At 71.3% G+C, this 56,909-nt stretch carries 50 protein-coding genes (2 of these 50 running past the window's edge); 30 read left to right on the top strand and 20 right to left on the bottom strand.

The window, feature by feature from the left end:
* Positions 1–573, bottom strand: the 5' portion of a protein-coding gene (locus KZ813_RS09265; protein WP_219754700.1) for an FAD binding domain-containing protein. It extends 417 nt beyond the left edge of the window; the window shows 573 of its 990 coding nt (coding positions 1–573); it begins with the start codon at positions 571–573; its stop codon lies beyond the left edge, outside the window.
* Complete coding sequence (locus KZ813_RS09270; RefSeq protein ID WP_219754701.1) at positions 570–1,076, bottom strand: 2Fe-2S iron-sulfur cluster-binding protein; 507 nt, start codon at positions 1,074–1,076, stop codon at positions 570–572. Before KZ813_RS09270 ends, KZ813_RS09265 begins: the two co-directional genes overlap by 4 nt.
* Before the next feature lie 210 nt (positions 1,077–1,286).
* Between KZ813_RS09270 and KZ813_RS09275 the strand changes: the two genes are divergently transcribed.
* The gene (locus KZ813_RS09275) at positions 1,287–2,012 is read left to right on the top strand and encodes a glutamine amidotransferase (protein ID WP_219754702.1); all 726 of its coding nucleotides are present in this window, start codon (positions 1,287–1,289) and stop codon (positions 2,010–2,012) included.
* 11 nt (positions 2,013–2,023) lie between these two features.
* Here KZ813_RS09275 and KZ813_RS09280 read toward each other — a convergent pair whose 3' ends face one another.
* Both KZ813_RS09280 and KZ813_RS09285 read right to left on the bottom strand, forming a co-directional pair.
* Positions 2,024–2,746: a helix-turn-helix transcriptional regulator gene (locus KZ813_RS09280; RefSeq protein ID WP_219754703.1), complete on the bottom strand. Its 723-nt coding sequence runs from the start codon at positions 2,744–2,746 to the stop codon at positions 2,024–2,026.
* A 126-nt stretch (positions 2,747–2,872) separates the two neighbouring features.
* Positions 2,873–3,463 carry a glutathione S-transferase family protein gene (locus KZ813_RS09285; RefSeq protein WP_219754704.1) on the bottom strand — a complete coding sequence of 197 codons (591 nt, stop codon included), beginning with the start codon at positions 3,461–3,463 and terminating at the stop codon, positions 2,873–2,875.
* A gap of 166 nt (positions 3,464–3,629) precedes the next feature.
* Between KZ813_RS09285 and KZ813_RS09290 the strand changes: the two genes are divergently transcribed.
* The gene (locus KZ813_RS09290) at positions 3,630–3,809 is read left to right on the top strand and encodes a hypothetical protein (protein WP_219754705.1); all 180 of its coding nucleotides are present in this window, start codon (positions 3,630–3,632) and stop codon (positions 3,807–3,809) included.
* 196 nt (positions 3,810–4,005) lie between these two features.
* Here KZ813_RS09290 and KZ813_RS09295 read toward each other — a convergent pair whose 3' ends face one another.
* Entirely contained in the window at positions 4,006–4,848 is an 843-nt protein-coding gene (locus KZ813_RS09295) for a hydroxypyruvate isomerase family protein (RefSeq protein WP_219754706.1), read from the bottom strand.
* An 85-nt stretch (positions 4,849–4,933) separates the two neighbouring features.
* Between KZ813_RS09295 and KZ813_RS09300 the strand changes: the two genes are divergently transcribed.
* The 6 genes from KZ813_RS09300 to KZ813_RS09325 all read left to right on the top strand — a co-directional run bounded on the left by KZ813_RS09300 (position 4,934) and on the right by KZ813_RS09325 (position 12,749).
* Positions 4,934–8,506 carry a hydantoinase B/oxoprolinase family protein gene (locus tag KZ813_RS09300; protein WP_308461843.1) on the top strand — a complete coding sequence of 1,191 codons (3,573 nt, stop codon included), beginning with the start codon at positions 4,934–4,936 and terminating at the stop codon, positions 8,504–8,506.
* Between the two features lie 363 nt (positions 8,507–8,869).
* Positions 8,870–9,535: a DUF969 domain-containing protein gene (locus tag KZ813_RS09305; protein ID WP_219754707.1), complete on the top strand. Its 666-nt coding sequence runs from the start codon at positions 8,870–8,872 to the stop codon at positions 9,533–9,535.
* Positions 9,532–10,431 carry a 5-oxoproline transporter, DUF979 family subunit gene (locus KZ813_RS09310; protein WP_219754708.1) on the top strand — a complete coding sequence of 300 codons (900 nt, stop codon included), beginning with the start codon at positions 9,532–9,534 and terminating at the stop codon, positions 10,429–10,431. The genes KZ813_RS09305 and KZ813_RS09310 overlap by 4 nt, the downstream gene beginning before the upstream one ends.
* Complete coding sequence (locus KZ813_RS09315) at positions 10,428–11,423, top strand: DUF2891 domain-containing protein (RefSeq protein WP_219754709.1); 996 nt, start codon at positions 10,428–10,430, stop codon at positions 11,421–11,423. Before KZ813_RS09310 ends, KZ813_RS09315 begins: the two co-directional genes overlap by 4 nt.
* Before the next feature lie 235 nt (positions 11,424–11,658).
* A complete protein-coding gene (locus KZ813_RS09320) occupies positions 11,659–12,282 on the top strand; it encodes a YbhB/YbcL family Raf kinase inhibitor-like protein (protein WP_219754710.1) in 624 nt (207 codons plus the stop codon).
* Positions 12,283–12,287: 5 nt separating this feature from the next.
* Positions 12,288–12,749, top strand: coding sequence for a DUF3429 domain-containing protein (locus KZ813_RS09325; protein ID WP_219754711.1), 462 nt, complete (start codon positions 12,288–12,290; stop codon positions 12,747–12,749).
* A 215-nt stretch (positions 12,750–12,964) separates the two neighbouring features.
* On the opposite strand, the gene KZ813_RS09330 is transcribed toward KZ813_RS09325, so the two are convergent.
* Positions 12,965–13,873 carry a VOC family protein gene (locus KZ813_RS09330; RefSeq protein WP_219754712.1) on the bottom strand — a complete coding sequence of 303 codons (909 nt, stop codon included), beginning with the start codon at positions 13,871–13,873 and terminating at the stop codon, positions 12,965–12,967.
* Between the two features lie 280 nt (positions 13,874–14,153).
* Between KZ813_RS09330 and KZ813_RS09335 the strand changes: the two genes are divergently transcribed.
* Genes KZ813_RS09335 through KZ813_RS09365 form a run of 7 tightly spaced genes read left to right on the top strand, consistent with a single transcriptional unit; the run spans position 14,154 to position 20,669 of the window.
* Positions 14,154–14,951 carry an SGNH/GDSL hydrolase family protein gene (locus tag KZ813_RS09335; protein WP_258046610.1) on the top strand — a complete coding sequence of 266 codons (798 nt, stop codon included), beginning with the start codon at positions 14,154–14,156 and terminating at the stop codon, positions 14,949–14,951.
* 2 nt (positions 14,952–14,953) lie between these two features.
* Positions 14,954–16,585 (top strand): alpha-L-fucosidase, encoded by a 1,632-nt coding sequence (locus tag KZ813_RS09340; RefSeq protein ID WP_219754714.1) that lies wholly within the window; start codon positions 14,954–14,956, stop codon positions 16,583–16,585.
* Positions 16,582–17,811 carry an L-fucose:H+ symporter permease gene (fucP, locus tag KZ813_RS09345; RefSeq protein WP_219754715.1) on the top strand — a complete coding sequence of 410 codons (1,230 nt, stop codon included), beginning with the start codon at positions 16,582–16,584 and terminating at the stop codon, positions 17,809–17,811. The genes KZ813_RS09340 and fucP overlap by 4 nt, the downstream gene beginning before the upstream one ends.
* Positions 17,808–18,617 (top strand): amidohydrolase family protein, encoded by an 810-nt coding sequence (locus KZ813_RS09350; RefSeq protein ID WP_219754716.1) that lies wholly within the window; start codon positions 17,808–17,810, stop codon positions 18,615–18,617. The genes fucP and KZ813_RS09350 overlap by 4 nt, the downstream gene beginning before the upstream one ends.
* The gene (locus KZ813_RS09355; RefSeq protein WP_258046611.1) at positions 18,614–19,597 is read left to right on the top strand and encodes an aldo/keto reductase; all 984 of its coding nucleotides are present in this window, start codon (positions 18,614–18,616) and stop codon (positions 19,595–19,597) included. Before KZ813_RS09350 ends, KZ813_RS09355 begins: the two co-directional genes overlap by 4 nt.
* On the top strand, positions 19,594–20,322 hold the full coding sequence (locus KZ813_RS09360) for an SDR family oxidoreductase (RefSeq protein WP_219754717.1): 729 nt from the start codon (positions 19,594–19,596) through the stop codon (positions 20,320–20,322). Before KZ813_RS09355 ends, KZ813_RS09360 begins: the two co-directional genes overlap by 4 nt.
* Positions 20,310–20,669 (top strand): L-rhamnose mutarotase, encoded by a 360-nt coding sequence (locus tag KZ813_RS09365; RefSeq protein ID WP_373369267.1) that lies wholly within the window; start codon positions 20,310–20,312, stop codon positions 20,667–20,669. The genes KZ813_RS09360 and KZ813_RS09365 overlap by 13 nt, the downstream gene beginning before the upstream one ends.
* Positions 20,670–20,775: 106 nt before the next feature.
* Here the strand turns inward: KZ813_RS09365 and KZ813_RS09370 are convergent, their stop codons facing one another.
* The gene (locus KZ813_RS09370) at positions 20,776–21,636 is read right to left on the bottom strand and encodes a beta-keto acid cleavage family enzyme (protein WP_219754718.1); all 861 of its coding nucleotides are present in this window, start codon (positions 21,634–21,636) and stop codon (positions 20,776–20,778) included.
* Positions 21,637–21,893: 257 nt separating this feature from the next.
* Between KZ813_RS09370 and KZ813_RS09375 the strand changes: the two genes are divergently transcribed.
* The 3 genes from KZ813_RS09375 to KZ813_RS09385 all read left to right on the top strand — a co-directional run bounded on the left by KZ813_RS09375 (position 21,894) and on the right by KZ813_RS09385 (position 26,757).
* Entirely contained in the window at positions 21,894–24,227 is a 2,334-nt protein-coding gene (locus KZ813_RS09375; protein WP_219754719.1) for a glycoside hydrolase family 31 protein, read from the top strand.
* Between the two features lie 223 nt (positions 24,228–24,450).
* A complete protein-coding gene (locus tag KZ813_RS09380; protein ID WP_219754720.1) occupies positions 24,451–25,239 on the top strand; it encodes an IclR family transcriptional regulator in 789 nt (262 codons plus the stop codon).
* A 243-nt stretch (positions 25,240–25,482) separates the two neighbouring features.
* The gene (locus tag KZ813_RS09385) at positions 25,483–26,757 is read left to right on the top strand and encodes an L-fuconate dehydratase (protein WP_219754721.1); all 1,275 of its coding nucleotides are present in this window, start codon (positions 25,483–25,485) and stop codon (positions 26,755–26,757) included.
* A gap of 124 nt (positions 26,758–26,881) precedes the next feature.
* Here the strand turns inward: KZ813_RS09385 and KZ813_RS09390 are convergent, their stop codons facing one another.
* From KZ813_RS09390 to phhA, 4 genes are all read right to left on the bottom strand, one after another.
* Positions 26,882–27,583 carry an NAD-dependent deacylase gene (locus KZ813_RS09390; RefSeq protein WP_219754722.1) on the bottom strand — a complete coding sequence of 234 codons (702 nt, stop codon included), beginning with the start codon at positions 27,581–27,583 and terminating at the stop codon, positions 26,882–26,884.
* A gap of 57 nt (positions 27,584–27,640) precedes the next feature.
* Positions 27,641–27,850 (bottom strand): hypothetical protein, encoded by a 210-nt coding sequence (locus KZ813_RS09395; protein ID WP_219754723.1) that lies wholly within the window; start codon positions 27,848–27,850, stop codon positions 27,641–27,643.
* 101 nt (positions 27,851–27,951) lie between these two features.
* Complete coding sequence (locus KZ813_RS09400; RefSeq protein ID WP_219754724.1) at positions 27,952–28,506, bottom strand: FxDxF family PEP-CTERM protein; 555 nt, start codon at positions 28,504–28,506, stop codon at positions 27,952–27,954.
* Positions 28,507–28,754: 248 nt separating this feature from the next.
* Positions 28,755–29,615, bottom strand: a complete 861-nt coding sequence (gene phhA, locus KZ813_RS09405) for a phenylalanine 4-monooxygenase (RefSeq protein ID WP_219754725.1) — start codon at positions 29,613–29,615, stop codon at positions 28,755–28,757.
* 23 nt (positions 29,616–29,638) lie between these two features.
* Here phhA and KZ813_RS09410 point away from each other — a divergent pair, with 23 nt between their 5' ends.
* On the top strand, positions 29,639–30,292 hold the full coding sequence (locus KZ813_RS09410) for a TIGR02117 family protein (RefSeq protein ID WP_308461844.1): 654 nt from the start codon (positions 29,639–29,641) through the stop codon (positions 30,290–30,292).
* 145 nt (positions 30,293–30,437) lie between these two features.
* On the opposite strand, the gene KZ813_RS09415 is transcribed toward KZ813_RS09410, so the two are convergent.
* On the bottom strand, positions 30,438–30,803 hold the full coding sequence (locus tag KZ813_RS09415; protein WP_219754726.1) for a hypothetical protein: 366 nt from the start codon (positions 30,801–30,803) through the stop codon (positions 30,438–30,440).
* A 109-nt stretch (positions 30,804–30,912) separates the two neighbouring features.
* Between KZ813_RS09415 and KZ813_RS09420 the strand changes: the two genes are divergently transcribed.
* On the top strand, positions 30,913–31,818 hold the full coding sequence (locus KZ813_RS09420) for a pirin family protein (RefSeq protein ID WP_219754727.1): 906 nt from the start codon (positions 30,913–30,915) through the stop codon (positions 31,816–31,818).
* Here KZ813_RS09420 and KZ813_RS09425 read toward each other — a convergent pair.
* Positions 31,805–32,812, bottom strand: coding sequence for a bile acid:sodium symporter family protein (locus KZ813_RS09425; protein WP_219754728.1), 1,008 nt, complete (start codon positions 32,810–32,812; stop codon positions 31,805–31,807). The two genes, KZ813_RS09420 and KZ813_RS09425, sit on opposite strands and share 14 nt — an antisense overlap.
* A 370-nt stretch (positions 32,813–33,182) precedes the next feature.
* On the opposite strand from KZ813_RS09425, the gene KZ813_RS09430 reads away from it, so the two are divergent.
* Positions 33,183–34,040, top strand: a complete 858-nt coding sequence (locus tag KZ813_RS09430; protein ID WP_219754729.1) for a LysR family transcriptional regulator — start codon at positions 33,183–33,185, stop codon at positions 34,038–34,040.
* Positions 34,041–34,289: 249 nt separating this feature from the next.
* Here KZ813_RS09430 and KZ813_RS09435 read toward each other — a convergent pair whose 3' ends face one another.
* Complete coding sequence (locus KZ813_RS09435) at positions 34,290–36,812, bottom strand: PhoX family protein (RefSeq protein ID WP_219754730.1); 2,523 nt, start codon at positions 36,810–36,812, stop codon at positions 34,290–34,292.
* A gap of 400 nt (positions 36,813–37,212) precedes the next feature.
* On the opposite strand from KZ813_RS09435, the gene rplJ reads away from it, so the two are divergent.
* Together rplJ and rplL are read left to right on the top strand one after the other, a co-directional pair.
* A complete protein-coding gene (gene rplJ, locus KZ813_RS09440) occupies positions 37,213–37,728 on the top strand; it encodes a 50S ribosomal protein L10 (protein WP_219754731.1) in 516 nt (171 codons plus the stop codon).
* Between the two features lie 68 nt (positions 37,729–37,796).
* On the top strand, positions 37,797–38,174 hold the full coding sequence (gene rplL, locus KZ813_RS09445; RefSeq protein ID WP_219754732.1) for a 50S ribosomal protein L7/L12: 378 nt from the start codon (positions 37,797–37,799) through the stop codon (positions 38,172–38,174).
* A 255-nt stretch (positions 38,175–38,429) separates the two neighbouring features.
* Here rplL and KZ813_RS09450 read toward each other — a convergent pair whose 3' ends face one another.
* Positions 38,430–39,566, bottom strand: coding sequence for a hypothetical protein (locus KZ813_RS09450; protein ID WP_219754733.1), 1,137 nt, complete (start codon positions 39,564–39,566; stop codon positions 38,430–38,432).
* 287 nt (positions 39,567–39,853) lie between these two features.
* Here KZ813_RS09450 and rpoB point away from each other — a divergent pair, with 287 nt between their 5' ends.
* The 5 genes from rpoB (at position 39,854) to KZ813_RS09475 (ending at position 50,523) form a co-directional block, all read left to right on the top strand.
* Complete coding sequence (gene rpoB, locus KZ813_RS09455) at positions 39,854–44,035, top strand: DNA-directed RNA polymerase subunit beta (RefSeq protein ID WP_219754734.1); 4,182 nt, start codon at positions 39,854–39,856, stop codon at positions 44,033–44,035.
* A gap of 165 nt (positions 44,036–44,200) precedes the next feature.
* The gene (gene rpoC / locus KZ813_RS09460; protein WP_219754735.1) at positions 44,201–48,490 is read left to right on the top strand and encodes a DNA-directed RNA polymerase subunit beta'; all 4,290 of its coding nucleotides are present in this window, start codon (positions 44,201–44,203) and stop codon (positions 48,488–48,490) included.
* A 147-nt stretch (positions 48,491–48,637) separates the two neighbouring features.
* Positions 48,638–48,913, top strand: coding sequence for a hypothetical protein (locus tag KZ813_RS09465; protein ID WP_219754736.1), 276 nt, complete (start codon positions 48,638–48,640; stop codon positions 48,911–48,913).
* A gap of 3 nt (positions 48,914–48,916) precedes the next feature.
* Complete coding sequence (locus KZ813_RS09470) at positions 48,917–49,345, top strand: hypothetical protein (protein ID WP_219754737.1); 429 nt, start codon at positions 48,917–48,919, stop codon at positions 49,343–49,345.
* A 50-nt stretch (positions 49,346–49,395) separates the two neighbouring features.
* Positions 49,396–50,523 (top strand): hypothetical protein, encoded by a 1,128-nt coding sequence (locus KZ813_RS09475; protein ID WP_219754738.1) that lies wholly within the window; start codon positions 49,396–49,398, stop codon positions 50,521–50,523.
* 23 nt (positions 50,524–50,546) lie between these two features.
* Here KZ813_RS09475 and KZ813_RS09480 read toward each other — a convergent pair whose 3' ends face one another.
* The 5 genes from KZ813_RS09480 to pdxH form a co-directional block, all read right to left on the bottom strand.
* Positions 50,547–51,500: an ATP-grasp fold amidoligase family protein gene (locus KZ813_RS09480; protein ID WP_308461845.1), complete on the bottom strand. Its 954-nt coding sequence runs from the start codon at positions 51,498–51,500 to the stop codon at positions 50,547–50,549.
* A 213-nt stretch (positions 51,501–51,713) separates the two neighbouring features.
* Positions 51,714–51,953 (bottom strand): hypothetical protein, encoded by a 240-nt coding sequence (locus KZ813_RS09485; protein ID WP_219754739.1) that lies wholly within the window; start codon positions 51,951–51,953, stop codon positions 51,714–51,716.
* Positions 51,954–52,150: 197 nt separating this feature from the next.
* Entirely contained in the window at positions 52,151–52,957 is an 807-nt protein-coding gene (locus KZ813_RS09490; protein ID WP_219754740.1) for a PhzF family phenazine biosynthesis protein, read from the bottom strand.
* Positions 52,957–53,910 (bottom strand): cation diffusion facilitator family transporter, encoded by a 954-nt coding sequence (locus KZ813_RS09495; protein ID WP_219754741.1) that lies wholly within the window; start codon positions 53,908–53,910, stop codon positions 52,957–52,959. Before KZ813_RS09495 ends, KZ813_RS09490 begins: the two co-directional genes overlap by 1 nt.
* Complete coding sequence (pdxH, locus tag KZ813_RS09500; RefSeq protein WP_219754742.1) at positions 53,907–54,485, bottom strand: pyridoxamine 5'-phosphate oxidase; 579 nt, start codon at positions 54,483–54,485, stop codon at positions 53,907–53,909. The genes KZ813_RS09495 and pdxH overlap by 4 nt, the downstream gene beginning before the upstream one ends.
* Before the next feature lie 116 nt (positions 54,486–54,601).
* Between pdxH and ku the strand changes: the two genes are divergently transcribed.
* Both ku and ligD read left to right on the top strand, forming a co-directional pair.
* Complete coding sequence (ku, locus tag KZ813_RS09505; protein ID WP_219754743.1) at positions 54,602–55,507, top strand: non-homologous end joining protein Ku; 906 nt, start codon at positions 54,602–54,604, stop codon at positions 55,505–55,507.
* A gap of 157 nt (positions 55,508–55,664) precedes the next feature.
* Positions 55,665–56,909, top strand: the beginning of a protein-coding gene (ligD, locus tag KZ813_RS09510; RefSeq protein WP_219754744.1) for a DNA ligase D. 1,245 nt of this gene lie beyond the right edge of the window; 1,245 of the gene's 2,490 nt are visible here — the first part of the coding sequence; its start codon is at positions 55,665–55,667; the stop codon falls past the right edge of the window.

A 56,909-nucleotide genomic window follows, 5' to 3' on the forward strand; every position in this document is an offset into this window, starting at 1 on the left:
GAAGTCGGCGATCGGCACCGTCCGCTCGCCGCCAGCGCCCGCGACATGGACCCGCGCGTCGAGCGCCACCAGCGCGACGCACATGTCGCTGGGATGGGTCGCGACGCACGCCTCGGACGCGCCGAGCACCGCGTGGATGCGGTTGAAGCCCTCGCGCGCGTCGCACCCCTCGCCCGGCGCGCGCTTGTTGCAGCGCGAACCGTCGGTGTCGTAGAAATAGGTGCAGCGCGTGCGTTGGAGCAGGTTGCCGCCCACCGTCGCCATGTTGCGGATCTGCGCCGAGGCACCCGCCAGGATCGCGCGCGACAGCATCGGGTAGCGCTCGCGCACCGCGCGATGTTCGGCCAGCGCGGTGTTGCGCGCCGCCGCGCCGATCCGCAGCCCGCCGCCGTCGGTCTCCTCGATCGTGGCGGAGAGGCCGGTGACGTCGACCAGCGCCTCGGGTCGCGCCACCGTCTCGCGCATCAGGTCGACCAGGTTGGTGCCGCCGCCGAGATAGGCGGTGGCGCCCGCCGCGCCGAGCCGCAGCGCCTCGGCGGCGTCGCCCGCGCGGGCGTAGGAGAAGGGGGTCATGCCGCCCACTCCGCGGCGACCGTGGCGCGGATCGCGTCGACGATGCCGTTGTGCGCGCCGCAGCGGCACAGGTTGCCGCTCATCCGCTCCTGCACCTCCTCGCGGGTGAGCGCGACCGCGGCGGTGAGGTCGGCGCTGACATGGCTGGGCACGCCGCGCTCCGCCTCGGCCGCCATGCCGATCGCCGAGCAGATCTGGCCCGGCGTGCAATAGCCGCACTGGAAGCCGTCATGCTCGATGAAGGCCTGTTGCAGCGGGTGGAGTCCGTTCTCGCCCGCCAGCCCCTCGATCGTGGTGACCGAGCGGCCCTCGTACTGCACCGCCAGCGCGAGGCAGGACAGGATCCGCTCGCCGTCGACCAGCACCGTGCAGGCGCCGCACGCGCCCTGGTTGCAGCCCTTCTTGGTGCCGGTGAGATGCAGCGTCTCGCGCAGGTGATCCAGCAGCGACACGCGCGGGTCGGACGGCAGCGCCACCGCCTCCCCGTTGACGATGAGCGACATAAGGGCTTCTCCCGACCTCTCCGATGCGGCGTGGCCGCCGCGTTAACCTATACCAACTTTCGGAAAGCGCGCGCCGTTTTTCGCCGCGGCGCGATACTCAGCCGGGCGCGGCGGCGCGTCATCATGGCGCGCCGGCGCGGCGGGGCTAAGGATAGGGTGAGAGGACGCGCCGAATCGCCGCCGCGTCGCCCACTCCCGCCGAGGTCACCGATGCCGCTCACCGCCGTCGCGATCCGCCACGTCGCCTTCGAGGACCTCGGGCATCTCGACGCCCCGCTGCGTGCCGCCGGCTACGCGATCCGCTACGTCGAGGCGGCGGGCGGCGGCGTCGCCGCGCTCGACCCGCTCGCACCCGACCTGCTGGTCGTGCTCGGCGGCCCGATGGGCGTCTACGAGGCGGCGGAGCACCCGTTCCTCGGCGACGAACTCGCGCTGCTCCGCGCGCGGCTGGCGGCAGGGCGACCGACGATGGGGCTCTGTCTCGGCGCGCAGCTGATCGCGGCGGCGCTCGGCGCGCGGGTCTATCCCGGGCCGGCCAAGGAGATCGGCTACGCGCCGGTGACGCTCACCCCGGCGGGCGACGGGTCGCCGCTCTCCGCGCTGCGCGCCGGTCAGCCAGTGCTGCACTGGCACGGCGACACCTTCGATCTGCCCGCCGGCGCGGTGCTGCTCGCCTCGACGAAGCTATACCATCACCAGGCCTTCGCGCTGGGACCGTACGCGCTCGCGCTGCAATTTCACCTCGAGGCGGACCGGATCGAGCGCTGGCTCGCTGGCCATGCCGACGAGCTGCGCGGCGCGCGGGTCGACCCGACCGAGATCGCACGCGACGCCGCCCGACACGACGCCGCGTTGCGCGACGCCGCCGCCGCGGTACTCGCGCGCTGGCTCGGCGAACTGGGCCACGGCGAACCCGGCCCTCCTCCCAGGGGCTGAGCGAGCGCTCGTCAGAGATCGCTGGCCGGCACCTGGACCGCCGCCTCGCGCCGCGCCGCCATCATCGCCAGCCAGCGCCGCCGCAGCGCCGCGCGGCGCTCGGGGTAGCGCTCGTCGAGGAAGGTGACCCCCGCCAGCCGGTCGGTGCGGAACATGCGGAAGTCGCGGCGCAGCTCGCACCAGGCGATCAGCACGCGCTTGCCGTCCATGTAGCCGACCAGGAACGGCCACACCGTCCGCTCGCTCGGCGCGCCCGCGGCGTCGGCGTAGCCGATCCGCAACTTGCGCCCCTGCAGGCTCCAGGCGCGGAGCCGCGCGACGTCGACCCCGGCGTCGGCGCGCTCGCCCCACGACGGCGGGGTGATCACCGCTGGCTCGTCGATCGCGCCGCGCAGCCGCTCCGGGATCACCGCGGCGACCTTGGCCAGCACGTCCGCGGCGGCACGCGCCAGCCCCTCGTCGGCGTGGACCAGCACCCATTGCGCGCCGAGCACCACCGCCTCGACCTCGTCGGAGGTGAGCATCAGCGGCGGCATGTCGAAGCCGCGCTCCAGCACGTAGCCGATCCCCGCCTCACCGCGGATCGGCACGCGCTGCGCCACCAGCGCCGCGACGTCGCGATAGACGGAGCGCCGGCTGGTCTCGAGCTCGGCCGCGATCGCGTCGGCGGTCATCGGGCCGGGCGCGCGGCGGAGCAGCTGGACGATCTCGAACAGGCGGTCGGCGCGGCGCATGCGGCACAGCCTAGAGGCGCGCGAGCGGCGAGGCGAGCGCGGCGACGAGCGGCGACGCGACGCTCGCCAGGATGAGCAGCGCGGTGACGACGAAGCCCGTCGCGGCCCAGCGCAGGTCGCGCGCGGTCATGCCGCCGGCACCGCGTCGCGCGTCATGGCGCGCTGGAAGGCGGGGCGCTGCGACAGCCGCGCGAGATAGGCGGGGATCGCGCCGTCGCGTGGCATCAGATGCTGCGCCCAGGCGAGCGTCGCCCCCAGCATCACGTCGGCGGCGCTGAAGCGCTCGCCGAGCAGCCACGGTCCTTCCGCCAGCGCCCGCTCGATCCGCGCGACCGCGGCGGTGAAAGCGGGCTCGGGATCGGCCTCGGGCGCGCCGAGCCGCGCGCCGATGGCGGGGCCGAACTCGCCCTCGATCCAGCTCAGCCAGGTGAGATACGGCCCGCGGTCGCGGTCGCCGATCCAGGGCGCCAGCCCGGCGCCGTCGGCCTGGTCCGCGAGATAGGTCGCCACCGCGGCGGACTCGGTGACGAGTATCGCGTCGTCGAGCAGCGCGGGCACCTTCTTGTCGGGGTGCGGGTTCGCGGCGTCGGGGCCGTCGCCGCTGCCATCGCGGTAGCGGATCGTCACGTAGCGCAGCTGATAGGGCACGCCGAGTTCCTCGAGCAGCCAGATGATGCGGGTCGAGCGCGACCGCGGGGCGTGGAACAGCGTCAGCATGGTACGTCTCCTGGGGCCGGGACGGCCGGTGGGGACGGTGTAGGCGCGCCCTGCTGCCAGCGTGGTGGCAGCAGGGCGCGCGGGGCCGGGGTGCGCCCGTCGCGCCACCGCGATGCCGGCGGCCGAGACGCTGGTCAGCGCCTCGCGGACCGCGTAGCACGGAGGGATGGCCGACCGCTTCGAACGACACCGCCAGCCCTGGCGCCCCGACGAGATCCAGAAGCTCCACACCCTCGCGAAGAAGGGCATGGCGCTGAAGGCGATCGCCAAGGCGCTGACGCGCAGTGAGGAGTCGGTGAAGGAGCGGGCCAAGCAGGATGGCCTCTCGATCGCCAAGCTGCACTGAGACGGTAGGAGCGGTGCCTGGCCGGAGACCGAGCCGCATCGCCCTCTCCCGCCGTCATCCCGGGCTCGCCCCAGGGTTCACGGTGCCGCATGTCCGGCGGCCGACGAACTCGCGGCGCGCTTGATCCTGAGACGATCTCAGGACCGCGCCCATCGCGGTCGACGGAGCGACCCACGTAGGCCTGGTCAGCGAACGGTCACGCCGCGCAGGTCTTCACCGCGCGCGCGAGCGCGGGCAGCGGGTCGCCCTTGGGGACGAACTCGTGCGCGAGATAGCCGTCGAAGCCGGTGTCGGCGAGCGCGCGCGCGAACGCGCCCCAGTTGACCTCCTGCGTGTCGTCGAGGTCGTGGCGCCCCGGCACGCCGCCGGTGTGGACGTGACCGATCCAGCGGATGTTCTGGCGGACCGTGGCGATCAGGTCGCCCTCCATGATCTGCATGTGATAGGCGTCGTACAGCAGTTTGACGTGCGGTGAGCCCACCGCCTCCATCACGCGCGCGCCCCAGGCGGTGTGGTCCGCCATATAGTCCTTGTGGTCGACCTTGCTGTTGAGCAGCTCGAGGCAGATCGTGACGTTATTGTCCTCGGCGATCTTCTTAACGCGGTTGAGGCCGGCGATCGTGTTCTCGGCGCCCTGCTCGTCCGACATGCCCTTGCGGTTGCCCGAGAAGGCGATGACGTTGGGCACGCCCGCCTTGGCCGCCTGCGGGATGCCGACGCGATACTGCGCCTCGATCGCGGCGTGGTTCTCGGTGCGGTTGAGCCCGTTGGGGATCTGCATCACGTCCGCGGCATAGCCCATGGTGCAGCGCAGGCCGTGGCGACGCGGCACGTCGTAATCCTTGGGCTCGAGCAGGTCGATGCCGTCCAGCCCGATCTTGGCGGCGAAGGCGCAGAGCTGATCGAGCGGGATCTTGTCGTAGCACCAGCGGCTGACCGACTGTTTCAGCCGCTTCTTCGTCGGCGTCGCCGGCCCGGCGACGGCCGCGCTCGCGGCGAGGGTGAGGGAAGTGCCGATGACCTGTCGCCTTGTGACCATGGACAGAGTGTAGCGCGGCCGTCGGCAGGGGCAAGCCGCCGCGCACCGATCGACAAGCCATCGCGTGGCTGCGATAGCTCGCACCGTGCCGACCGCGTCCCCCGCCCCGCTCCGCCGCATCGCGATCGACCGCGGCGGCACCTTCACCGACGTGGTCGCCGAGCGCGCCGACGGCACGATCGCGGTGGTCAAGCTGCTCTCGGTCGATCCCGGCCGCTACGACGACGCCGCGGTGGAGGCGGTGCGGCGGCTGACCGGCGTGCGCGACGGCGCGCTGCCCCCGCTCGACGTGCGCATCGGGACCACGGTGGCGACCAACGCTCTGCTGGAACGGCGCGGCGAACCGGTGCTGCTGGCGATCACGCGCGGCTTCGGCGACGCGCTGACGATCGGCTACCAGGATCGGCCCGACATCTTCGCGCGCGCGATCGTCCGGCCGCCGCCGCTGCCCGAGCGCGTGGTCGAGATCGACGAGCGCGTCGACGTCGACGGCGCATCGGTGCGCGCGCTCGACCTCGCCGCCGCCGAGCGCGACCTGCGCGCCGGTCACGACGCGGGGCTGCGCGCGGTCGCGATCGTGCTGATGCACGGCTGGCGCTACCCCGCGCACGAGCGCGCGCTGGAGGGACTGGCGCGCGCGATCGGCTTCACCCAGGTCTCGGTGAGCCACCGCGTCGCGCCGCTGATCCGGCTGGTCGCGCGCGGCGACACCACCGCGGCCGACGCCTATCTGTCGCCGGTGCTGCGCCGCTACGTCGACGGGCTGGAGGCGGCGTTCGGCGGCGCGCCCCTGTTCATGCAGTCGTCGGGTGGGCTCGCCGCCGCGCGCGCGGTGAGCGGCAAGGACGCGCTGCTCTCCGGGCCGGCGGGCGGGATCGTCGGCATGGCCGCGGCGGCGCGCGCCGCCGGGGTCGAGCGCGTGATCGGCTTCGACATGGGCGGCACCTCTACCGACGTCTCGTTGTGGGCGGGAACGTTCGAGCGGCGCCAGGAAGCGGTGATCGGCGGCGTCCGCGTGGCCGCGCCGATGCTGCGGATCGACACGGTCGCGGCAGGCGGCGGCTCGATCTGCGGCTTCGACGGCGGCCGCTTCACCGTCGGCCCCGAGAGCGCCGGCGCCGATCCCGGGCCCGCCTGCTACCGCCGCGGCGGGCCGCTGACGGTGACCGACTGCAACCTGATCCTCGGCAAGATCGTGCCCGATCATTTCCCCGCGGTGTTCGGCCCGGGGCGCGACCAGCCGCTCGACCGTGCCGCCGCGGTCGCCCGGCTCGAGGCGCTGCTCGACGCGGTGGAGGCCGCGACCGGCACGCGCCCCGAGGCGCTCGCCGCGGCGGAGGGGCTGGTGGCGATCGCGGTCGCCAACATGGCGAAGGCGATCAAGTCGGTGTCGGTCGCGCGCGGGCATGATCCGGCGAGCTACGCGCTGATGAGCTTCGGCGGCGCGGGCGGGCAGCACGCCTGTCTCGTCGCCGACGCGCTGGGGATGCGCGACGTGCTGATCCACCCGCTCGCGGGCGTGCTCTCGGCCTGGGGGATCGCGCTCGCCGACCGGCGCGCGGTGCGCCAGCGCACGGTGGCCGCCCCGCTCGACGCGGGCGCGTGGCGGACGGTGCTGGAGCAGCTGGCGACGGAGGCGCGCGACGAGCTCGACGGCGAGGTGACGGCCGGGACGACGATCGAGGCGGTGGCGACGCTGCGCTATGAGCGCACCGACCAGGGGATCGAGGTCGCGGTCGGCGACGCCGCGGCGATGCGCGCCGCGTTCGAGGCGGCGCATCGCGAGCGGTTCGGCTTCGTCGGCGACGACGTCCTGATCGTCGAGCGGCTCCAGGTCGAGGCGGTGCGCGCCAGCGCGGCCCCCGAGGCGGTAGCGCCTGAGACGATCCCGGCGGTGCCCGAGGCGATCGCGGTGACGATGGCGGGCGCGACCCATCGCGCACCGCTCCACCGCCGCGCGACGCTCGGCGCGGGCGCGCGCGTCGCCGGGCCGGCGCTGCTGGTCGACTCGACCTCGACCGTCGCGGTCGAGCCGGGCTGGGAGGCGGCGGTGCTGGGCGACGGCTCGCTGCGGCTCACCCGCGTGGCGGCGCTCGCGGCGGGGGCGGGCGACGCCGCTGTCGACCCGGTGCGGCTGGCGATCTTCGCCGGTCTGTTCATGGGGCTGGCGGAGGAGATGGGGTCCGCGCTCCAGCGCAGCGCCGCCTCGGTCAACATCCGCGAGCGGCTCGATTTCTCCTGCGCGCTCTTCGACGCCGACGGGCATCTCGTGGCCAACGCCCCACACATCCCGGTGCATCTCGGCTCGATGGGCGACTGCGTCCGCCACCTGATCGCCAGCCGTGGCGCGGACGGGCGCGGGATGCGCCCGGGCGACGCCTATGCGGTCAACGATCCCTATCGCGGCGGCACGCATCTGCCCGACATCACCGTCGTCCAGCCGGTGTTCGCCGGCGACGACTCGCCCGCCTTCTTCGTCGCCGCGCGCGGGCACCACGCCGACGTCGGCGGCACCAGCCCGGGCTCGATGCCCGCGGACAGCCGCACGCTCGCCGACGAGGGCGTGGTGCTCGACGACGTGCTGGTGGTGGGCGAGGGGCGGCTGCGCGACGCCGAGCTGCGCGCCCTGTTCGCGGGCGGCGCGCATCCGGCGCGCGCGATCGACCAGAACATGGCCGACCTCGCCGCGCAGCTCGCCGCCTGCGCGCGCGGGGCCGCGGGACTCGAGCGGCTCGTCGCCGAGCAGGGACTCGCGGTCGTGGCGGCGTACATGGAGCACGTCCAGGCGCACGCCGAGACGCTGGCGCGCGGCGCGGTGCGGTCGCTGTCGGACGGCGCCTTCGCTTATGCCACCGACGACGGCGCCGAGGTGCGCGTGGCGGTGCACGTCGACCGCGACGCCGGCGCGCTGACGGTCGACTTCACCGGAACCAGCGCGCAGCGGCCGGGCAACACCAACGCGCCGCTGGCGGTGACGCGCGCGGCGGTGCTCTACGTGCTGCGGACGCTGGTGGGCGAGGACACGCCGCTCAACGACGGCTTCCTGCGCCCGGTGACGCTGATCGTGCCGGAGGGCTCGATGCTCAACCCGCGCTTCCCCGCGGCGGTGGTGGCGGGCAACGTCGAGACCAGCCAGGTCGTCACCGACGCGCTGATGGGTGCGCTGGGCGCGATGGCCGCGTCGCAGGGGACGATGAACAACTTCACCTTCGGCGACACGGTCCACCAATATTACGAGACGATCGCGGGCGGCGCCGGCGCGGGCGACGGCTTCGCGGGCGCCAGCGCGGTGCAGACGCACATGACCAACAGCCGGCTGACCGATCCCGAGGTGCTGGAGACGCGCTTCCCGGTGCTGCTGGAGGCCTTCGCGATCCGGCGCGGCACGGGTGGCGCGGGCCGCTGGCCGGGTGGCGACGGCGCGGTGCGGCGTGTGCGTTTCCGCGCGGCCATGCGCGCGAACATCCTGTCGAACCACCGGATCGTGGCGCCGTTCGGGCTGGCGGGCGGCGGCGACGGGGCGGTCGGGGCGAACCGCGTCGAGCGCGCCGACGGGCGAGTCGAGGCGTTCGGCGCGACCGCCTCGGTGGAGCTCGGCGAGGGGGACGTGTTCGTGATCGAGACGCCCGGCGGCGGTGGCTACGGGGATGCGGCGTGAGCGGGTGGGGCTGTCGGTGTCGTCTGAGAGGTGCGGGTCAGGATGATACCATGGTGGGAGCGCCGCCTTTTCTATCGAGCCCGTACCCCGGCGCAGGCCGGGGTCCAGTCTCGGGACGCTCGCGTGAGCCGCTGAAGCCATCCCATCTGGGCCCCGGCCTCCGCCGGGGTGCGGATGGGGTAGAGGGACATTCCTTTTCAAGCCTCCACCCCGGCGGACGCCGGGGTCCAGCTGGGGAACGTGGGTGGTTCTCACATCAGCCTTCCCAACTGGACCCCGGCGTGCGCCGGGGTGGCGGAACGCGCGGCCGGGCTCAGAGATGATCCGCGACCATCGTCTTCTCCCCACCCGGTCCCGCCGCTGATGCTCGTCCTCGCCGGTGTCGCGGTGATCGCGCTGGGCTTCCTGCTGCGCTTCAACCCGCTGCTGGTGATCGTCGTCGCCGCCGCGGTGACCGGGCTCGCCGCGGGGCTCGATCCGCTCACCGTGCTCGCCAAGTTCGGCCACGCCTTCAACCAGAGCCGCTACGTCACCGCGATCTACATCGTGCTCCCCGTCATCGGTCTGCTCGAGCGCGCCGGGCTGCAGGAACGCGCGCGCGGGCTCGTCGGTGGCCTGCGCGGGCTTACGGTCGGGCGGCTGCTCGCGGGCTATCTGCTGTTGCGCCAGCTCTCCGCCGCGCTCGGGCTCAACGCGGTGGCGGGGCCGGCGCAGACGGTCCGCCCGCTCGTCGCGCCCATGGCCGAGGCCGCCGCGGCGCGACAGAGCGGGGACGAGCGCGAGCAGGACGGCGAGCCGATCCGCGCGCTCGCCGCCGCGACCGACAATATCGGCCTGTTCTTCGGCGAGGACATCTTCATCGCGATCGGCTCGATCCTGCTGATGCGCGGCGTGCTCGAGGGCTATGGCGTGCGCGTCGAGCCGTTCCAACTCTCCGTCTGGGCGATCCCGACCGCGCTCGCCGCCTTCCTCGTCCACGGCGCGCGATTGTGGTGGCTGGACCGCCGGCTGAAGCGACGCGCGCGATGATCGGGCTCAACCTCGTCTACGCGGTCGCGGGACTGTTCTTCGCCGCCTGCGCCCTGCTCGGCGCGGTCGACCGGCGCTGGGCCAACGCTCTGTTCCACGCGCTGCTCGCGCTGTCGTTCGTCGCGGGCGACGTGATCGGTGACCTCGGCAACGGCGTGCTCGTCCTCGCGCTCGTCGCCACCGCCACCTCGGGGAAGATGCGGCGCGGCGAGCCCATCGCGGCGAGCGCGCCGCACGGCCCGCTGCTCGCGCTGGCGCTGGTGATCCCCGCCGCCGCGCTGGGCGGCACCCTGCTGTTCAAGCGCCTGCCGACTCTGGTGGATTCGCAGCAGGCGACGCTGGTGGCGCTGACGCTCGGCGTGCTGGTCGCGCTCGCGCTCGGCCACTGGCGGCTGCGCGCGCCGCCGCTCGCCGGGGTGCGCGCGGGGCGGCGGCTGCTCGACGAGATCGGCTGGGCCGCGATCATGCCGCAGCTGCTCGCCAGCCTGGGCGCGGTGTTCGCGCTCGCGGGCGTGGGGGACGTGGTCGGCGGGCTGGTCGGCGGCGCGATCCCGGCGGGCAGCGTGCTCGGCGCGGTGATCGCCTACGGCCTCGGCATGGCGCTGTTCACGATCGTGATGGGCAACGCCTTCGCGGCCTTCCCCGTGATGGCTTCGGCGGTCGGCATGCCGCTGCTGGTGCGGCAATACGGCGGCGACCCGGCGGCGGTGGCGGCGATCGGCATGCTGGCGGGCTTCTGCGGCACGCTGCTCACCCCCATGGCGGCGAACTTCAACATCGTCCCCGCCGCCTTGCTCGAGCTGCGCGACCGCTACGGCGTGATCCGCGCCCAGGCGCCGACCGCGCTGCCGCTGCTCCTCTTCAACGTGCTGCTGTTATGGTGGGTGATCCGATGACCAGGCTCGACCCCGCGCTCGCCGCGCGCTTCGCTCGCATCACGCTCGACCATGTCGGGCGCGCCTATCCGTACAAGCTCGACCATGTGCTCACCGGCGCGCACGACGCAGTGCCGCCCGCGACGCTCCACCCGATCTTCCACGGCAGCTTCGACTGGCACAGCTGCGTCCACGGCTGGTGGCAGCTGCTGACGATCCGCCGCCTGTTCCCCGCGCTGGCGGAGGCCGAGGCGATCCGCGCGCGCGCCGACGCGACGCTGGTGCCCGCCAAGGTCGCGGGTGAGCTCGCCTATCTCGACCGGCCGACGAGCGTCGGGTTCGAGCGACCCTATGGCTGGGCGTGGCTGCTCGCGCTCCACGGCGAGGCGACGCGCCACGCCGGGCCCTGGGGGGCCGCGCTGGAGCCGCTGGCACGCGCCTTCGCGGCACGCTTCGCCGCTTACCTGCCCAAGCTGACCTATGCGGTGCGCGTGGGCACGCATTTCAACACCAGCTTCGCGCTGGTGCTAGCGCGTGACTGGGCGCTCCGCCACGACCCCGCACTGGTCGAGCTGATCGACGCGCGCGCGCGCGGCTGGTTTGGCGAAGACCGGGGCTGCCAGGCGTGGGAGCCCTCGGGCGACGACTTCCTCTCCTCCGCGCTGTGCGAGGCGCTGCTGATGAGCCGCGTGCTCCCCGCGGCCGAGTTCGCGGCCTGGTTCGAGGCCTTCCTCCCCGACGTCGCGCACGGGGAGCCGGCGACCTTGTTCCGCCCCGCGCACGTCTCGGACCGAAGCGACGGCAAGATCGCGCACCTCGACGGGCTCAATCTCAGCCGCGCCTGGTGCTGGCGCCAGCTCGCCGCCGCGCTCGGCCCGCGCCATCCGGTGGCTGCGGCGATGCTCCACGTCGCCGAGGCGCACCTAGCCGCCAGCCTGCCGCACCTCGACGACGATTACATGGGCGGCCACTGGCTCGCCACCTTCGCGCTACTGGCGGTGCTGGCGGGCTGAGGTCCTACCCATCACGCTGGAGAGCCGGCGTGCTCCTGCGCGTGCAGGGGCCTGAGGTCTGATCCATCTCCATTGATCCGTGCTCCGGCGAACGCCGGAGCCCAGGGCCGCAGGGGTGACGCTCCTGGCTCTGGGCTCCTCCGTCCGCAGGAGCCTCGACCGCGCGTCAGCCGAGCCGTCCCCCGCAACCAGCCGGCGCGCCGGCGGTTCAGTCCGCATCACTGGAGGAGGCGCTATGCTCGAACATGTTCCCCACTGGCTCGGCAGCCTGCTGCACAACGTCCGCGCGGGCCATGCCAAGCTGGTGATCGTGCAGGACGGGATCGTGCCCGCGGGCGGCGCGCAGCTGACGCTCTCCAGCCCTGCCTTCGCCGACGGCGCCCGGCTGCCCGAGCGCTTCACCGCCGACGGCGAGGGCGTGTCGCCGCCGCTCAGCTGGACCGGCGTGCCCGCCGGCGCGGTCGCGCTCGCGCTCCTGGTCGAGGATCCCGACGCGCCCGCGCCCAACCCGCTGGTTCACGCGGTGGTGTGGAACCTGCCGCCCGACTCGCCGGGGCTCGAGGAGGGCGCGGTCGCGGCCGACGGGCGCGGCGCGTTCGACGGCTCGGACGTCGGCCGCAACAGCTACCAGCAGGAGGGCTGGCTGCCGCCCGACCCGCCGACCGGCCACGGCAGCCACGACTATGTCTTCCAGCTGTTCGCGTTGAGCGAGGCGGCCGCGCTCGACGTCAGCCCGGGGCGCAGCGCGGTGCTGGAGGCGCTGCGCGGCCGGGTGGTCGCGGCGGGCATGATGAGTGGCACCTACTCGCGCGGCGAGCCGGCCGAGATCGGGCCGGTCGGCGCGGCGCAGCCCGCCTGATCGCCTTGCGCGACCCGACGCCCCGGCCGCTCCCCGCCGCGCCGCGCTGGCTCGGCCTGTCGGGGCTGCTGCCGCCGGCAGGCTGCGTCGCGGTCGCGCTCGCACTGCCCGCGCTGCAGCCCACGGCGACTCTGGTCGGCGGCCTCTATGCCGCTGTGATCCTGTCGTTCCTCGGCGGGCTGTGGTGGATGGACTCGCTCGAGCGCCGAGTCACCGCCCTCGCGCCCTACGTGCTGGCGGTGGCGCCGAGCCTGGTCGCGTGGGCGGCGCTGCTGGCGTGGCTGCTCGGCGGCGCGCCGCCGGCTTCGTCGCTGCTCGCGCTCGGCGCCGCGGTGCTGATCTCGCCGCTCGCCGACCGTGCCACCTCGTCCACCGTGCGCGAGCTGCCCGGCTGGTGGGGCCTGCGGCTGACGCTCTCGGGCGGGCTCGGCACGCTGACGCTGCTCTTGGCGCTGCTCGCGCGGTGAGAGACCGCGCACGGGAGGTCCTCCTCTCGGGGGGGTGTTGCGGCGCCCTTTTCTGTGCTCCTGCGAAGGCACGGGCCCAGAGCCGCACGCACCGGGAGCGTCGTCCTGCTTGACCCTGGGTTCCGGCGTTCGCCGGAACACGGTCGCGTGACGTTCAGCTTGGCCGATCTCGCGACCATCCCCGCTTCCTAGGAAGGATGTAGCGCGGAGCCGGCTCACCCTTCCGGGTCGGGCGCGGTGAAGGGCGAGCAGCACGGCTCGGTCACCGCGTGATACTCCATCAGCTCCACCCGCGTGCCGTCGGGATCATAGAGGTTGGCCTGCCACTTGCCGTCCAGCCCCATCTGCGGGCCATCGTGGCGGCCGGTCATCTTCTTGCCGCGGTACAGCTCGGTCACCGCCGCCTGCATGTTGCGCACGCCGAGCGAGAGATGGTTGAGCACGCCCAGCTGTCGTGCGTCGAGCGACTCCTCGCTCACGCGCGATCCCTGGCCGACCATCATATATTCGAGCCAGTCGCGCCCGTCCGGCGTCTGCTGCGAGACCCAGTCGACCTTGGGCGGCTCGAACGAGCCGAACCAATAGGGGCGGAAGCCGAGCAGGGTGCGGTAGAAGCCGTCCTCCTTGGCGCGGTCGCGCACGGCGTGGCCGATATGGATGATCCGGCCGCTCACCGCGCCGGGTACCGCCGCGGCGCTGGCCCTCGACTCGACGAACTGCACCTCGTTGCCCTCCGCGTCGCGCGCGCCGAAGCGGCGCTCGCCCGCGCCCTGCGCGAGCGCGCCGACTCCCGCGGCGCCGTGCGCGATCAGCCAGGAGCGCAGCGCGGCGGCGTCGGGGGTGCGATAGGCGGCGTGCGCGAACAGGCTGGCGCCGAGATCCGCCGGCGCGGGCAACACCTCGACGAACTGGGTGCCGCTGACCTGGAAGCGCGCGCCCGCGGCGTTCTCGGGGTCCGCCACCTTCCGCGCGCCGAGCACGCCGACGTAGAAGCGCTCCGAGGCGGCGAGGTCGCGGCTGTACACCGCCAGGTGCGAGACACCCGTGATCGGCGGCCGCTCGGGCGCGTGCGCGCCGACCGAAACGAACGCCGCGACGATCATCGCCGCCCGCGCGTGACGCATGTGAGATCCTCCCCTGCCGCGCCGAATAATGGCGTCGGGACGGCAAGTTAGCCTTCGCACGCGTGCGTGTCACCGTCCGTGATCGCGGCCGTCGGGAGGAGCCCTGGGGCGTGCTCGACCGCCCTGATCGCCTTCTCTCCCCGTCTCCTCTCGACGGCATACCACTTCACCAGTGAAAACTAGCTTCATGCCCGTTGCGCCTGCCCCGTCCCCCGTTGTAGCGTCGCGTCAGGAACGCTGCCCAACCGATCGGCGGCGCCTGCCGAGGGGAGAGGAAGCGTTGCGCGCATCGATCAGCTGGGTGGCCGCCGCGGCGCTGCTCGCCTCCGCCGCCGTCGCTCCGGCGCAGACCAAGATACAAGGCGATCCCTATGCCGACGATCCCTCGGGCATCGTCGCCGACCCCTGCCCCGCGCATCCCAGGCCGGCGGACAAAGCGGCGGGGACGATGGCCAATCTCCACATGCTCACGCGCGACCACGGGCAGCTGTGCCGCTACGCCGCGGCCAACCGCGCGCTGCCCGAGCGGCCGCGCGTCGTCTTCATGGGCGACTCCATCACCGACAATTGGATCAATCTCGCGCCCGATTTCTGGCGCGACGGCCGGGTCGACCGCGGCATCAGCGGCCAGACGACGTCGCAGATGCTGCTGCGCTTCCGCCAGGACGTGATCGACCTCCACCCCCGCGCGGTCCACATCATGGCGGGCACCAACGACGTCGCGGGCAACACCGGCGCGACCGCGATCGAGACGGTCGAGGGCAATATCCAGAGCATGGCCGAGCTGGCGCGCGCCAACGGGATCAAGGTGATCCTGGCCTCGGTCCCGCCCGCCGCGGCCTTCCCGTGGAGCCCCGACAAGCGCCCGGCGCCGCAGATCGCGGCCCTCAACGCCTGGCTCAAGGCCTACGCGCGGCGCAGCGGCGCGACCTGGGTGGACTATCACCCGGTGCTCGCCACGCCGGACGGCGCGATGCGCGAGGGGCTGGCGAGCGACGGCGTCCACCCGACCGCGGCGGGCTATGCCGCGATGGCGCCGGTCGCGCTCGACTCGATCCGACGCGCGCTCGGGCGCTGAGCGTGGCCGCGATCGAGCGACGCGCCTTCCTCGCCGGCTCGGCCGCGGTGCTCGCCGCGCGGGCCGGCCTCGCCGCCAGCCCGACCGGCACGGTGCGCGGGCCGGTCCAGCCGACGTGGGAGTCGCTGCGCTCGCACTATCGCGTGCCCGAGTGGTTCCGCGACGCCAAGCTGGGGCTGTGGTCGCATTGGGGGCCACAGGCGGTACCCGAGCAGGGCGACTGGTACGGCCGCTTCCTCTACATGCAGGGGCATCCGGTCTACGAGCATCACCTGCGTACCTACGGCCATCCGACCAGGTTCGGGATGAAGGACATCCAGGAGCTGTGGAAGGCGGAGCGCTGGGACCCGCAGGCGCTGGTCGACCGCTACAAGCGCGTCGGCGCGAGATATTTCATGGCGCTCGCCTGCCACCACGACAATCTCGACTGCTACGACAGCCGCTATCACGCCTGGAACTCGCTGCGCGTCGGCCCCAAGCGGGACGTGGTCGGCACCTGGGAACGCGCGGCGCGGCGGGCGGGGCTCAAGTTCGGCGTGTCGAACCATGCCGCGCACGCCTGGCACTGGTACCAGACCGCCTACGCCTATGACCCGGAGGGACCGCGCGCGGGCGAGCGTTACGACGCCTATGGTCTGACCCGCGCCGACGGCCGAGGCACCTGGTGGGACGGGCTCGACCCGCAGCAGCTCTACACCGGCCGCCACATCGTCGCACCGGACGGCATTCGCAGCGCCGCGGCGATGGGCAAGTGGCACGAGGCGCATGACGGCCAGTGGATCGAGACGCCGCCGCCGGCCGACCCGCGCTACGCCGCCCGGTGGCTGCTGCGCCAGGCCGACCTGATGGCCAAGTACAAGCCCGACCTCTGCTACATGGACGACACGGGCCTTCCCTTCGGCGCGATCGGACTGGAGGCGGCGGCGGACTATTACAACCGCGCGATCCAGTGGCACGGCGCGCCCGAGGTGGTGCTCACCGGCAAGAAGCTGGCGCCGCACGAGCTCGGGGGGATCGTCGAGGACGTCGAACGCGGCTTCAGCGACCGGCTGCGCGCCGAGCCGTGGCAGACCGACACCTGTATCGGCGACTGGTTCTACAATGTCGCCAGGCTCAACGACCGCAGCTACAAGACCGCGGAGGACGTGGTGCAACGGCTCGCCGACGTCGTCTCGAAGAACGGCAACCTGCTGCTCTCGATCCCCCAGCCGGGTCATGGCGCGCTCGACGCCGAGGAGGAGCGGATCCTGGACGCGATGGAACGCTGGATGGCGATCAACGGCGAGGCGATCTTCGCCTCGCGCCCGTGGCATGTCTACGGCGAGGGGCCGACGAAGGTCGCCGCCGGCGCGCAGAACGAGGAGGCGGCCAAGCCCTTCACCGCCGAGGACGTGCGCTTCACCACGCGTGGCGGCGCGCTCTACGCCTTGTTCCTGAGACCGCCCGCCGGCACCGCGCGCGTCGCCGCGTTGGCCGCGCGACCCGATGCGCCGGTGGTCGAGCGCGTGACGCTGCTCGGCGGCGGCACGGTGGCGCACCGCCAGACGTCGCGCGGGCTGGAGCTCGACCTGGGCGGGCGCGCGCCGGGCGGGTTCGTCCCCGTGGCGCGGATCGACGGGCACGGGCTGGCATGAGCGGCGCGTCGATACGGCGGCTGCCGCTGGTCCTGGTCGTCGCGCTCTTCTTCCTGTGGGGCGTGGCCAACAACCTCAACGACGTGCTGATCGCGCACTTCAAGAAATTGTTCGTGCTCAGCGACCTCGGCGCGGGGCTGGTGCAGTCGGCCTTCTATCTCGGCTATTTCTGCCTCGCCATCCCGGCGGCGCTGACGATGCGGCGGTTCGGCTATCGTGCCGCGGTGCTGCTCGGGCTGCTGCTGTACGGCGCGGGCGCGCTGATGTTCTGGCCCGCCGCGGCGTGGCAGAGTTACCCGGCCTTCCTGCTCGCGCTGTTCGTGATCGCGAGCGGGCTCGGCTTCCTCGAGACCTCGGCCAATCCGCTGATGGCGAAGCTGGGCAGCGAGGAGAGCGCGGCACGCCGGCTCAACCTGGCGCAGGCGTTCAACCCGCTCGGCTCGATCACCGGCGTGCTGATCGGCAGCCACTTCATCCTCTCGGGCCAGTCGGGGCCGGTCACCACCGACGCCGCCCGCGCGGCCGAGGCGGCGGCGGTGCAACTGCCCTATCTGGTGATCGGGCTGGGCGTGCTGGCCTGGGCGGCGCTGATCCGGCTGACCCCCTTCCCGCCGGTGGCGACCGAGCGCGACGTCGAGGAGGGCGTCGGCGCCGCGGGCGATTTCGCCGCGGTGGTGCGATCGGCGCGGGTGCGCGGCGGCGTGGCGGCGCAGTTCTTCTACGTCGGCGCGCAGGTCGGCATCTGGAGCTTCCTGATCCGCTACAGCGAGGTGGCGGTGCCCGGCACGAGCGAGCGCACCGCGGCCAATTACCTGACGCTGTCGCTGGTGCTGTTCATGGCGGGGCGGTTCGCGGGCACCGCGCTGATGGCGCGGGTGACGCCGGCACGGCTGCTCGCCGCCTTCGCCGCGATCGCGGGCGCGCTGACGCTGGCGGCCGCGCTGCTCGGCGGCGGGATCGGCATCGTCGCGCTGGTGGCGACCAGCTTCTTCATGTCCATCATGTACCCGACGATCTTCGCCGAGGCGGTGCGTGACCTCGGCGCGCTGACCAAGTCCGCCGCGGCGCTGCTGGTGATGGCGATCGTGGGCGGCGCCGTCTTCCCGGCGCTGATGGGGCTGGTGTCGGATCGCAGCGGCTCGATCGTGCTGGCGATGGTCGTGCCCGCGGCCTGTTTCGCGGTGGTGCTGCTGTACGCGCTGTCGCTGCGACGGGGGCGCGCGTGATCGACTCGCACGTCCACCTCTGGCGCATCGGCGCGAACGGCCACAGCTGGCCGACGCCCGACCTTCCCGCGATCCACCGCGACTTCCTGCTCGACGACTGGCGCGCGCTGCCCGGCGCCGCGGCGGTCGACGGCGTGGTGCTGGTCCAGTCGCAGCCCGACGCGCGCGACACCGCATGGCTGCTGGAGGTCGCGGCGAGCGCGCCGCAGGTGCTCGCGGTCACCGGCTGGGCCGACGCGGACGCGCCCGACGCGGTCGCCACCGTCGAGCGGCTGGCGCGCGCGCCCAAGCTGCGCGCGCTGCGCCCGATGGTGCAGGACCTCGCCGCCGACTGGTACGACGATTCCGCGCGCGATCGGGTGTGGGACGCGATGGCGCGCGCCGGGCTGGTCCTGGAGGCGTTGGTGCGCCCGCGCCATCTGCCGAGCCTGGTGCGGCTCGCGACGCGCCACCCCGATCTCGCGATCGTGATCGACCACGGCGCCAAGCCGGTGCTCGACGATCTCGCTCCCTGGCGCGCCGACCTGGCCGCGCTCGCCGCGCTGCCGCGGGTGCGATGCAAGCTCTCCGGCCTGCTCACCGAGCGCCGCCCCGGCGACCCGCCCGAGGCGATCGCGCCCGCCGCCGCGGCGCTCGTCGCGCTGTTCGCGCCCGACCGCCTGATGTGGGGCAGCGACTGGCCCGTGCTCGCGCTCGCGGGCGACTATGCCGGCTGGCAGGCGCAGGCGCGCGCGCTGGTGCCGCCCGAGCATCACCGCGCGGTGTTCGACGCCACCGCGCGCGCCACTTATGGGATCATCGCATGACGCTGACGCTGCCGTCGCTCGGCATGGGCTGTGCCGGGATCGGGAACCTCTACCGCGAGGTCGACGAGGCCACCGCCGACGCCACGGTCGCGGCCGCGCTCGCCGCCGGGATCGGTTATTTCGACGTCGCGCCGCATTATGGCTTCGGGCTCGCGGAGGAACGGCTCGGCCGCGCCCTGGCGCGCCACGACGCCCGGGCGCGCGCGATCGTCTCGACCAAAGTCGGCCGGTTGCTGGTGCCGACCGACGATGATGCGCGCGAGCGCCACGGCTTCGTCGCCGCGCCGCCGCTCGAGCCCGTGTTCGACTATTCGCGCGACGCCGTTCTCCGCAGCCACGAGGCCAGCCTCGCGCGGCTGCGCCGCGACCGCGTCGCGCTGCTGCTCGCGCACGATCTCGGCGAGGTGACCCATGGCACCGACGCCGAGCACCATCTCCGTGCCTTCCTGGACGGCGGCTACCGCGCCCTGCGGGACCTGCGCGACGCCGGGGCGATCGACGCGATCGGCTTGGGCGTCAACGAGATCGCGGTGTGCGACCGGCTGCTCGACGAGGTCGAGCTCGACGTCATCCTGCTCGCCGGCCGCTACACGCTGCTGGAGCCCGACGCCGCCGCGGCGCTGCTCGACCGTTGCGCGCGGCTCGGCACGCGGGTGGTGATCGGCGGCCCGTACAACAGCGGGATCCTGGTCGAGGGAAGCGCCTCGCGGGGCCATTTCAACTATGCGCCCGCCCCCCCCGACGTGATCGCGCGCGTCGCCGCGCTGGAGCGGGCGTGCGCGCGCCACGGCGTGCCGCTGCCGGCCGCCGCGCTGCAGTTCCCGACGCGCGCGCCCGCGGTGGTGGGCGTGATCCCGGGCCTCGTCGGCGAAGCGCAGGTGGCGGACACGCTCCGCTACGCCCGCCACCATATCCCCGAGTCGCTGTGGGACGATTGTCGCGCCGCGCTCGACGACCATCGAACGGAGACCATCGAGTGAGCGACCGACTGGCGGGCAAGACCGCCTTCATCACCGCGGCGGGCCAGGGCATCGGCCGCGCCACCGCCGAGCTGTTCGCGCGCGAGGGCGCGCGCGTGATCGCCAGCGACATCGATCCCGCCAAGCTCGAGGGGCTCGACGCCGAGACCCTCGCGCTCGACGTGCGCGACGCCGCCGCGGTCGCCGCGCTGCCGGGGCGCACCGGGACGGTCGACGTGCTCGTCAACTGCGCCGGCTTCGTCCACAGCGGCACGATCCTCGACTGCGACGAGGCCGCCTGGGCCTTCTCGAACGAGCTCAACGTCACCGCCATGTACCGCACGGTGCGCGCCTTCCTGCCCGCGATGCTGGAGCGCGGCGGCGGCAGCATCGTCAACGTCGCATCGATCGCCAGCTCGATCAAGGGCATCCCCAATCGCTTCGCTTATGGCGCCACCAAGGCCGCGGTGATCGGCCTGACCAAGTCGATCGCGGCCGATTTCGTCGCGCGGGGCATCCGCTGCAACGCGATCTGCCCGGGCACCGTCGACTCGCCCTCGCTCCAGCAGCGGCTCCACGACACCGGCGACTATGCCAAGGCGCGCGCCGACTTCACCGCGCGCCAGCCGATGGGGCGGCTGGGGCGGCCCGAGGAGGTCGCGGCGCTGGCCCTTTACCTCGCGGGCGACGAGTCCGCATTCACCACCGGCCAGGCGCATATCGTCGACGGCGGGTGGATCAATTGACCCGGCGCCACGTCCTGCTGCTCGACCTGGTCGACGAGCCCGACAAGATCGCGCGCTACGAGGCGTGGCACGCCGCCGGCGCGGTGCCCAAGCCGGTGGTGGCGAGCATCCGCGCCGCCGGCATCGCGGCGATGCAGATCTTCCGCAGCGGCGACCGGCTGGTGATGGTGATGGACGTCACCGATGCGTTCGATCCAGCGACGAAGGCGCGCGCCGACGCCGCCGACCCCGACGTCGTCGCCTGGGAGACGCTGATGGACGGGTTCCAGCGACGCCTGCCCTGGGCGGCGGCGGGAGAGAAATGGGTGCCGGCCGCGCTGATCTTCGACCTGGCGGCGCAGGACTGATCCGGGCCGCGCGATCCATCGCGGCGCTCGCTCGTATCCGCCCGTGCTCTCGCGCACGCAGGGGCACTGAGCCACCGGCGTCCGCTGTGTGTCTACCTCCGCTACGTCACGCCCGACCGTACCGTCCGTTCCCGGGCGCCAGCCCGAGCAACTCGCGTATCTTGGCGGGCCGCATCGGCGCGCGTTCGGCGACCGCGGCGAGCCGGACCACGCGCTCGATCAGCTGGCGGTTGGTCGCGAGCGTGGCGCGCCCGCGGTCCAGCCAAATATTGTCCTCGAGCCCGACGCGGACGTGGCGTCCCAGCGCGACCGCGAGCGACACCGCGGGTGTCTGCGCCGCGCCGATCCCCGCCGCCGCCCAAATGATGTCCTCGGGCATCACCGCCTCGACCGCGCCCCACTCGGTCGCGCTCGCCTGCAGACCGGCGATATTGCCGAACAGCACGTTGCAGTAGAAGGGCGGCGTCAGCATCGCGCGCGAGCGCATATATCTGAGATAATTGATCATGCCGAGGTCGAAGACCTCCAGCTCGGGCATGATGCCGCGATCGTGCATCCGCCGCGCCAGAAACTGGATCGTCGACGGGCTGTTCACGCTGGCCTGCTGGACGAAGTTGAGCGACGACAGGGTCAGCGAGCCCATGTCAGGCTTCAGCTCGCCGTCGAGCCGCAGCGGCGCGGCGCGCACCTCCGGGTCGCTGACGTTGCGACCGCTCAGCGACACGCAGACGACCAGCTCCGGCGCGTCGCGGCGAATGCCCTCGATGATCGCCGCGAAGGTGTCGGGATCGACCTCGGGCGCCCCGGTGAGCGCGTCGCGCGCGTGCAGGTGCGCGATGCCGGCGCCGAGGTCGTGCGCGGCGAGCACGTCATCGACGATCTCGCTGACCGTGATGGGCACATGCGGCGTGTGCTCCTTGGTCGGCACCATGCCGGTGGGAGCGAAGTTGATGATCAGATCGTCCATGCTGCTGCGCCCTCGCTCTGCTGTGGGGCGCGTCACCCTGGCCGGTCGCGACGGCGATGACGCGCCTCCGTCCCATTGTAGGAAGCGGCGGCGTGGAAGCGGGGCGGCACGGGCGATCTGAAGGCGAGCGGCGACGGCGGACCGCGCCGCGACCTCTCCGCACGCACGGCGCTCATCGCGGGATCATGGTACCGCTACCGAACCCCCTTGTGAAAGAACGTTCACAGCGGCAGAAGCTATCCGACTAATCGGAGGGGATGACGATGAACGGCAGGACCGCGCGCTGGGCGCGAACGCTACCGCTCGGGCTGCTCGCGCTCGGCACGCAGGCGGCGGCCGAGCCGGTCGCGACGGTGGACCGCAACGGCAGCCTCGTCGCGGTCGAGCCCTATGCCCCCAACATCGTACGGGTCACCATCGCGACCGAGCGGGACCAGGCCGACGGCAGGCCCGGCTATGGCATCAGCGCCGCCGCAGACGCGGCGGGCTGGTCGCACGGCACCACCCAGGCGGGCGACGTCTTCACCTCGAGCGCGCTGACCGTCACCGTCAAGGCGCAGCCCTGGCCCGGCGCGCCCACGCAGATGGCGCGCTATTTCGCGCCCGCGCTGCCGCCGGTCTCGGTCGCGATCGCCACCCCGGACGGGCGCACGATCACCATGGGCGGCTGGTCGATGGCCCCGCACACGGTCTCCGGCGAGAAGACCTTCCTCGTCGGCGCCAATTTCGACGCCGACGCCGACGAGCATTTCTACGGCCTCGGGCAGAACCAGGAGGGCATCCTCGACCTGCGCGGGCGAACGATCGACTGCAGCCACTGGTATGACGCGCCCGCGGGCGAGCAGGTCTGCGTCCCCGTCCTCGTCTCCAGCCACAATTACGCGATCGTCTGGGACAATCCCTCGGCCACCAGCGTCTCGCCCGGGATCCACGGCCAGACGCGCTTCCAGAGCAAGGTAGGTGACCGGGTCAGCTTCTTCGTCATCACCGGCAGCTCGAGCGACGAGCTGTACGCCGGTTATGCCAAGCTCACCGGCAAGACCCCGCTGCCGCCCAAGGCGGCGTTCGGGCTGATCCAGTCCAAGGCGCGCTACGAGAGCCAGCAGGAGCTGATGGCGGTGGCGGACGGCTATCGCAGCCGCGGCTATCCGCTCGACGTGATGGTGCTCGACTGGTTCCACTGGACGCGCATGGGCCAGCTCGACATCGACCGGAACTTCTTCCCCGATCCCGCCGGCATGAACCGCGAGCTGCACCAGCGCGGGCTGCACTCGATCATCTCGGTCTGGCCGCGTTTCGAGAAGGAGAGCCGCTACTTCAACGAGCTGGACGCCAAGGGCTGGTTCCTCAGGGACGCCGACGGCAAGACGGTGGACGGCCTGCCGGTGCGCTCCGACCGCGCCGGCGCGCTGATCGATTCGACCAACCCGGCGGCGCGCGGCTGGTTCTGGGGCAAGGTGCGCGACAATATCCTGAGCCAGGGGTTCGACTATCTGTGGCTCGACGAGACCGAGCCCGACCTCGTGCCCGACGGCTATTTCTACTCGATCGGCTCGGGCGATCGCTACCACAACGTCTTCCCGCTGCTGCACACCGCCGGCGCGGCCGAGGGCTCGCGCCGCGATCGCCCCGACTTCCGCAACATGATCCTGTGCCGCGCGGCCTATCTCGGCACCCAGGCGAACGGCTGCCTGTTCTGGTCATCGGACATCCAGTCGACCTGGGAGGCGCTGCGCCGCCAGGTGCCGACCGGGCTCAACATGACCGCCTCGGGTATCGCTCTATGGTCGAGCGACACCGGCGGCTGGCAATATCCCGGCAGCAGCAAGCCGGCGCACGCGCCGCTGCTCAGCCCGGCGGGCGCCACCGCGATGGGCGCGAACTACCCGGACTATCCCGAGCTGTTCGTGCGCTGGTTCCAGTACAACAGCTTCACGCCGACGCTGCGCATCCACGGCCAGCGCCCCGCCACGGCGATCTGGGACTATGGCGCGGCGGCGGAGCCGATCCTGGCGAGCTGGTCGCGGCTGCGCTACTCGCTGCTGCCGTATATCTACCCGCTGGCGCGGACCACCTACGAGACCGGCGCGCCGTTCATGCGCGCGCTGTGGATGGACTTCGCGAGCGACCCGCAGGTGGCGACGGTGGGCGACGAATATATGTTCGGCCCGGCCTTCCTGGTGGCGCCCGTGACCGAGCAGGGCGCGACCAGCCGTCGCGTCTACCTGCCCGCGGGCAGCGACTGGTACGACTGGTGGACCAACCAGAAGCATGCCGGCGGCCAGTGGATCGACGCCGCCGCGCCGATCGAGCGCATGCCGCTGTTCGTCCGCGCGGGCTCGATCGTTCCCATCGGCGCGCCGGTGGCGAACACGTCGGAGAAGCAGGCGCTCGCCGAGATCCGCGTCTTCCCCGGGCGTGACGCGACCGCGCGGCTGTACGACGACGACGGCACCACCGAGGCGTATAAGAAGAGCGGCGGCCGCAGCGCGACCCTCCGCTGGGACGAGGCGTCGGGGCGGCTCACCGCCACGGGCGCGCTGCCGACCGGCCAGTCGGCCGCGGCGCTGGTGAAAGTGGTGGGGCGGTAGCGCTGCCGAGCCGATCCTCCCCGACAAGGGGAGGTAGCCGGCCGCGGGCCCGGCAATCGGGGTCGCGATCGGTGAGGCTCTCCCCGCTCTCCGAGGGGTGACACGGCTTGCCCCCCCCTCCCTCTGCGACGCGGATCTGCCAGCCCCCTTGACCGCGCGCCCCCTCCCCCGCCTACACAGCGAGAGACAGACGCGCCGCGGCGCGCCACGGGAGGGGACGCAGATGACCGAGGACAGCGCGGGCGAGGAGGAGCGTCGCTATCGCGCGCCCGCGCTGGAGAAGGGGCTCGACATCCTCGAGCTACTGGCCGCCGCGCCCACGCCGCTCACCTTCACCGCGATCGTCAATCGGCTCGGCCGCAGCCACGGCGAGCTGTTCCGCATGGTGCAGGTGCTGCAGTTCCGCGGCTATCTCGACCAGGACCCGGCCGACGACGGCTATTTCCTCACCGACCGGCTGTTCTCGCTCGGCATGAAGCAGCCGCGCACGCGGAGCCTCGTCGAGGTGGCGCTGCCGGTGATGCGGCAGCTCGCGCTCGACATCCAGCAATCGTGCCACCTCGCGCTCCACACCTTGGGCGAGATGGTGGTGGTGGCACGGATGGAGTCGAGCGAGCAGCTCGGCTTCTCGGTGCGCGTCGGCTATCGCAAGCCGCTCGCGCAAGTGGCGTCGGGCGCGGTGCTCTACGCCTTCCAGCCCGAGGACGTGCGGCGCCGCTGGGAGGCGCTGCTCGATCCGCCGCTCACGCCCGACGAACTCGCCGCCTTCCGCGCGCATGCCGAGGCGGTGCGCCAGCGGCGCGTCGAGCTGACGCCCAGTCCGTTCGTGACCGGCGTGACCGACATCTCCGCCCCGGTGATGCGCGGCGGCGCCGCCGCGGCCGCGCTGACCGTGCCGTTCCTGAAGAAGATCGGCGCCGACCTGATGCCGCGCGCGGCGGCGAGGTCGGTGCGCGCGGCGGCGGACGCGATCTCCGCGCAGCTCGTCGAGGCGGACAACCGGCTGTATTGAGGGGCGGGTATCTTCACCCTTCGATCAGCGTCACCCTGACCTCGTTTCAGGATTCACGTCGCGGCAAGCACCTGAGACAAGCTCAGGATGACGCCGGCAGGTGAGATGCGGCGATGAGGGCCGCTGCGCCCCCGTTGTGCGCATCCCTGAAAGTTGTTAGCACCCGCAAACATTCGGGGGAGGCGACATCATCTTGGGCTATCATCACGCGACCGCGGACGTGCCTGCGCCGGGGGCGGCGGCATGACCGTGATCACCGGCCTGCGGGTGCTCGACCTGCGCTTCCCCACCTCGGCCTCGCTCGACGGCTCGGACGCGATGAACCCCGACCCGGACTATTCGGCGGCCTATTGCATCCTCGAGACCGATGCGCCCGGGCTCGCCGGCCACGGCCTCACCTTCACGATCGGGCGCGGCAACGACCTGTGCTGCGCCGCGATCGAGGCGCTGCGCCCGCTGGTGGTGGGGCTCGACCTCGCGACGGTGCGCGCCGATGGCGCCGCGTTCTGGCGCCGCGTCACCGGCGACAGCCAGCTGCGCTGGGTCGGCCCCGACAAAGGCGTGATCCATCTCGCCACGGGTGCGGTGGTGAACGCGGTGTGGGACTTGATCGCCAAGGAGGCGGGCAAGCCGCTGTGGCGGCTGGTCGCGGAGATGACCCCTGCCGAGCTGGTGCGCCAGATCCCCTTCACCTATCTCACCGACTATATCACCGAGGAGGAGGCGCTGGCGCTGCTCACCGCGCGCGCCGCGGGCAAGGAGGAGCGGATCGCCGAGCTCGAGCGCTCGGGCTATCCCTGCTACACCACCTCGGCGGGCTGGCTCGGCTATTCGGACGAGAAGCTGGAGCGACTGTGCCGCGAGGCGATCGCGGAGGGCTTCCGCCACGTCAAGTTGAAGGTCGGCGTCAGCCTCGACGACGACGTCCGGCGCGTCGGGATCGCGCGCCGCGCGATCGGCGACGAGGCGGTGCTGATGATCGACGCCAACCAGGTGTGGGAGGTCGGCCAGGCGATCGACCACGTCAACGCGCTCGCCTTCGCCCGGCCCTGGTTCATCGAGGAGCCGACCAGCCCCGACGACGTCGCCGGCCATGCCGCGATCCGCCGCGGCGTCGCGCCGGTGCAGGTCGCGACCGGCGAGATGTGCCAGAACCGGATCGTCTTCAAGCAGTTCATCGCCGAGGGCGCGATCGACGTGGTGCAGATCGACGCCTGCCGGCTGGGCGGGGTCAACGAGGTGCTCGCGGTGCTGCTGATGGCGGCCAAGGCCGAGCTGCCGGTCTGCCCGCACGCCGGCGGCGTGGGGCTATGCGAGTACGTCCAGCATCTCGCGATGATCGACTATCTCTGCTTCGCGGGCACCGCCGAGGGTCGCGTGGCCGAATATGTCGACCATCTCCACGAGCATTTCCTCGAGCCCTGCGTCGTGCGCGACGGCGCCTATCAGGCCCCGACCGCGCCGGGCTATTCGATCGAGATGCGGCCGGAGACGCTGGTCGACTATCGCCACGGCTGAGAGCCGGCGCGCGGCGAGCCGATCCGGCGCGGTGGGCGCTCGCCGGCAGCTCGCGTCCCGTCATGTGCTGGCGGAGCTTACCGCTACCCGCGTGGCGCCGCGCGGATCGGAGACCGGTCCGCGCTCACGCGGCCAGCAGCGAGTCGACCCAGGCCGGCACCAGCGCGCCGGCGGGCCCGAGCCGAGTCTCGTCGAACCACGCGCTGCCCGACGAGCGCTCGAGGTTGAGCTCGAGCGTCGCGGCGCCGGACGCCGCCGCGCCGCGGACGAAGCCGGCCGCGGGATAGACCGCGCCCGAGGTGCCGATCGAGACGAAGAGGTCGGCGCGCGCCAGCGCCGCCTCGATCCGCTCCATGGCGTAGGGCATCTCGCCGAAGAAAACGATGTCGGGGCGCAGCGCCGCCGCGCCGCAGGTGGGGCAGCGCGTCGCGGGCGGCAGCGGATCGCGCCACGGACGACGCGTACCGCAGGCGGCGCACAGCGCCGAGCGCAGCTCGCCGTGCATGTGGAGCAGCCGCCGCGCGCCGGCGCGCTCGTGCAGGTCGTCGACATTCTGGGTGACGATCAGCAGCTCGCCCGGCCAGGCGGCGTCCAGCCGCGCCAGCGCCTCATGCGCGGCATTGGGCGCGACGGTGTCGAGCGCGGCACGGCGCAGATCGTAGAAGCGGTGCACCAGCGCCGGGTCGCGCGCGAGCGCCTCGGGCGTGCAGACGTCCTCCACCCGCTGCCCTTCCCACAGCCCACCTGGACCGCGGAAGGTGGCGATGCCACTCTCGGCCGAGACCCCGGCGCCGGTGAGGATGACGATGCTGCCGCTGGCGCTCATGCCCGAGCTGATACCGGCGACGGCCCGTAGAGGCCAGCGCGGTGGCGAACGCGAGGATCAGTCGGGCATGACATAGGCCAGCGCCTCGCGCGCGATCCGCTCGACGCGGCGGACGGCGTAGCGCGCGTCGCCCAGCGCGACATAGCCGCCCGCCGTCGGGAGGCAGGCCTCGTCGCGCTCGCAGAGGAAGCGTTTCGGCTTGTCCTGGCAATAAGTGACTCGAGTCATCCCCGCGAGCGCCGGCGCGGGGGTCGATCGGCTCAGCATGGTGCGATGGTCCTGGTCGCCGGCGGAGGCACCGGCACGGGGTGGGGGCGCCGCGCGACGGCGCCGCCCCCGATACGCGTCGATGCGCGGCGAGCCGGTCCTCAGACCGCCTGGCTGAAGCGCACCGCCGTGCGGCGGCGACGCATCGCGTAGCCGACCACGCCGAAGCCCATGATCATCATCGCCCAGGTCGCCGGCTCGGGGACCGCCGAGTTGACCGGGGTGAAGGTCGCCTGGCCGCCATAGGCGCCGTTGCCGCGCGACACGCCGTTCACGACGAGGCGGTTGAGCTCGCCGGCGACGATCGGCACGTTGTTGATGAAGGCGACCTCGAACGCGCCGTTCGACATGCGCGTGATCGTCGCGGCGATGTCGTTGATCGTGACCGAGGTGAAGTCCAGATCGTTGACCGAGCCGAGATCGGTGACGCTCGTGGTCACCGTGCCGCTGCCCAGGCCGTTGGTCGGCAGCGTGAAGGTGAACGTGTCGGAGAAGGTGCCGGATGCGATACCGGTGTTGTTGAAGGCGCCGGAGAAGGTGCCACCCGCACCCGCCGTGGCGGTGAAATTGGGCGACCCGACCGGGAAGGTGGCGGCGGCGGCGGGGACGGCAGCACCGACCGCGGCGGCGACGGCGATAGCGACGACAGATCTCATACGAACTCCCTGACTGAACACGACCCCGCTGTGCGAAGCCGTCGGTCAGAATGCCCGAGACCGCCGATCGGCGTGATCACGTTCTTAACCGCGATTGCCCCAGGGCGAGGCAGTCAAAACAAGCCTTTATCAGATTCTACCGGGAACTTTCCCGAGACATCGGCGACGCCACTTTACCGCCGGACGATCGCTGACCGCGTGACCGACCGTGGCCGGTGCGACAGGGTAGTGCACCGGCCGGGCGGCGCTCACGCGCGCGCGTGCGTCTGGGTGCCGCGCGTGATCACCTCGTCCTCGGGCAGGATCGTCGCCACCGCCACGTCGGGCTGCGCCAGGATCTCGCCGTAGAGCGGCGCGAAATCGGTCTCCACCGTCGCGCGCAGCAGCGCGTCGAAGCTCGGGATCACGAAATAATTCTGCTGGAAGTCGTCGATGCGATAGTCGGTGCGCATCACGCGCTTCAGGTCGAAGGCGATGCGGTGGGGGCTGTCGCTCTCCAGCGCGAAGCGCGTCTCCGCGGCGGAGGAGACGATGCCCGAGCCGTAGATGCGCAACCCGTCACCCTCGTCGATCAATCCGAACTCGACCGTGTACCAGTAGAGCCGCCCCAGCTGCTTGAGCGCACCCAGCTCCAGCGCGCGCTGCCCGCCCCGGCCATAGGCCTCGAGATAGTCGGCGAACACCGGGTCGGCGAGCATCGGCACGTGGCCGAACACGTCGTGGAAGACGTCGGGTTCCTGGATATAGTCGAGCTGGTCGGGGCGGCGGATGAAATTGCCCGCGACGAAGCGGCGGTTGGCCATATGGTCGAAGAAGACGTCGTCGGGCACCAGCCCCGGCACCGCCACTACCTGCCAGCCGGTCAGCTTCATCAGTCGATCGGACAGTTCGGCGAAATCGGGGATGCCCGGCTTGGAGAGCCGCAGCACGTCGAGCCCGCGCAGATAGGCCTCGGACGCGCGGCCCGGCAGCAGCGCGCGCTGGCGCTGGAACAGCGTGTCCCAGGTGGCATGCTCCTCGGCAGTGTAATGCGACCAGTCCTGCGCGACGGTCCAGTCGGCCGCGGCGCCCGGTGGCAGGGAATCGAGCACGTGTGTTTCCTCGGTCATGCCAGACGGTATAGCATGGCCGCGTGGCCCGACTATCCGCCTCGCTCGGTCGCCTGCTCGCCGCATTGGCGCTGCTGCTGTTCGGCTACGCGGTGGCGGGCACGGTCGGCGGGCTGATCCCGCGCAATCCCGGCTGGCGCCCGCCGTCGCGCGGCGTCACGATCTGGGTGGAGGACAATGGCGTCCACACCGGACTGGTGCTCCCTAAACGCGCGGCCGGCGTGGACTGGACCGCGGACTTCCCGGCCGCCGACCTCGCCGACCCGCGCTACGCTGCCTACGACCATGTCGCGATCGGCTGGGGCGAGCGCGGCTTCTATCTGGGGACGCCGACCTGGTGGGATGTCCGCCCCGGGGTGCTGCTCGGCGCGGCATTCGGCAGCGACTCGACCTTGGTCCATGTCGAGCACGTCCCGCGCCCGCTGCTCGGCGACGACGTGCGCGCGATCGTGCTGCGGCCGGAGGAATACCGCCGCCTGGCGGAAGCGATCCGGGCGAGCCGTGCCCCTGGGCCGGCGGTGCGGGGTTACTATGATCACGACGTCTTCTACCCCGGTGCTGGGCGGTACGACGCGGTGACGACGTGCAATGCGTGGACCGGGAACACGCTGGCCAGCGCCGGCGTGCGCGTCGGGCAGTGGACGCCCTTTCCCACGGCTGTGATGCGGTGGTTCTGACCCAGTGGCTCGTCGCCGAACTCTCGACATGTGCCAAGGCGACGATCGGAGCTCAGTCGCGAGTCGCTCGTGAGACCGACCAAAGCCTGACGACCTGCGCCCCCGCCCTAACCGGGGCATAAGGACAAGGCGCGCGCCGGCCGCCTCAGTTCGCCGCGCCCGTCTGGTTCGCCATCTCGCCGCGCGTCGCGGCGAGCGTCGGCGCCGGCCCGGTCGCCGGCCGGAGCGACTCGCGCTCGGACGCGGGCACCGGCGCGGTCGGGTCGGGGCGGAAGGCCTCCGGCGCGCGGTTCGTGCCCGGCGTCGGCGCGTCGGCGGCGAGGTCGGGCGCGGCATGCTCGGCGTCGTCGCCAGGGAAGTAACGGTCGAACCAGCCGAACTTCAACGCCGCACCGATGCCCGCGGCGACCGCACCGATCAGGCCCGCGGCCGCGATCGCGCGGTCGCGGCGATGATGGTCCGGCTTGTAGCCGCGCTTGCTCTTGCTCTTGGGCTTGCTCTTCTGGGTCATGCGCGCGTCAACGGCCCGCGCCCGCGCGCGTTCCCGCCCGAACGTCCCCGAGGTTTCCGCCGCGCCGCCAACCTGCTAGCCCGGCGGCTCCCGACCTGAGAGACGCGCCATGTCGACCCGCGACGACCTGATCCTGCAGACGCTCGAGCCCGCCACGCACGATCTCGGCGGCTTCAAAGTCTATCGCACGCTGCCGCATCGCGAGCGCACGATGGTGGGGCCGTTCCTCTTCTTCGACCAGATGGGCCCGGCGCATCTCGCCCCGGGCGACGGCGTCGACGTCCGCCCGCACCCGCATATCGGCCTCTCGACGGTCACGTACCTCTTCGACGGCGCGTTCCAGCACAAGGACTCGCTCGGCACCGACGCGCGGATCACCCCTGGCGCGGTCAACCTGATGACCGCGGGCACGGGCATCGTCCACTCGGAGCGCTCGCCCGCCGACGTGCGCGCCGATGGCCCCGCGCTGGCCGGTATCCAGACGTGGCTCGCGCTGCCCGACGGGCACGAGGACATCGCGCCCGCGTTCGAGCATGTCGGCGCGGGCGACCTGCCGATCGTCGAGGCGGGCGGCGCGCGCGCGCGAGTCATCATGGGCACGCTGTGGGGCGCGCGCGCGCCGACCACCACTTATGCCGACACGATCTACGCCGACGTCGTGCTCGATCCCGGCGCCAGCGTGCCGATCGACGTCAGCACCGACGAGCGCGCGCTCTATCTCGCCGAGGGCGAGGCCTCGCTCGACGGGCTCGCGCTCGAGCCGCGCAAGCTCTACGTGCTGCGCCCCGGCACGCGTGCCACGCTCGGCTCGGCGCTGGGCGGACGCGCGATGCTGGCGGGCGGCGCCGCCTTCGCGACCAAGCGCCACGTCTGGTGGAATTTCGTCCACTCGTCGCGCGACGCGATCCGCGAGGCCAAGCGCGCCTGGATGGCGGGCGAGTTCGCGCGCGTGCCGGGCGACGAGAAGGAGTGGATCCCGATCCCCGAGGTGCCGAAGACCGTCAGCTATCCGTGACCGCGTTCGGCGCGGGCGCCGGTGTCGCCGCGCGCTCGGCGTAGCGCCGCGCCAGCACCGCGCAGACGAACAGCTGGATCTGGTGGAACAGCATCAGCGGCAGCACGATCAGCCCGACCGAGGCAGCGGGGAAGAGGATCGCGGCCATCGGGATGCCGCTCGCCATGCTCTTCTTCGAGCCGCAGAAGACGATCGCGATCTCGTCCTCCTTGGCGAAGCCGAGCGCGCGGGACGCGGCGCGGGTCGCGGCGAGCACCAGCGCCAGCATCACGCAGGCGATGACGACGATGGCGGCGAGGTCCAGCACCGATACCTGGGTCCAGATCCCCGCGACCATGCCCGCGCTGAAGGCGGCGTAGACGACGACCAGCACCGAGCCGCGGTCGACCGTCGCGGTGAGCCTCGGGTGGCGCAGCAGCCACGGGCCGATCAGCGGGCGCAGCAGCTGGCCGACGACGAAGGGCAGCAGGATCTGCACCGCGATCTGCTCCAGCGCCACCAGCGACACGCCCCCGCTCGCCGCGGGCAGCAGCTGCGCGACGAGCAGCGGGGTCAGCAAGGTACCGATCAGGTTCGACAGCGACGCGCTGCACAAGGCCGCGGGGACGTTGCCGCGCGCGATCGAGGTGAAGGCGATCGAGGATTGGACGGTCGAGGGCAGCAGAGTGAGGAACAGCAGCCCGGTCACCGCCGGCGCCGGCAGGAAGGGTCGCGTCGCCGCCGCGACGGCGAGGCCGATCAGCGGGAACAGCACGAAGGTGCTGGCGAACACCAGCGCCTGCAGCCGCCAGTGGGTGAGCCCCGCCCAGATCGCCTCGGGCGCGAGCCGCGCGCCGTAGAGCAGGAACAGCGCCGCCACCGCCACCGTCACCGCGCCGTCGGCGACGCCCGCGAAGGCGCCGCGCGCCGGCAGCAGCGCGGCGAGCGCGACGGTGGCGATCAGCAGCAGCAGGTAGCGGTCGACGCGCGGCCAACGGAGAGGACGGGAGAACATGCGGGGCCTTTCGTTCGTGATGGCGTCGTTTCGTGAAGACCTGTTTGCGCCAGGTCGGCGCTGGCAGTGATGCGCCTCGTGGGAGACCCTTTTCGGGTGTGATTTCTCGCGTGCAATGCTTCGACGGTCCGCCTCCGGGCGACGTCACTCCTTCATACCTTCGGCAGCCCGCCGCCCTCTCGTCATCCCCGCGAAGGCGAGGATCCATCGACGCTGGCGTCGCGCCTCTGGACGTGGGGTCCGCGCGTCTGGCTCCCCGTTTTCGGTCGAATGACGGAAGGAGGCGGATGGCGTCGCTTCCCACTTCATCTAGGCCATTGCGGCTCATGCACAAACCCGATCGCCGCGATATCGCTTATCATCTAACGTGATGATCATGTCCGACATCGCGCTCGACCTGCTCCGCACCTTCGTCGCCGTCGCGGAGGCCGGCAGCTTCACGGCCGCGGCGCGCTCGCTCGATCTCCGTCAGTCGACGGTGAGCCAGCACATCCGCCGGCTCGAGGACCAGGCCGGTCGGCGGTTGATCGACCGCGACACGCATCGCGTCGCGCTCACCGCGGACGGCGAGGCGCTGCTCGATCAGGCACGCGCGGTGCTGGCGGCGAGCGAGCGGCTGACGCGCCACCTCGCCGCGGTGCCGCTGCGCGGACGGCTGCGGCTGGGCGCGTCCGAGGATTTCGTGCTCTCGGCGCTGCCCGACGTGCTCGCCGGCTTCGCGCGCCGCCACCCGGAGGTGGACCTCGAGCTCCGCGCCGGGCTGAGCGAGCATCTCTACGAGGCCTTCGACGCGGGGCAGCTCGACCTCATCTTCGTCAAGCGCCGCGCCGGTGACCGTCGCGGCACGGTGGCGTGGGAGGAGCCGATCGCCTGGGTCGGGCGCGAGGGCTGGCGCGCCGAGGCGGGCGCGCCGCTGCCGCTGCTGCTCTACCCGCCGCCGAGCGTGACCCGGGCACGCGCGATCGCGGCGCTCGAGGCGGCCGGGCGCACGTGGCGGGTCGCCTTCACCAGCGCGAGCCTGACCGGGCTGAGCGCGGCGGCGCGCGCCGGCCTGGGCGTGATGCCGCACTCGGCGCGGCTGCTGCCCGCCGGGCTGGCCGTGCTGCCGCCCGGGGCGGCGCTGCCGGCGCTGCCGGTGATGGAATTCGTGGTGATCGCGCCGGGGCACGACCCCGCCACCGCGGCGCTGGCGGCGGCGATGCTCGGCTGGTCGCGCGCGGGGCGGTGACGGTGACAAAGGGCCCGGATAGAACCCCTTCCCTCTCACCGTCACCGCGGCGCAGGCCGGGGTCCAGTCGCGACGGCGGTCGTGGCTCCAGCGACACGTCACCCGACTGGGCCCCGGCCTTCGCCGGGGCGACGGAAGAGAAACGGTGCCACAGATAACGAGGGTTCGCAGCTCCCTAGCTGCCGAGCTGATCTCGAGAGGACACCGCCGCCGCCCTCGGCCGGGCGGCGGTACTCCTCTCACATGCGGTCAGAGGCCGACGACGCCGCCGTCGGTCTTGGTGATCACGATCGTCGCGGAGCGCGGGCGCGACGGCGTGGTCACCGCCCCCGCCTGGTTCGCCGGCCAGCTCGAGGTGATGTTCGCCGGGCCGCCGTTCTCGCCCGGGTGCTGGATGTTGACGAAGAGCGAGCGGCCGTCCGGCGTGGTGGTGATGCCGGTGATCTCACACTCCTTCGGCCCGACTAGGAAGCGCTTGAGCTTGCTGCCCGGCGCCGCGCCGATGCGGGTGGTGGTGGTGCTGGTCGTCGTGGCGTTGGCCGCGGTGGTCAGCGTGTTGTTCACCACGCGCGTGCCGCCGTCGCCGACGCTGCCGGGCATCGCCGCGAGCAGCATGCAGTTGGTGACGTCGGTGTAGGCGCCGTCGTCGGTCTCGATCCACAGCACCGGCGCCACCTGGCCGCTGGCGTTGCTCGGCAGGCCGAACCACAGGCCGTCGGGCGACGAGAAATCGTTGCTCGCGTCCAACCCCGAGAGATTGATGTTCGTCGGATCGAGGTCGGCGCCCGAGCCGAAGGCGTAGATGTCCCAGGTGAAGCCGGTCGCCTCGGTGGTGTCGCCTGTCTCGCGCAGGCGGATGACATGGCCGTTGGCGTTGCCGCGCGTCGCCTGCGCGCTGGTGGGCGGGTCGGCGTTGACGACGTCGCCCTGCGGCAGCTTGGGATCGGTGTAGGCGCGCGGGTTGGCGGCGTCGGTGGTCGCCGGGGTGCGCGACGAGTTGTTGGTCAGCGTGCAGTACATCTCGCCGTTGACCGGGTTGACCGCGGTCCACTCGGGCCGGTCCATCCGCGTCGCGCCGAGCACGTCGGCGGCGAGGCGCGTGTTGATCAGCACGTCGGCCTGGTCGGCGAAGGCGTAGGTCGCGTTCGACGCCGTCAGCCCGTTCTGGCCGAAGGTCAGCGGCAGCCAGGTACCGCTGCCGTCGGCGTTGAAGCGCGCGACATAGAGCGTGCCGGTGTCGAGATAGTTGTCACCGGTGGCGAGCCGGTCGCTCGGCGTCGCGTCGGCGGCGACCCAGGGCGTCGCCGAGACGAACTTGTAGATATATTCGTTCTGCGCGTCGTCGCCCATGTAGAAGGCGGGGCGGACGCCCGCGATCACGCGGCCGGCCATGCAGCCCTCGTGGTTCATGCGGCCGAGCGCGGTACGCTTCCGCGGGGTCGAGGTCTGTGTGTAGGGGTCGATCTCGACCACCCAGCCGAACTGGAACGGTTCGTTGCGGAAGTCGGCGGTGCCGTCGGCGGTGGCGCTGGCGGTGGCGCTGGCGTTCCAGCGCGCGAAGACGGTGCTCGACGCGTCCGACGGGGTCGCGGTGGTCCAGCCGTAATTGCCGGCGCGGCCCTCGCTGATGCCGTAGCGGGTCAGCGACACGTTCTGCTTGGCGTTGCCGGCGGCGGTGCGGATCGCCGCGTCACCCGCGTTGCGGCGGAAATAGCCCGCCCAATTCTCCTCGTTGGTGAGGTAGGTACCCCAGGGCATGTAGCCGTTGGCACAGTTGTTGATCGTGCCGCGCCCGGTGGTGCCGTCGGCCGAGTAGAGCGTGCGCAGCGCGGCGTTGCCGCGCACCGGCCCGTTGAACTGCACCGGCGTGTTGGGGGTGATGCGGCGGTTGAGCGCGCTGCCCTGGACGTAGCTCCACGCGCCGGTGTTGCTGGCGCGGGTGACCTCGATCACCGAGACGCCGTGCGCCTCGATCTCCTTGATCGCCTCGCTCTCGGGCCGCGGCGACGGCGAGGGGCCGTTGGCGTGCAGATAGGCCTGGGTGATGTTCTCGTGGTTGAGGACCAGCACGCCGCGCGTGTTGTTGGTGGTGTCGGGCGCGTTGCCGCTCGCCGCGAGGCCGAAATAGGACATGCCGTCGTGGTGGTCGCCGGCGCGCTGCGCGAAATTGGTGTCGGTGCCGTTGTTGGCATAGGCCGCGACGCTCGACGCGATCGGGTCGCCGAGGCGGTACAGCACGGTCACCTGATAGTCGGACGGGACGGTCACGACGTCGTTGAGGTTCTTCGCCACCGCGGTGAAGGCGAGCGTGGCGGGCAGCACGGTGACGGTCGAGCGCGCGCTGCTCGAGCCGCTGCCGCCGCTCGCGGTGAACTCGAAGACGAGCGCGGTCGACTGGGTGACGTTCGGCGCGGTGAAGGTGATCGAGTTGCCGCTCGCGATCACGGGCACGGTCGGGCCGCTGACCTGGGTGAACTTGGTGGTGCTGGCATTGTCGGTCGCGGTGGCGGTGAGCGTCACCACGTGGCCGCCCTGGGTCTGGACGTTGACGCCGTCGGACACGGTGATGACGTCGTTGCCGTTGTCGTCGCAGCCGGACAGCAGCGCGCCGCCGAACACCGCGGTGGTCATCGCGCTCATCCCGCCCATCATCTGTCGGCGCGAGTAGCGGCGTGCGACCAGGTCGCTGAGATGCGGGTTGTGGGTCGGATTGGTGTCGACGTCACCGTCGTCGTAGGACGGCGTGGCGAGGCTGAGCTGCTGGTCGGTCATGACGCTCCCTGGGCGCTATCGGTTTGTACCGACGCCTATTGGCGGCGCTCCAAGGCACGTGCGCGACAGTTTGATGAGCGCTGGATGACGCCACCGTTACGTATCCGTGACACCCGTCCGTGCTTGACTACCCTGCGTGATCCGCTATGAGCCGCCCCGCGCGTCCCGCCCCAGGGCGATGACGCACCGTCCGAGACAGCGGGTGGCCCCAGGGCCTTAATTCCCCGCCGAGACGGGGACAGGAACAACGCGGTCGCGACGCGCCTATCGATGGCGCGCGCTGTCGCCGCCCGCACGGGCTCCCATTCCCCATCGCTGGACAGTACCGCCGGGCGCTCGCGCGCGGCGGTTCGTACCCGGACAGGCGGCCCCGGCCCCCTGTCCCAACGTGGAGAATGGCATGGATCGTAGTCAGAAGACCGCGGCCGTCGCCGAGCTGAACGATACCTTCTCGAAGGTCGGCGTGGTGGTCGTCACCCGCAACCTCGGGATGACGGTGGCGCAGTCGACCGACTTGCGCAACCGGATGCGGGACGCCGGCGCGAGCTACAAGGTCTCGAAGAACAAGCTTGCCAGGATCGCGCTCGACGGCACCGACTATGGCTCGCTCAGCGACATGCTGACGGGTCCGGTCGGCCTGGCTTCCTCGACCGACCCGGTCGCGGCGGCCAAGGTGGCGGTCGATTTCGCCAAGACGACCGACAAGTTCGAGATCGTCGGCGGCGCGATGGGCGCGACCGCGCTCGACCTGGCCGGCGTGCAGGCACTGGCGACGCTCCCGTCGCTGGACGAGCTGCGCGCCAAGATCGTCGGCCTCATCGTGGCCCCGGCCACGAAGATCGCGACGATCACCCAGGCTCCGGCCGCGCAGATCGCGCGCGTCCTCTCCGCCTACGCGGAGAAGGAAGCCGCCTGATCGGGCAGCTGACCGGCATTCATTTGTGAACATGGGGCACCTGTCCCCGCTTGATAGGAAGTACGATCATGGCAGACCTGAACGCGCTGGTTGACCAGCTGAGCGAGCTGACCGTCCTCGAGGCCGCCGAGCTCTCGAAGCTGCTCGAAGAGAAGTGGGGCGTCTCGGCCGCCGCCGCGGTCGCGGCCCCGGCCGCCGGTGGCGCCGGTGCGGCGGCTCCCGCCGTCGAGGAGAAGACCGAGTTCGACGTGATCCTGACCGGCGACGGTGGCAAGAAGATCAACGTCATCAAGGAGGTCCGCGCGCTCACCGGGCTCGGCCTGACCGAGGCGAAGGCCCTGGTCGAGGGCGCGCCGAAGCCGGTCAAGGAAGGCGTGAACAAGGACGAGGCCGAGAAGGTCAAGAAGCAGCTCGAGGAAGCCGGCGCGACCGTCGAGCTCAAGTAAGCCGATCACCGGATCCCGCGGGCTCGCCCGCGGGTCACGGACTCAGCAGTGGCGGGGCGGTCTTCCTGGCGGAAGGTCGCCCCGTTCGCGTTGGTGCGACGGCGCGTGTCCGCGGACGCTCCGTCTCCCGCGGGCGGTTGACGCGCTGCGCGCCGCCATCGCGCTCCTCTCGCCGTCATCCCGGACTTAAGTTGAGGGTCACCGCGCGATCCAACGAATGTTGGCGCGATCGCTGCGATAGATCCGGATCAGCCGTCAGCGCGTGACCGGCTCGCCGTGCGCGCGAACGCCGAGCCTCTCGTGCATCCGCGCGGGCGCGTCGAGCCAGAAGGGCGCGAGCTTCGCCGCCCCCTCCCGCTCCACCCCGACGGCGAAGGCCGCCGCGCTCTGCGCCTCCCCCTCCCCGCTGGCGTAGCGCACGTCCACCGCCGCGACCGGCACGAACATCGCGCGCCCCGCCATGTCGATCGGCACGATGGATGCGCGGGGCAGCGTCAGCAGCAACGGCAGCACGCGCCGCTCGCCCGGCGCGAGCGCGAACGGCGCGACGGCGGGCCGTCCCAGCGGCTGCGCGAACGAGGCGGCGAGCTCGGCCTGCTGGTCGCGGTGCGCGCTCAAGAGGCGAGCCGCGACGTGCACCGCGGTCGCGGGCGCGGCACCGGCGTTGACGATCTCCAGCTCGGCGTCGAGCGTCGCGGTGAGCAGGTTGATCCCGCCGCGGCGCGGGCGGAGCGCCAACGTGAGCCGCGCGCGCTCACCGCCGACGCCGACGAGCGGCTCTGTGAGACGCGGCGGCAGCGGGGGTGATAATGGCATCGGCTCGGCTGGCACGAGCGCGACGTCCTCCACCCCGGCGCCGGCTACCGGACGACGGCGCCACCATAGCAGCAACGCCCCGCCGGCGAGCAGGACGAGCGCACCGGCGATCAGCCAGTCCGCGCGCCACAGCGGCGCCGGCGGTGCCGAGGCCGGCGGCGGCACCGGTACCGGCACCGCGGCCGGGATGCTCGGCGTCGGCGCGGGAACGTCGATCGGCGCCGAGGCCGTCGGCGCGGCGAGCGGCGCGGCTGTGGGGAGCGGCGCGCTCGGCGTCGGCGTCGGCGTCGCGAGGGCGCGCGGCCGCGGCGCGGCGGCCGCACGCGGGCTCACCGTCGCACGCGGCGTCGCGGTCGGGCGCGGCGTGGGCCGCGGCGTCGGCGCCACCCGCACGGGCGCGACGACGGGCGGCACGTTCGGCGGCGACCCCGGTCCCGGCGGCAGCGACCAGCTGATCGGCGGGGGCACCGCCGAGGCAGCGGGCGGCACCGTCGTGGCCGGCGCCGGAGTCGCCTGCTGCGCCGCGGCCGGCGCCGCGACGGGTGCGAGCGCGAGCAGGAAGGCAGTGTCACGCATGAACATCGCCCGACCGCTACCGTGTCGACCGCCGAGGTCAACCGCCCGCCCGCGCGCCGCCGCCCCGCGCCGGCCCGGTTGACGCTCCGCCGCGACGAGCCTATATCCCGCCCTCTTCCTTCGGTTCCGGGACATGACGCGCCGTCGCGCAGCGCGCCATACGTATGGGATCGAGGGGTTCAGGACGCTGAAGGTCGCCGTCTCCCGTTCGCCGGGATCAGACGCGCGGCCTTTCGCCGTTCGGTCCCATGCGCCCGTAAATTCTGGCTGACGAGGCACACGCTCCTATGGCAACCAAGGCGATCGACGCGGGCTCCGCGCGCTCCGACCGGCTCAGCGGCACGCGCAAGCGGCGCATCCGCAAGGTCTTCGGCAACATCCACGAAGTCGTGCAGATGCCGAACCTGATCGAGGTCCAGCGCGAGAGCTACGAGCAGTTCCTGCGCTCGGATCCCTCGATCGGCTATGTCTCGGGTCTCGAGAAGACGCTGCGCAGCGTCTTCCCGATCCGTGACTTCGCCGGCACCGCCGAGCTCGACTTCGTGACCTACGAGCTCGAGCCGCCCAAGTTCGACGTCGAGGAGTGCCGCCAGCGCGGCATCACCTATGCCGCGCCGATGCGCGTCACGCTGCGCCTGATCGTGTTCGAGGTGGATCCCGATACGGAGACCCGCTCGGTGCTCGATATCAAGGAGCAGGACGTCTACATGGGCGACATGCCGCTCATGACCGAGAACGGCACCTTCTTCATCAACGGCACCGAGCGCGTGATCGTCTCGCAGATGCACCGCTCGCCGGGCGTGCTGTTCGATCACGACCGCGGCAAGACGCACGCGAGCGGCAAGTATCTCTTCGCGGCGCGCGTCATCCCCTATCGCGGTTCCTGGCTGGACTTCGAGTTCGACGCCAAGGACATCGTCAACGTCCGCATCGACCGGAAGCGCAAGCTGCCGGTGACCGCGCTGCTGTACGCGCTGGGACTCAACTCGGAGGAGATCCTCAACCACTTCTACAACCGCGTCACTTACGTGCGCGGCGAGGGTGGCTGGCAGATCCCGTTCGCGGCCGAGAACTGGCGCGGCGTGAAGCCGACGTTCGACCTGATCGACGCCGCCTCGGGCGAGGTGGTGTTCGCCGCGGGCACCAAGGTGACCCCGCGCGCCGCCAACAAGGCGGGCAAGGACGGGCTGCAGACACTGCTGATCCCCACCGAGGAGATCTACGGCCGCTATTCCGCCTATGACCTGATCAACGAGAAGACCGGCGAGATCTACGTCGAGGCCGGCGACGAGATGGGGCCGGAGAGCCTCGAGAAGCTCGACAAGGCCGGGATCGACCGGATCGAGCTGCTCGACATCGACCATGTCACGACGGGCCCGTGGATCCGCAACACGCTCAAGGCCGACAAGGCCGAGGAGCGCGAGCAGGCGCTGTCCGACATCTACCGCGTGATGCGCCCCGGCGAGCCGCCGACGCTCGAGACCGCGGAGTCGCTGTTCGCCGGCCTGTTCTTCGATCCGGACCGCTACGACCTGTCGGCGGTGGGCCGCGTCAAGCTCAACATGCGCCTCGACCTCGACGCCGAGGACACGGTGACGACGCTGCGCACCGAGGACATCCTGGCGGTCGTCAAGACCCTGGTCGACCTGAAGGACGGCAAGGGCGAGATCGACGACATCGACAATCTCGGCAACCGCCGCGTCCGCTCGGTCGGCGAGCTGCTGGAGAACCAGTATCGCGTCGGCCTGCTGCGCATGGAGCGCGCGGTGAAGGAGCGCATGTCGTCGGTCGACGTGTCGACGGTCATGCCGAACGACCTGATCAACGCCAAGCCCGCGGTCGCCGCGGTGCGCGAGTTCTTCGGCTCGTCGCAGCTGTCGCAGTTCATGGACCAGACCAACCCGCTCTCCGAGGTGACGCACAAGCGGCGCGTCTCGGCGCTCGGGCCGGGCGGTCTCACCCGCGAGCGCGCGGGCTTCGAGGTCCGCGACGTCCACCCGACGCATTATGGCCGCATCTGCCCGATCGAGACGCCGGAAGGCCCGAACATCGGCCTGATCAACTCGCTCGCGAGCTTCAGCCGGGTCAACAAATACGGCTTCATCGAGACGCCGTACCGCAAGGTCGTCGACAACAAGGTCACCGGCGAGGTGGTCTATCTGTCGGCGATGGAGGAGGCCAAGCACACGATCGCGCAGGCCTCGGCGGATCTCGACGATAGCGGCCGGCTGACCGAGGAGCTGGTCTCCGCGCGTCAGGCGGGCGAGTTCCTGATGGCACTCCCCGAGACGATCACGCTGATGGACGTGAGCCCGAAGCAGCTCGTGTCGGTCGCGGCGTCGCTGATCCCGTTCCTCGAGAACGACGACGCCAATCGCGCGCTGATGGGCTCGAACATGCAGCGCCAGGCGGTGCCGCTGGTCAAGGCCGAGGCGCCGTTCGTCGGCACGGGCATGGAGGAGACCGTCGCGCGCGACTCGGGCGCGGCGATCGCTGCCAAGCGCGCCGGCGTGATCGACCAGGTCGACGCCAGCCGCATCGTGATCCGGGCGACGGGTGACGTCAGCGCGACCGAGTCGGGCGTCGACATCTACACGCTGATGAAGTTCCAGCGCTCGAACCAGTCGACCTGCATCAACCAGCGCCCGCTGGTGAAGGTGGGCGACGTGGTCAACGTCGGTGACGTCATCGCGGACGGCCCGTCGACCGAGTTCGGCGAGCTGGCGCTGGGCCGCAACGCGCTCGTCGCGTTCATGCCGTGGAACGGGTACAATTACGAGGACTCGATCCTCATCTCCGAGCGGATCGTGAAGGACGACGTGTTCACGTCGATCCACATCGACGAGTTCGAGGTGATGGCCCGCGATACCAAGCTCGGGCCCGAGGACATCACCCGCGACATCCCGAACGTCGGCGAGGAGGCGCTGCGCAACCTCGACGAGGCGGGCATCGTCTACATCGGCGCCGAGGTGGAGCCGGGCGACATCCTCGTCGGCAAGATCACGCCGAAGGGCGAGAGCCCGATGACGCCGGAGGAGAAGCTGCTCCGCGCCATCTTCGGCGAGAAGGCCAGCGACGTGCGTGACACCTCGCTGCGCCTGCCGCCGGGCGTCGCCGGGACGATCGTCGACGTGCGCGTCTTCAATCGCCACGGCATCGACAAGGACGAGCGCGCGATGGCGATCGAGCGCGAGGAGATCGAGCGCCTGAAGAAGGACTCGGACGACGAGCGCACGATCCTCAACCGCGCCACCTGGTCGCGCCTGCGCGAGATGCTGCTCGACCAGGTCGCCACGGCGGTGCCGAAGGGCCTGAAGAAGGGCGCCACGATCGACATGGACCTGCTCGACAGCGTCGACCGCCACGAGTGGTGGAAGTTCGCGGTGCAGGACGACGCGGTCCAGGCCAACCTGGAGGCGGTCAAGGCGCAGTATGACGAGGCCGCCAAGAAGATCCGCGACAAGTTCGAGGATCGGCGCGAGAAGCTGGAGCGCGGCGACGAGCTGCCGCCGGGCGTGCTCAAGATGGTCAAGGTGTTCGTCGCGGTGAAGCGCAAGCTGCAGCCGGGCGACAAGATGGCCGGCCGTCACGGCAACAAGGGCGTGATCAGCCGCATCCTGCCGGTCGAGGACATGCCGTTCCTCGCCGACGGGACGCCGGTGGACCTCGTGCTCAACCCGCTGGGCGTGCCGTCGCGCATGAACGTCGGGCAGATCTTCGAGACCCACCTGGGCTGGGCCGCGCGCGGCCTGGGCCAGCAGATCTCGCACGCGCTCGAGGACTGGCGCGAGGCCAACCCCGACGCCAAGGCGGGCGAGATGCCCGCGGCGGTGAAGGAGCGGCTCGAGACCGTCTATGGCGAGCATTATCTCGACGACATCCGCGCCCGCGACGGCAACGAGATCGTCGAGCTGGCGCAGAACCTGAAGGCGGGCGTGCCGATGGCGACCCCGGTGTTCGACGGCGCGGTGGAAGCCGATGTCGCCGAGATGCTGGAGCTCGCCGGGCTCGATCGCTCGGGCCAGTCTGACCTGTTCGACGGGCGCACCGGCGACCAGTTCGACCGCAAGGTGACCGTGGGCATCATCTACATGCTCAAGCTGCACCACCTCGTGGACGACAAGATCCACGCGCGCTCGATCGGGCCCTACTCGCTCGTCACCCAGCAGCCGCTGGGCGGCAAGGCGCAGTTCGGCGGCCAGCGCTTCGGCGAGATGGAGGTGTGGGCGCTCCAGGCGTACGGCGCCGCCTACACGCTGCAGGAGATGCTGACGGTGAAGTCCGACGACGTCGTCGGCCGCACCAAGGTCTACGAGGCGATCGTCAAGGGCGACGACACGTTTGAGGCCGGCATCCCCGAGAGCTTCAACGTGCTGGTCAAGGAGATGCGCTCGCTGGGTCTCAACGTCGATCTCAAGACGATGGACCTGGGCGTGGACGAGGACGGCGTCGCGATCGCAGCGGAATGAGCAAGCGCCCTCCCTTTCCCGGCGGGAGAGGGAGGGAGCGGCCGCAGGCCGCGGAAGGGTGGGAGTGACGCGCCGCGCGCCGCCCTCACCTTCCCACTCGGCGATGCCGAGCGGGCCCCTTCCTCTCCCGCTGGGAGAGGAGAGATTTGAAAGAGGTTCATCAAGATGAACGAACTGACCAATTTCGCCAATCCGCTCGCCAAGCCGGAGACGTTCGACCAGATCCAGATCGGGATCGCGTCGCCGGACAAGATCCGCAGCTGGTCCTTCGGCGAGATCAAGAAGCCCGAGACGATCAACTATCGCACGTTCAAGCCCGAGCGTGACGGCCTGTTCTGCGCGCGCATCTTCGGTCCGATCAAGGACTATGAGTGCCTGTGCGGCAAGTACAAGCGCATGAAGTACAAGGGCATCGTCTGCGAGAAGTGCGGCGTGGAGGTGACCGTCTCCAAGGTCCGCCGCGAGCGCATGGGCCATATCGAGCTGGCCGCCCCGGTCGCGCACATCTGGTTCCTCAAGTCGCTGCCGAGCCGCATCGGCCTGCTGCTCGACATGCAGCTCAAGCAGCTCGAGCGCGTGCTGTACTTCGAGGCCTATATCGTGATCGAGCCGGGCCTGACCCCGCTCGAGAAGTATCAGCTCCTCACCGAGGACGAGCTGCTCGAGGCGCAGGACGAGTATGGCGAGGACGCCTTCTCGGCCGGCATCGGCGCGGAAGCCGTCCGCATCATGCTCGAGAGCCTCGATCTCGAGGGCGAGAAGGTCGCGCTGCTCGAGGAGCTCGCGACCACCAAGTCCGAGCTGAAGCCCAAGAAGATCATCAAGCGGCTCAAGGTCGTCGAGAGCTTCCTCGAGTCGGGCAACCGGCCCGAGTGGATGATCCTCGAGGTGATCCCTGTGATCCCGCCCGAGCTGCGCCCGCTGGTGCCGCTCGACGGCGGCCGCTTCGCCACGTCGGATCTCAACGACCTGTACCGCCGCGTGATCAACCGCAACAACCGCCTCAAGCGGCTGATGGAGCTGCGCGCGCCCGACATCATCGTGCGCAACGAGAAGCGCATGCTGCAGGAGGCGGTCGACGCGCTGTTCGACAATGGCCGCCGCGGCCGCACGATCACGGGTGCCAACAAGCGCCCGCTCAAGTCGCTGTCCGACATGCTCAAGGGCAAGCAGGGCCGCTTCCGCCAGAATCTGCTCGGCAAGCGCGTCGACTATTCGGGCCGTTCGGTGATCGTGACCGGCCCCGAGCTCAAGCTGCACCAGTGCGGACTGCCCAAGAAGATGGCGCTCGAGCTGTTCAAGCCGTTCATCTACGCGCGCCTCGACGCCAAGGGCCTGAGCATGACGCTCAAGCAGGCGAAGAAGTGGGTCGAGAAGGAGCGCAAGGAAGTCTGGGACATCCTCGACGAGGTGATCCGCGAGCATCCCGTGCTGCTCAACCGCGCGCCGACGCTCCACCGGCTCGGCATCCAGGCGTTTGAGCCGGTGCTGATCGAGGGCAAGGCGATCCAGCTCCACCCGCTGGTCTGCTCGGCGTTCAACGCCGACTTCGACGGCGACCAGATGGCCGTGCACGTGCCCTTGAGCCTCGAGGCGCAGCTGGAAGCGCGCGTGCTGATGATGTCAACCAACAACATCCTCAGCCCGGCGAACGGCAAGCCGATCATCGTGCCCTCGCAGGACATGGTGCTGGGCCTCTATTACCTGTCGATGGAGAAGCAGGGCGAGCCCGGCGAGGGCATGCTGCTCGGCGACATGGCCGAGGTGCACCAGGCGCTCTACGCCGGGGCGGTGACGCTCCACACCAAGATCGTCAGCCGCGTGCCGCAGACCGACGAGCAGGGTAAGCAGTATCTCAAGCGCTTCGAGACCACTCCCGGCCGCATGCTGCTGGGCGAGACGCTGCCGAAGAGCCACAAGGTGCCCTTCGACGTCGTCAACCGGCTGCTGACCAAGAAGGACGTCGGCGATGTCATCGACGAGGTGTATCGCCACACCGGCCAGAAGGAGACGGTGCTGTTCGCCGACGCGATCATGGCGCTCGGCTTCCGCCACGCCTTCCGCGCCGGCATCTCCTTCGGCAAGGATGACATGATCATCCCGGGCGACAAGGAGAAGCTGGTCGACGAGACGCGCGACCAGGTGAAGGACTATGAGCAGCAGTATCAGGACGGCCTGATCACGCAGCAGGAGAAGTACAACAAGGTGATCGACGCCTGGAGCCGCTGCGGTGACCAGGTGGCGGCCTCGATGATGAACGAGATCAAGGCGGTGAAGGTCGACCCGGAGACGGGCCGCGAGAAGCCGATCAACTCGATCTACATGATGGCGCATTCGGGTGCGCGCGGCTCGCAGGCGCAGATCAAGCAGCTGGCGGGTATGCGCGGGCTGATGGCCAAGCCCTCGGGCGAGATCATCGAGACCCCGATCATCTCGAACTTCAAGGAAGGCCTGACCGTCCTCGAATACTTCAACTCGACCCACGGCGCCCGCAAGGGCCTCGCGGACACCGCGTTGAAGACCGCTAACTCGGGCTATCTCACCCGCCGCCTCGTCGACGTGTCGCAGGACTGCGTCATCATCGAGGAGGATTGCGGCACCGAGCGCGCGCTCGAGATGAAGGCGATCGTCCAGGGCGGCTCGACCATCGCGTCGCTCGGCGAGCGTATCCTGGGCCGCACCACGGCGGAGGACATCGTCGACGCCAAGACGGGCAAGGTGGTGATCCCGGTCGGCACGCTGCTCGACGAGCCGATGATCGCGCAGATCGAGGCGCTGGGCATCCCGGCGATGAAGATCCGCTCGCCGCTGGTCTGCGAGAGCAAGGTCGGCGTCTGCGGCAAGTGCTACGGGCGTGACCTCGCGCGCGGCACCCCGGTCAACATCGGCGAGGCGGTCGGCGTGATCGCGGCGCAGTCGATCGGCGAGCCGGGCACCCAGCTGACGATGCGGACCTTCCACATCGGCGGCGCGGCGCAGCTCAACGAGCAGTCGAACCTCGAGGCGCCGGTGGACGGCACCGTCGAGTTCCGCGACGTGCGCGTGATCGAGGACCAGCGCGGCCGCCGCGTCGTGCTGAGCCGCTCGGCCGAGATCGCGATCGTCGACATGGACGGGCGCGAGCTGGCGGTCCACAAGATCCCGTACGGCGCGTACGTGATGTTCGACGACGGCCACATCGTCTCCAAGGGCGACCGCATGGCCGAGTGGGATCCGTTCACCATGCCGGTGATCACGGAGACCGGCGGTACCGTGAAGTTCCAGGACCTGATCGAGGGCAAGACGCTCACCGAGCAGGTCGACGAGGCGACCGGTATCGCGCAGCGCGTGGTGATCGAGTATCGCGCGACCACGAAGTCGAAGGAGGATCTGCGCCCGCGCATGACCCTGCTCGACGAGGGTTCGGGCGAGGCGGCACGCTACCTGCTGGCGCCGGGCGCGGTGCTCTCGGTGGAGGACAATGGGACGGTGCAGGCCGGCGACGTGCTCGCCCGCGTCGCGCGCGAGTCCGCCAAGACGCGCGACATCACCGGCGGTCTGCCGCGCGTCGCCGAGCTGTTCGAGGCGCGCAAGCCCAAGGAGAACGCGATCATCGCGAAGGTCTCGGGCCGCGTCGTGTTCGGCAAGGACTATAAGGCCAAGCGCAAGATCGGCATCCAGCCCGAGGACGGCGGCGAGGTCGTCGAGTATCTCGTGCCCAAGTCGAAGGTGATCGACGTACAGGAAGGCGACTACGTCAAGCGTGGCGACAACCTGATCGGCGGCAGCCCCGACCCGCACGACATCCTCGAGGTGCTCGGCATCGAGCCGCTGGCGGAATACCTCGTGTCGGAGATCCAGGAGGTCTATCGTCTCCAGGGCGTGAAGATCAACGACAAGCACATCGAGGTGATCGTCCGCCAGATGCTCCAGAAGGTCGAGATCATCGAGAGCGGCGACACCACGTTGCTGGTCGGTGAGCAGGTCGACCGCGAGGAGATGGACGCGATCAACGATCGTCTGGAGAACGGCCAGGCGCGGGCGGCGGGCAAGCCGATCCTGCTGGGCATCACCAAGGCGTCGCTGCAGACCCGCAGCTTCATCTCGGCGGCCTCGTTCCAGGAGACCACCCGCGTCCTCACCGAGGCGGCGGTCCAGGGCAAGCAGGACACGCTGATGGGCCTCAAGGAGAATGTGATCGTCGGCCGGCTGATCCCGGCGGGCACCGGCGCGGGCATGAACCGCCTGCGCGTGGCGGCCTCGTCGCGTGACGCCGCGCTGCGCGTCCAGCAGCGCAAGCTGCAGGAGGCGATGATCGCGGCGGGCTCGGCCGGCACCGCGTCGCAGACCCGCGCCGCCGAGGAAGCGCGCAGTCCGCGCGACGACGCCGGCACCGGCAGCGACCCGCTGGCGGCGGTGGTGCCCTCGGGCACCGGCACCGACGCCGACGCGGGCGAGTATCTCAACGAGAAGTGAGACGCGGCGGCGGTGAGAGCCGCGCCGCCGACCTGATCGAGCCGCCGCCCGGAATGCCGGGCGGCGGCTTCTTTTTTGTGCCTCGGGGCGGCCGTCGAGCGGCGGAGCGTCCTAGGATGAGAGGGTTATCCCTGACGGAGCCAGCGCGTGATCGACCAGCCGCCCCGCCCCGTTCGCGCCGAGGACATCCTCGCCGACGGTGTCGATCAGACCGACCTGGACGGGCTCAGCGCGCGAAAGGGCACGGTCGCGGCGTTCCTGCGCAACGCCCGCCGCTGGGTCGAGCCGGACATCGCCGGGTCGGAACGCGCCCTGCTCACCGAGGCGATCGCGCGAGCGGTGCCGGTGCTCCGCGCGATCGGCCTGTTCGACGTGCTCGAGGTGCGCGACCCCGCGCTCCGCGCGCTGATCGACGCCTGCTGAGCGATGGCGGCGCGTCGCGGCCAAGCGGCGCGACCGGCGTCGCCCGCGCCGAAGCCCGAGGATGAGCCGACGGCACCCGTCAGCCGAGCGCCCGGCAGCCGACGCGATCGCGCGCTATGGCAGCTCGCCCGTGCCAAGCGGCTCGTGCTCGTGCTGTCGACACTGGCGGCGGCGCTCTCGATCGTGACGCTCTCGACCAGCCCGCTCGAGTGGGTCGGCGGGGGTGACGAGCTATCGCCCGCGTCGCATTGCGCGGTGCTCGGCGCGCGCGACCCGGCTCGACCGCTGCTCGCCGCGCTCACCCTGGTGCCAGTGGTGGCGCTGTTGCTGTGCGCCTGGTGCCGGCCGCGCTCCCGGTCCAGCCTGCTGCTCGGCGGCGCGACCCTGCTGCTATGGGCGTATCGTTTCCACCTGCGCCACCCCGGCTGCTGATCGCCGGCGGGTTGACCGCGCGTTAACTACCCGGCGCGCAGGGATGGCAGATGTCCGTCGCGCGCCTGCCCTCCCCCGCCCCGCTGCCGGCCCGTCGCCGCGCCGCGGGATGGCTGCTGGCAGCGACGCTGCTGCTGATCGTGGTCGGCCTGCTCTCCCCTGCCCTGCCCGCGGCGCGCCCCGCTACGTCCGCCGATCGCGGCGACGCCGCGCTCTATCGCGCGATCGATCGACGCCTCGCCGCCGGGCAGGGATATTACACCGCCGCCGCCGCCGAGCATCGCGCGCGCGACTTCCCGCTCCGGCCCGCGGTGGCGGTGCGGCTGCCGAGTCGCGCCTGGTTCTACCGTCTGGTCGGCGAGGACGCAGCGCTGTGGTGGCTGCGCGCGCTCGCCCTGCTGGCCGCGCTCGCCACCGCGTCCCGCCTGCGCGCCGCAGCCGGGTCGCGCGTGCTCTGGGGCGGCGCGAGCGCGATCGCGGCGGCCTCGACGCTGCCGCTCGCCAACCCCGTGGTCGCGCTCTGGCCCGAGTGCTGGGCTGGACTGCTGGTCGCCCTGTCACTCGCGTGCCGGGACAACCGCCGCTGGCGCGTGGCCGCGCTGCTCGGTCTGGCCGCCGCGCTCGTGCGCGAGCTCGCGCTCCCTTACCTGGCGGTGATGGCGCTCGTCGCGGCGCTCGACCGGCGCCGCGACGAGGTGCTCGGCTGGATCGCCGCGACCGTCGTCGCCGTACTCGCGCTCGCCGCGCACGCCGCGGCGGTGGCGACCGTGCTGCGACCGGGTGACGGCGAGTCGCAGGGCTGGGTCCGCGCGGGTGGCTGGGCCTTCGACCTGGCGATGGCGCGCGCGACCACGCCGCTGGCGCTGGTCCCCGCCGCGACGGCGCTGCTGGTGCCGCTCGCGCTCTACGGCTGGGCGAGCGCGCCGGGCGGCTATGCGCGGCGCGTCACTCTCGCGCTGGCGGCCTGGCTGGTGCCAGCGCTGCTGATCGGCCGGCCGGAGAACAGCTATTGGGGGCTGATGCTGGCGCCGGTGTGGCTCGCCGGCCTGCCGCTCGCGTTGCCGGCGCTCCGCGACGCGATTGCGCGCGCTGCAACCACGAACCAAGAGCTTGCAATTGCGCGCTCGTCACGGGCCGACCACATGCCCGCTAGTGCTGCAGCGCAGCATTCGCCTTAGAGGTCGTCCATGTTCTCGCTCGTTTACCTCATCATCAGCCATCGCGGCGCCGAGCGCGCGCGCGCCACCGCCCCGGTGCCCGCCGCCGTCGTCTCCGCGCCCACGGCGGAGCCGTACCGCTTCGCCGCCTGACCGGACGCAGGACGCTGATCGGCCCAGTAGGAGCCGAAGTGCAGGTCCCAGCTGCCCGGGCGGAAGCGGTCGAGGCCTGATCCGGGATAGAGCGTGAACTCGCCGAAATAGGGCTGCTCACCGACGTCGTAGAGATCAACCCGCGCGAAATCGTGCGGTGTGCCGAGCGTCTCCGCCGCCGCGATCATCCGCTGGAGCGACGCCGGGGGGACCACGGGACGAGGGTCCGCGGGGAACTCGAAGGCGAGGTCGAGCCGACGCCACGCGCGGTCGAACATGACGCGGCGATGGTGGTGCTCGCGGTCGAGGTCGACCTGGATGAACTCGACCCGTCCGCCGAAGACGAAGAACTTATAGTCGACCGGCAGGACGCGGCCGCAGCCGATCAGCGGCTCGACCAGCAGCTGCGGCACGATCTCCGAGTAGAGCCACTCGTGCAGCAGCGGCGCGTAGGGCCGACGCAGCCAGCGCGCGGCCCGGCGCCGCACCGCCTCCCAGTCGAGCGGCTCGCCGGCGCGGACGAACACACTCTGCTGGCTGGCATGCGACGATTTGAGCACGAACGGGCGCGGCCAGGGCGGCGCGTCGGGCAGCGTCGTGCCATGCCACAGCGTCGGGATCAGCCAGTCGTCGCCGAGTACCGCGGCGACATGCGCCTTCACCGCCACCTTGTCGGCGAGCGCGGGCCAGCGCGGGTCACGCTCGAACAATTTGCGCGCGTACACCAGTTCGCTGAAGCGGCGCGGCACGGCGAGATCGGGCAGTCGCCCGAACCGCCAGAGATAGATCAGCCGCGGCAACACGTTGGGCGCGCGGCGCGGGCGTAACTGCTCGACGTACTGCACGCTCGGTCCCGGGCTGCGGAGGCTCGCTCCGCGGTTACTCAGCCGAAGCGATGGGAGCAAGCGCCGGCCGACGCCGGAACGGGGCGCTTGGCCGCGGCGACGGTCACGGGAGCCGACAACAAGCGCCCGGCGCGGGGGCGCCGGGCGGAGGTTGGTCTAGGGAGCACTAGACGGTCTGGTGCGGCGCCCGTGGGAGAGGCGCCGAAACTCGGATCAGAGCGTGTTGCCCGCGGCGGCGCTCACGTTCTCGCCCGTCGCATTGGCGGGCAGCGCACCGAGATCGGTGCCGTTGCCGACCGAGGCAAAATTGCCGTCGGCGGGCAGTTCCTCGTTGAGCACCGTCTCATTCGCCAGCGTTTCGTTGGCGGCGGTGTCGTTGCTGGTCTTCGAACCGCAGGCGGCAAGCGCCAGCGCCAGGCTGATCCCGGTCACACCGGCGACGATCTTCTTCATCAACTCCGATCCCCTTCAGATAGGCGGCGCCTCGCGCCGTCAACGCCAATCTATACTGCTCCGATCGGAAAACAAGAGAGTAGATGCGGAAGCTGACCCACGAAGGCGAGCGCTACCACCACACACACAGACGCACGCCCGCGCGGCGCCGCGCGTGCGGGTGACACGCACCCGCTATCCTCATTGTAGGACGAGGATCAGGGAAGGAGGAATGTACCCTCGATCACGGTGACGCAGTCGCCGCGGAGGATCACGCGGTCGCCCTCCAGCCGGCAGCCGACCCGCCCGCCCCGCGCGCTCGCCTGATACGCGCCGAACGAGTCGCGACCCAGCCGCTCGGCCCAATAAGGTACCATCACCGCGTGCGCCGAGCCGGTCACCGGATCCTCGGGAATGTCGAAAAAGTCGGTGAAGACGCGGCTGACGACCTCGGCGGTCTCGCCGCGCGCCGCGACGATATGGACGATCGGGCCGAGCGCCTTGATCGCGCGACCGTCGGGTGCGGCGGCACGCACCGCGGCCTCGTCGGCGACGATCACGAGCGCGTAGCCTTTCTCGTGCCACAGCGTCTCGACCGCCTCGACGCCCAGCGCCGCGACCACCTCGGGCAGCGGGCGCGGCGTGGGGCCCCAGGCCGGCAGCGCCATCGCGTAGCTGGCGCCCGGCGCCCCCTCGGCGCGGGTCACTTCCAGTACGCCCGCCCGGCGCGTGCGGAAGCGCACCGAGTCGCGGTCGCCGTCCGACGAGAGCACGAAGTGGCCGCTCGCCAGCGTGGCATGACCGCACAGCGCCACCTCCGCCGCGGGCGTGAACCAGCGCAGCTCGAGATCACTCTCGCCGCTCGCGTCGGGCACCAGGAAGGCGGTCTCGCTCAGGTTGTTCTCCTGCGCGATCCGCTGGAGCAGCGCGTCCTCTGGCCAGCTCGCCAGCGGCATCACCGCCGCCGGATTGCCCGCGAAGGCGGCGTCGGCGAACGCGTCGATCTGGGCGAAGGGGATGCGCATCAGTAACCTACTCGCTTGCCGAACCAATGCGGGGTGACATCGGCCTCGACCAGGGGATTGTCGGTGTCGACGTGCCCCTCGGGGTCGAGGTGGATCAGCGTCTCGACGCGCGGGAAGGTCTCACGCAGCGCGATCTCGACCCGCTCGACGATGTCATGCGCGTCGCGCACCGTGAGCGTCGGATCGACCTCCATGTGGAACTGTGCGAAATCGTGGCTGCCGGCGCGACGCGTGCGAAAATCGTGGATGCCGCGGATGCCGGGCTGGCGCGCGGCCACCTCCATGAAGGCGGCGCGCTGGTCCTCGGGCCATTCCTTGTCCATCAGCATGTCGATCGCCTGGCTCGACGCCTGGAACGCGCCCCAGGCGAGCCACAAGGCGATGGCGATGCCGAACACCGGGTCTGCGCCCGACAGGCCGACATATTGGTCGAGCACCAGCGCCGCGATCACCGCCACGTTGAGCAGCACGTCGGACTGGTAATGGACGTTGTCCGCCAGGATCGCGACCGAGCCGGTGCGCCGGATCACGCTGCGCTGATAGGCGAGCAGCGCGAAGGTGGCGAGGATGGCGAGTACCGAGACGCCGATGCCCAGGCCCGCGTCCTCGTTGGCGGCGGGCGCGGAGAAGCGCTGGATCGCGCGCACCGCGATGCCGATCGCCGAGGCGGTGATCAGCACCACCTGGAACAGAGCGGCGAGCGCCTCGGCCTTGCCGTGGCCGAAGCGATGGTCGTGGTCGGCGGGCTCGGCCGCCAGTTTGACGCCGTACAGGGTGACCAGGCTGGCGAGCAGGTCGAGCCCGGTGTCCGCCAGGCTGCCCAGCATCGCGACGGAGCCCGTGTGCCAGGCGGCATAGCCCTTCACCAGCAGCAGCGACGTGGCCATGGCCACGCTGGCGAGCGCGGCGCGCATCGCCAAGGGCACGGCGCGGCGGCGTTCCTCGTTGGTCATGGGAAGAGCAAACCCTCGTTCCAGGCATCGTCGGCGCGGGTGAACAGCCGGCGCTCGTGCAGCCGGTGCGCGCGGTCCTGCCAGAATTCGATCTCCTCGGCGGCGACGCGATAGCCGCCCCAGAACGGCGGGCGCGGCACGTCCTGCCCGTCGAAGCGCGCGCGCATCTCGTCGACCCGCGCCTCGAACGTGGCGCGCGAGTCGAGCGGTCGCGACTGGTCCGAGGCCCAGGCGCCGAGCTGCGAGTCGCGCCCGCGCGAGGCGAAATAGGCGTCGCTCTCGGCGTCGCCGACGCGCGTCACCGCGCCGGTGACGCGCACCTGGCGTCGCTGCGACTTCCAGTGGAAGAGCAGCGAGGCCTGGGCGTTCGCGCCGAGCTCCTCGGCCTTGCGGCTGCCGCGGTTGGTGTAGAACACGAAGCCGTCCGGCCCGTGCCCCTTGAGCAGCACCATGCGGACCGACGGGCGGCCGGCGGGGTCCGCGGTGGCGAGCGCCATCGCGTTGGGGTCGTTGGGTTCGCTCTGTTCCGCCTCGGCGAGCCAGCGGTCGAAGAGCGCGATCGGATCGTCGGCCATCGCGCGCATCTAGGCGAAAAAGCGCTCGATTTCCACGCCCGATCGGGCCGGCACGGCGACGAGGGAACCCGCTCGTCAGCAAATGATTGAATCGCCTCCGGAACAAGGGAAGCGACATGGCCGCGCGGGCATATTGGCAGGGACAGATCCGGCTCGCGCTGGTGTCGATCCCGGTGGAGATCTACTCGGCGACCAAGTCGGGCGCCCAGGTCAGCTTCCACCAGATCCACGAACCCTCGGGCAAGCGGATCAAATACGAGAAGGTGGTCCCCGGCATGGGGCCGATCGACACCGACGAGATCGTCAAGGGCTTCGAGGTCGAGAAGGGCGAGTACGTCCTGCTCGAACAGGACGAGATCGACGCGGTGAAGCTCGAGTCGAAGAAGACGCTCGAGCTCACCCAGTTCGTCGACGCGAGCGAGATCGACGTGCTCTATTATGAGAAGCCCTATTTCGTCGTCCCCGCCGACGATCTGGCGGAGGAGGCGTTCATCGTCCTGCGCGAGGCGCTGCGCCGGACCAAGAAGGTCGGGCTGGGGCAGCTGGCGATGCGCGGGCGCGAATATGTCGTCAGCCTCAAGCCGTGCGGCCGCGGCATGGTGCTGGAGACGCTGCGCTACGCCGACGAGGTCAACAAGGCGCAGGGCTATTTCCGCGACATTCCCGATCAGAAGCCCGACCCCGAGCTGCTCGACCTGGCCGAGGCGCTGATCGAGAAGAAGAGCGGCGCGTTCGACCCGCAGGAGTTCCATGACCGCTACGTCGACGCGCTGCGCGGGCTGATCGAGCGCAAGCGCAAGGCGCACGGGCGGAAGATCATCGAGGACAAGGACTCGGGTGACGCGCGCTCGGCGTCGAACGTGGTCGACCTGATGGCGGCGCTGAAGAAGTCGATGGAGGGCTCGCGCGGCGCGGCCAACGAGAACAAGGCCGCGGCCAAACCCGCCGCGAAGCCGGCGGCGAAGCGGGCGCCCGCCAAGAAGCCGGCGGCGCGGAAGCCAGCGGCGAAGAAGAGCGCGTGAGGGTTGCTTCACTCATCCGTCATCCCGGACTTGGCCCGGGATCCACTCGTCGGCGGCATCGACCCTTCATGAGCACGTGGCGCGGTGGATCCCGGATGACGGTAGTCGCTGGGACATCCGCGCAGGGCGGCGGCCGCCCGTGTGAGGAGTGGGCCACGTGACGAAGAAGAAGGCCGAAGGCAGCTCGGTCGCCGCTCCTGCGCCCCAGGCCGACCCGCTCGCGCGCTACAACGCGAAGCGCGACTTCACCCGCACCGCCGAGCCCGCCGGCACGCTCGCGCCGGGCCATGGCAACGGCTTCATGGTGCAGAAGCACGACGCCACCCGCCTCCACTGGGACTTCCGGCTCGAGCTCGACGGCGTGCTCAAGAGCTGGGCGGTCACGCGCGGCCCGAGCCTCGACACCGACGAGAAACGGCTGGCGGTGCGGACCGAGGACCACCCGCTCTCCTACGCCACCTTCGAGGGTACCATCCCGAAGGGCGAATATGGCGGCGGCACGGTGATGCTGTGGGACCGCGGCACCTGGTCGCCGATCGCGGGCAAGAGCGCGCACGACCTCGACAAGGGCCACCTCCACTTCGTGCTCGACGGCGAGCGGATGAAGGGCGAGTGGCTGCTGATCCGGCTGCGCCCGCGCGGCAAGGAGAAGGGCGAGAACTGGCTGCTGCGCAAGGTCGACGACGCTTACACCGGCGGCACCGACACGTTGGTCGAGACCGCGCTGACCAGCGTCGCCACCGGCCGCACGATGCAGGAGATCGCCGAGGGCGCCGCGCCGCACGAGGGGGCCGAGACGCCCAAGACGAAGACGAGGACCGCGAGGCGCGGCCGCAAGGCCGCGCTCCCCGCCTATGAGCCGCCGCAGCTCTGCACCCTGGTCGACTCGGTGCCGAGCGGCAGCGACTGGATCCACGAGGTGAAATACGATGGCTATCGCGCGCTCGTCGCGGTCGCCGACGGCGCGGCCAGGGTCTATACGCGCAACGGGCTCGACTGGACCGACAAGTTCGCCGGCATCGCCGAGGCCGCCGCGGCGCTCCCGATCGGCAGCGCGCTGCTCGACGGCGAGATCGTCGCGTTCAAGGATGGGCGCCCCGATTTCTCGACGCTCAAGGACGCCATCGCCGCCGGCGGCGCGATGACGCTCTTCGCCTTCGACCTGCTCGAGCAGGACGGCGAGGATCTGCGCGGGCTCGCCAACGTCCAGCGCAAGGAGCGGCTGCGCGCGCTGCTCGGCGCGGGCGAGGAGCGGCTCCAGTTCGCCGAGCATGTCGTCGGCGCGGGCGAGCAATTGTTCGAGACGATGTGCCGAGAGGGATACGAGGGCGTCGTGTCGAAGAACGCCGACGCGCCCTATCGCGGCAAACGCACCCAGGCGTGGCTCAAGGTGAAGTGCACG

The sequence above is a fragment of the Sphingomonas folli genome (assembly GCF_019429525.1).
Classification (GTDB): Bacteria; Pseudomonadota; Alphaproteobacteria; order Sphingomonadales; family Sphingomonadaceae; genus Sphingomonas; species Sphingomonas folii.

Coding starts and splice junctions, on each gene's coding strand:
- KZ813_RS09270 (WP_219754701.1), bottom strand. CDS start 1,076: ATGTCGCTCATCGTCAACGGGGAGGCGGTGGCGCTGCCGTCCGACCCG.
- KZ813_RS09275 (WP_219754702.1), top strand. CDS start 1,287: ATGCCGCTCACCGCCGTCGCGATCCGCCACGTCGCCTTCGAGGACCTC.
- KZ813_RS09280 (WP_219754703.1), bottom strand. CDS start 2,746: ATGCGCCGCGCCGACCGCCTGTTCGAGATCGTCCAGCTGCTCCGCCGC.
- KZ813_RS09285 (WP_219754704.1), bottom strand. CDS start 3,463: ATGCTGACGCTGTTCCACGCCCCGCGGTCGCGCTCGACCCGCATCATC.
- KZ813_RS09290 (WP_219754705.1), top strand. CDS start 3,630: ATGGCCGACCGCTTCGAACGACACCGCCAGCCCTGGCGCCCCGACGAG.
- KZ813_RS09295 (WP_219754706.1), bottom strand. CDS start 4,848: ATGGTCACAAGGCGACAGGTCATCGGCACTTCCCTCACCCTCGCCGCG.
- KZ813_RS09305 (WP_219754707.1), top strand. CDS start 8,870: ATGCTCGTCCTCGCCGGTGTCGCGGTGATCGCGCTGGGCTTCCTGCTG.
- KZ813_RS09310 (WP_219754708.1), top strand. CDS start 9,532: ATGATCGGGCTCAACCTCGTCTACGCGGTCGCGGGACTGTTCTTCGCC.
- KZ813_RS09315 (WP_219754709.1), top strand. CDS start 10,428: ATGACCAGGCTCGACCCCGCGCTCGCCGCGCGCTTCGCTCGCATCACG.
- KZ813_RS09320 (WP_219754710.1), top strand. CDS start 11,659: ATGCTCGAACATGTTCCCCACTGGCTCGGCAGCCTGCTGCACAACGTC.
- KZ813_RS09330 (WP_219754712.1), bottom strand. CDS start 13,873: ATGCGTCACGCGCGGGCGGCGATGATCGTCGCGGCGTTCGTTTCGGTC.
- fucP (WP_219754715.1), top strand. CDS start 16,582: ATGAGCGGCGCGTCGATACGGCGGCTGCCGCTGGTCCTGGTCGTCGCG.
- KZ813_RS09355 (WP_258046611.1), top strand. CDS start 18,614: ATGACGCTGACGCTGCCGTCGCTCGGCATGGGCTGTGCCGGGATCGGG.
- KZ813_RS09370 (WP_219754718.1), bottom strand. CDS start 21,636: ATGGACGATCTGATCATCAACTTCGCTCCCACCGGCATGGTGCCGACC.
- KZ813_RS09375 (WP_219754719.1), top strand. CDS start 21,894: ATGACGATGAACGGCAGGACCGCGCGCTGGGCGCGAACGCTACCGCTC.
- KZ813_RS09380 (WP_219754720.1), top strand. CDS start 24,451: ATGACCGAGGACAGCGCGGGCGAGGAGGAGCGTCGCTATCGCGCGCCC.
- KZ813_RS09385 (WP_219754721.1), top strand. CDS start 25,483: ATGACCGTGATCACCGGCCTGCGGGTGCTCGACCTGCGCTTCCCCACC.
- KZ813_RS09390 (WP_219754722.1), bottom strand. CDS start 27,583: ATGAGCGCCAGCGGCAGCATCGTCATCCTCACCGGCGCCGGGGTCTCG.
- KZ813_RS09395 (WP_219754723.1), bottom strand. CDS start 27,850: ATGCTGAGCCGATCGACCCCCGCGCCGGCGCTCGCGGGGATGACTCGA.
- KZ813_RS09400 (WP_219754724.1), bottom strand. CDS start 28,506: ATGAGATCTGTCGTCGCTATCGCCGTCGCCGCCGCGGTCGGTGCTGCC.
- phhA (WP_219754725.1), bottom strand. CDS start 29,615: ATGACCGAGGAAACACACGTGCTCGATTCCCTGCCACCGGGCGCCGCG.
- KZ813_RS09415 (WP_219754726.1), bottom strand. CDS start 30,803: ATGACCCAGAAGAGCAAGCCCAAGAGCAAGAGCAAGCGCGGCTACAAG.
- KZ813_RS09420 (WP_219754727.1), top strand. CDS start 30,913: ATGTCGACCCGCGACGACCTGATCCTGCAGACGCTCGAGCCCGCCACG.
- KZ813_RS09425 (WP_219754728.1), bottom strand. CDS start 32,812: ATGTTCTCCCGTCCTCTCCGTTGGCCGCGCGTCGACCGCTACCTGCTG.
- KZ813_RS09430 (WP_219754729.1), top strand. CDS start 33,183: ATGATCATGTCCGACATCGCGCTCGACCTGCTCCGCACCTTCGTCGCC.
- KZ813_RS09435 (WP_219754730.1), bottom strand. CDS start 36,812: ATGACCGACCAGCAGCTCAGCCTCGCCACGCCGTCCTACGACGACGGT.
- rplJ (WP_219754731.1), top strand. CDS start 37,213: ATGGATCGTAGTCAGAAGACCGCGGCCGTCGCCGAGCTGAACGATACC.
- rplL (WP_219754732.1), top strand. CDS start 37,797: ATGGCAGACCTGAACGCGCTGGTTGACCAGCTGAGCGAGCTGACCGTC.
- KZ813_RS09450 (WP_219754733.1), bottom strand. CDS start 39,566: ATGCGTGACACTGCCTTCCTGCTCGCGCTCGCACCCGTCGCGGCGCCG.
- rpoB (WP_219754734.1), top strand. CDS start 39,854: ATGGCAACCAAGGCGATCGACGCGGGCTCCGCGCGCTCCGACCGGCTC.
- rpoC (WP_219754735.1), top strand. CDS start 44,201: ATGAACGAACTGACCAATTTCGCCAATCCGCTCGCCAAGCCGGAGACG.
- KZ813_RS09470 (WP_219754737.1), top strand. CDS start 48,917: ATGGCGGCGCGTCGCGGCCAAGCGGCGCGACCGGCGTCGCCCGCGCCG.
- KZ813_RS09475 (WP_219754738.1), top strand. CDS start 49,396: ATGTCCGTCGCGCGCCTGCCCTCCCCCGCCCCGCTGCCGGCCCGTCGC.
- KZ813_RS09485 (WP_219754739.1), bottom strand. CDS start 51,953: ATGAAGAAGATCGTCGCCGGTGTGACCGGGATCAGCCTGGCGCTGGCG.
- KZ813_RS09490 (WP_219754740.1), bottom strand. CDS start 52,957: ATGCGCATCCCCTTCGCCCAGATCGACGCGTTCGCCGACGCCGCCTTC.
- KZ813_RS09495 (WP_219754741.1), bottom strand. CDS start 53,910: ATGACCAACGAGGAACGCCGCCGCGCCGTGCCCTTGGCGATGCGCGCC.
- pdxH (WP_219754742.1), bottom strand. CDS start 54,485: ATGGCCGACGATCCGATCGCGCTCTTCGACCGCTGGCTCGCCGAGGCG.
- ku (WP_219754743.1), top strand. CDS start 54,602: ATGGCCGCGCGGGCATATTGGCAGGGACAGATCCGGCTCGCGCTGGTG.